Genomic DNA, 57,671 nt, shown 5'->3' on the forward strand with positions numbered 1-57,671 from the left:
GCATACTTTTGCGCAGCAACCGCAGCAACCGCAGCAACCGCAGCAACCGCAGCAACCGCAGCAACCGCAGCAACCGCAGCAACCGCAGCAACCGCAGCAACCGCAGCAACCGCAGCAACCGCAGCAACCGCAACAGAATAGCCTGTTCCATCCATTTTTGGTTCGCAATGATCAGCCATTGCCAAAACCAACGACGCCGATGCCTTCGTTAGGTCTGCTGGCAAAACCACCAGAAGAAGAAGAACCAGTAGATATGTTTGCGCTTGAACAAACTTCGCGTTTGATTGAAGCGCGTTTGAATGATTACCGAGTTAAGGCGGATGTTGTTGGGTTTTCTCCGGGACCGGTCATTACACGTTTTGAACTGGATTTAGCGCCGGGTGTTAAAGCTTCCCGTATTTCCAACTTATCGCGTGATCTTGCTCGTTCACTCTCAGCAGTTGCTGTCCGTATCGTAGAAGTGATCCCGGGTCAGCCTTATGTTGGGTTAGAATTACCGAACAAGAAACGCCAAACCGTTTATTTGAGAGAAGTACTGGATTGCGAAAAATTCCGGAATGACCCGTCACCATTGACGATTGTTCTCGGCAAAGATATTGCAGGCCAGCCAGTTGTGGCGGATTTGGGCAAAATGCCGCACTTACTGGTTGCGGGAACAACAGGATCGGGTAAATCGGTGGGGGTCAACGCCATGATCCTCAGTATCTTGTATAAAGCGAAACCTGAAGATGTCCGCTTTATTATGATAGATCCGAAAATGCTTGAACTGTCCGTTTATGAAGGGATCCCACATTTATTGACTGAAGTGGTTACGGATATGAAAGACGCAGCCAACGCACTGCGTTGGTGTGTAAACGAAATGGAACGCCGCTACAAGCTGATGTCTGCCTTGGGGGTACGTAACCTTGCGGGATATAATGACAAGATCAAGCAGGCAGAAAATATGGGAAGGCCGATCCCAGATCCGTTCTGGAAGCCCGGTGACAGTATGGATGTGACTCACCCTGTGCTGAAAAAAGAACCTTATATTGTTGTGATGGTTGATGAATTTGCCGACCTGATGATGACTGCCGGAAAAAAAGTGGAAGAGTTAATTGCACGCTTGGCTCAGAAAGCACGGGCAGCAGGTATCCACTTGGTGCTGGCAACACAGCGGCCTTCTGTTGATATCATCACAGGGCTGATTAAAGCCAATATTCCGACGCGCATTGCATTCACTGTGTCCAGTAAAATTGATTCTCGTACTATTCTTGACCAAGGCGGGGCAGAATCATTATTGGGTATGGGGGATATGCTTTATCTGGCACCAAACTCTTCAATTCCTGTACGTGTTCACGGTGCATTTGTACGGGATCAAGAAGTTCATGAAGTGGTAAATGATTGGAAAGCGCGTGGACGTCCTCAATATATTGATAATATTATCAAAGGGGGGGAAGACGGTGAAGGTGGTTTAGGGTTTGATAGTGATGAAGAACTCGATCCCCTGTTTGATCAAGCAGTTGAATTTGTGGTTGAAAAACGTCGTGTTTCCATTTCAGGAGTGCAACGTCAGTTCCGTATTGGTTATAACCGGGCTGCCAGAATTGTCGAACAGATGGAGGTGCAACAAATTGTTAGTCCACCCGGACATAATGGCAATCGTGAGGTTTTGGCTCCTCCGCCCCACGAACGTTAATCAGCATCGTTGTTAATTAACAGCGTTAAAGGCTACATTATTGTAGCCTTTAACGCTGGTCATAATACGAATTGAAGGTATCTCAAACATGAAAAAATTGGTGTTGATTGGTAGTTTGATGATAAGCATGATCACAAATTCTGCGTGGGCCAATGCTGTACAAGATTTACAAGGCCGCTTGGGAAAAGTGAACAGTTTTCATGCAAATTTTACTCAAACAGTAATAAGTAACGAAGGTTCAACAATCCAGCAAGGAGAAGGTGAACTTTGGATCAAGCGCCCGAATTTGTTTAACTGGCATATGACATCACCTGATGAGAGTATGTTGGTTTCTGATGGTAGCACGCTGTGGTTTTATAACCCTTTTGTCGAGCAGGTCACTGCGAATTGGCTAAAAGAGGCAACGGGGAATACACCCTTTATGTTAATTGCCCGTAATGATCCTGCTGACTGGAAACAGTACAAGGTTGTTCAGGAGGGTAATAACTTTGATCTGACGCCTGATAACAACAATGGTAACTTAAAACATTTTTCAATTACCGTGACTCCTGAAGGGACTATCCAGCAATTTACGGCAGTTGAGCAGGATGGGCAAAAAAGCAGCTATCAATTAAAAGGACAGCAAAATACCCAAGTTGATGCGGCAAAATTCAAATTCACAATCCCTGAAGGCGTAACGCTGGATGATCAGCGCCAGTGAGGTTTAAGTGAACAATCTTTCACTCGACTTTTCACAGAATGAATTCCAACCTTTGGCCGCAAGAATGCGGCCAACCACATTAGCGCATTATATCGGTCAGCAACATTTATTGGCTGAAGGAAAACCTTTACCAAGAGCGATTAAGTCTGGCCATCTGCATTCCATGATTTTATGGGGACCTCCCGGAACGGGAAAAACCACTCTGGCTGAAATTATCGGTTACTATGCACAAGCTGATATTGAACGCATTTCGGCCGTGACATCCGGTATTAAAGAAATTCGTGAAGCGATAGAAAAAGCACGTCAAAACCGTAATGCAGGGCGTAGAACGATATTATTTGTCGATGAAGTGCATCGATTCAATAAAAGTCAGCAGGATGCATTTTTGCCACATATTGAAGATGGCACGATCACTTTCATTGGTGCAACGACCGAAAACCCTTCCTTCGAATTAAACTCGGCTTTGCTGTCCCGTGCTCGCGTTTATTTATTAAAATCACTCACAGCCTCAGAAATAGAGCAAGTGCTGATTCAGGCCATGAATGATAAAGAACGTGGTCTTGGTGGGAAAAACATTGTGTTACCTGATGATACTCGCCAAATGATAGCGGAACTTGTTGCAGGAGATGCGCGCCGATCACTGAACTTGCTGGAAATGATGTCAGATATGGCAGAAGTTGATAAGCAGGGGCAGAGGACCTTGACACCCGCATTGTTGAAAGAGGTGAGCGGAGAGAGAAGTGCACGGTTTGATAACAAAGGTGACAGATATTACGATTTGATTTCTGCGCTACACAAATCAATACGCGGTTCATCCCCGGATGCCGCCCTTTACTGGTATGCCCGGATTATCACTGCGGGCGGTGACCCGCTTTATGTTGCCCGTCGGCTACTGGCCATTGCTTCTGAAGATGTGGGGAATGCAGATCCCCGTGGCATGCAGGTTGCCATTGCCGCTTGGGATTGTTTTACCCGCGTAGGGGCGGCAGAAGGAGAACGGGCCATTGCTCAGGCAATTGTTTATCTTGCTTGTGCGCCGAAAAGCAATGCTGTTTATACCGCATTTAAAGCTGCGATGGCAGATGCACAAAATAATCCAGATTATGATGTTCCGGCTCACTTGCGTAATGCTCCAACTAATCTGATGAAAGAGATGGGATTTGGTGAAGCTTACCGTTATGCACATGATGAACCCAATGCGTACGCTGCGGGTGAAGTTTATTTTCCATCTGAAATGAAACACACACGCTACTACTACCCAACAAGCAGAGGGTTAGAAAGTAAAATAGATGAAAAATTAAACTGGCTAATGCAACAGGATCAAAATAGTCCTATAAAACGCTATCGTTAATCTTATTGATACGGTAAGGTTTATGCTTAATGGATTTCATCACGTTATCCTCAACAATGATTTTTTAATAACCACTTCTCAATAACAAAAACACAGGACTAGCATGCTCGATCCAAATATGCTGCGTAATGAGCTAGACGCAGTCGCCGAAAAACTGGCTCGCAGGGGTTATACCCTTGATGTGGAGATGCTGCGCAAATTAGAAGAGCGCCGCAAAGTTTTACAAGTTGAAACTGAAACCCTGCAAGCCGACCGGAATTCCCGATCGAAATCTATTGGTGCAGCTAAAGCCCGCGGTGAAGATATTGAACCACTGCGTCAGGAAGTCAATCAGTTGGGTGAAAAACTGAATGCAGCAAAAGCTGAACTGGAAACATTGCAGGCTGAGATCCGCAGCATTGCATTAAGCATGCCGAATATTCCTGATGATTCATCCCCTGATGGAAAAGACGACAGTGATAACCTCGAAATCAGCCGTTGGGGAGAACCGCGTCAGTATAATTTTGAAATCAAAGATCATGTGTCATTGGGTGAATTGGCTGGCGGTCTTGATTTTGCGGCAGCGGTAAAACTGACTGGCTCACGTTTTGTCGTTATGAAAGGTCAGATTGCTCGTCTGCACCGTGCCATCGCACAATTCATGCTGGATCTGCATACTGAACAGCACGGCTACCTGGAAACTTACGTACCTTATTTGGTTAACCATGACTCACTGTATGGTACAGGGCAATTGCCTAAATTTGGTGAAGATTTATTCCATACCAAACCATTGGAAGAAGAGTCTACCAGCAACTATGCATTGATTCCTACAGCGGAAGTGCCTGTCACTAACTTGGTCCGTAATGAAATTCTGGATGAAAGCGAATTACCGCTGAAAATGACAGCTCACACGCCTTGCTTCCGTTCTGAAGCGGGTTCTTACGGCCGTGACACCCGTGGTCTGATCCGTATGCACCAATTTGACAAAGTTGAATTGGTTCAGGTTGTTCATCCAGAAAAATCTATGGAAGCACTGGAAGAACTGACGGGACATGCCGAAAAAGTATTGCAGTTGCTGAACCTGCCATACCGTAAAATGTTGCTGTGTACGGGTGATATGGGAGCCGGTGCAAGAAAAACTTACGATTTGGAAGTCTGGTTGCCAGCACAAAATACTTACCGTGAAATTTCATCTTGCTCTAACACATGGGATTATCAGGCTCGCCGCATGCAGGCACGCTTCCGCAGCAAAGATGATAAGAAAACCCAGTTAGTACATACATTAAATGGCTCTGGTCTGGCTGTAGGCCGTACTTTGGTTGCGGTGATGGAAAACTACCAGCAAGCTGATGGGCGTATTGAGGTACCAGAAGTATTGCGCCCTTATATGAATGGATTGGAATATATCGGCTAATAGCCTATTTCTCTCGGTTCCGAATCAACATTTGAAAACGAGATAATTAATTCTTGATAAAAAAGCGCCATAGTTTGGCGCTTTTTTATAATAGAATATTATGTCTTACTTTTTCATTATTATATAAAAAAGCGCTATAGTTAGCGCTTTTCATATTTATTAGCTTCTTGGAAAGAAATTAGTCGATTGAACCGGAACTCGGTTCTTTTTTTGCCGGGGCATAAAAAACGCTGCGGTAGGTAGTGTAATATGCTGCCATATATATAGGCATAGTAATCAGTAAACCTAATCCCAGTGGGATAGCTGAGATTTGCATAATAATACCCATCAGTATGAAAAAGATAAATCCACCAAGTAGGTTTTTCTTGATTGCACTCAAACTCATTGAAATGGCTTCTGTGAATTTAAGATTATTAATCATGATTAAAGAAGGGGAGAACCAGCTAATAGCTAACGCAGCGATAGAGAAAATGATCGTAATGACAGAGCTTAGCAACATAGTTGTCAATCCGCCTGTACCTAACAGAGCAAGATCTGAATTATTGACGGCAAAGAACAATTGAAGGACGCCCAGGCCTACAGTTAGCACCATAACAACTACGCCGATTATGTACAGACCAAGGAGTAGTGCCCCAACCGCAATCAATGAGCCAAAATTTTTCTTGAATCCGGCAAAAAGTGAACTTATTTGAAAATTCCCTGTGTTTCTTTGTTCTTCAGCTGCGACAGCAAAACCCGCAGTAAATACAGGAATGAGAAGTAACATTGCAGCAAATATAAATGGACTTATTATTAGCGCAATAATGGAACCAACTAAAGTAAGAGCTAGCCAACTGATAGTATAGGCCAAAAACAGCAAAAACCATTTCATGGGTTGTGCTTTAAACAAATTCCATGAATCGGCAATCCATTCTATTGATGCTCCTGCTCCAGCTGCACGGCCACCAGGAATGAATGTATCTTTTTCTTTATTCAGAGAAATATTGTTTTCTTCTGAGTTAGGGTTGATCTCTTGAGTATCCATTTTTCCGATTTATCTTATTAATTAATAGGGTATTCTTAAATTAGTCTTTCTCTATTCCATCCCAGTAATACAAATCCATAGAGAAAACGGCGGAATTATCATATAAAAAATATTAATCAACAAGCGATAATTTCGGATCTTATCTATAGATTACATCATGATTATTATCGATATCATTGAATATATTGATAATGTTTTTTTATATTTAAAATATAATTTAGTTTTATTACCTGATCTTTGTCGTCATAAGGCAAATCATCTGGTTTTTAATATGTTCATTAGTGTTTTTTTAATATAAGCTTCTATAACTTCTGTTTTAGATATATATGCAATTAACTTAGCGTAGTAGTGTCTTGAATAAGGTGGGATTTTTTGCAAAAAAACTGACTTCAAGTTAATGAAAGTCAGTTTTTATTAAGATTAACGCATTGTTTTATGAAGTTTTCACCGTAAAAGCGGCAGATATCAACTTAATAAATGACATGATGCCCATAACTACTCAGAATATCTCTTACACTTTCCATGGTTTCTTTTGATGGCGGATGGACATCATCTAACTTATATTCTTCACCCATGGCAATCCATTTGTGTTTACCCAATTCGTGATAAGGCAACAGTTCTATTTTTTCAATATTTTTCATATCCTTGGTGAATTCACCCAGTAAATGAACGGATTGCTCATCATCAGACCAGCCAGGAACGACAACATAACGGATCCATGTTTTTTGATTGCGTTTCGCGAGATAACGGGCAAATTCAAGCGTCCGGTGATTGGAAACACCGACTAATTTTTGATGGATATCATCGTTGATTTGCTTTAAATCCAACATCACAAGGTCGGTATCATCCAACAATTCATCAATGACGGGATCATAACGACGAACGAAACCATTGGTATCTAAACAGGTGGTTATGCCTTCTGCATGGCAGGCCCTGAACCAGTCCCGGACAAATTCAGCCTGGAGAATTGCCTCTCCGCCAGAAGCCGTTACTCCACCTCCTGAAGCATTCATAAAATGGCGGTAAGTGGTGGCTTCTTTGGTGAGTTCTTCAACTGTTACGGTTTTTCCGCCGTGGGTATCCCAGGTATCGCGATTATGGCAATAAAGACAACGCATTAGGCAACCCTGAAAAAATGCGATAAAACGGATACCCGGGCCATCAACGGTTCCGCAAGATTCAAAAGAGTGGATACGACCAAGTACCGACATGAAAGGATTTCTCCAAAAGCTGACAAGCTAATAAAGGCCCCTGACGTTAAGGAGCCTTTAGTGTGTGTCATTTTATTTCATCAGGAAATAATGACATTTTAGTAATGCTATTTTAAGGGGCTACATTGTTTGAGTAAAAGTCCGGGTGATAACATCCCGTTGTTGCTCTTTGGTCAAGGAGTTGAACCGTACAGCATAGCCCGATACACGAATAGTCAGCTGAGGGTATTTTTCAGGATTTTCCATTGCATCCAACAGCATTTCACGGTTCATCACATTGACATTCAAGTGCTGACCCCCTTCGATATTGGCCTCATGGTGGAAATAACCATCCATCAATCCTGCCAGATTTGCTTTGCGGACATCATCATCTTTACCCAGTGCGTTAGGTACGATGGAGAAGGTATATGAAATCCCGTCTTTGGCGTAGGCAAATGGCAGTTTGGCAACGGAAGTCAGGGAAGCTACAGCACCTTTCTGGTCACGTCCGTGCATTGGGTTAGCGCCTGGCCCGAATGGTGCACCTGCCCGGCGTCCGTCAGGCGTATTGCCGGTTTTCTTACCGTAAACCACGTTTGAAGTAATGGTCAATACGGACTGTGTTGGAATGGCGTTACGGTATGTGTTCAGCTTCTGGATTTTTTTCATGAAGCGTTCAACCAGATCACAGGCGATATCGTCGACACGTGGATCGTTATTACCGAATTGTGGGTATTCCCCTTCAATGTTGAAATCAACGGCCAAGCCAGTTTCATCACGCACTGGAGAGACTTTCGCATATTTAATTGCAGACAATGAATCTGCGGCTACGGATAAGCCCGCGATACCACATGCCATGGTGCGAACGACATCGCGATCATGCAGTGCCATCAATGAGGCTTCATAGCTGTATTTATCGTGCATATAGTGAATAATATTCAGGGCGGTGACATACTGTCTTGCCAGCCAGTCCATGAAATGATCCATGCGCTCCATGACCTTGTCGTAATCCAGCACCGCATCTTTTATTGGCGCTTCTTTCGGGCCAACTTGCATTTTCAGTTTTTCATCCACACCGCCATTGATGGCGTACAGCATGGTTTTGGCGAGGTTTGCACGAGCGCCGAAGAACTGCATTTGTTTACCGACAATCATTGGGCTGACACAACATGCAATAGCATAATCATCGCTGTCGAAATCAGGGCGCATCAGATCATCATTTTCATATTGCAAAGATGATGTATCAATAGAGACTTTTGCGGCGTATTTCTTGAAATTAACAGGCAGCTTCTCTGACCACAAAATGGTCATGTTAGGCTCTGGAGATGGCCCCATGGTGTACAGGGTATTCAGGAAGCGGAAGCTATTTTTGGTGACAAGTGTACGACCATCCAAGCCCATGCCTGCCAGTGATTCGGTTGCCCAAATGGGATCGCCGGAGAACAGCTCATCATATTCAGGAGTACGCAGGAAACGTACCATGCGGAGTTTCATCACCAAATGGTCAATTAACTCTTGTGCCTGTTGTTCAGTCAGTTTGCCTGCCTGAATGTCACGTTCAATGTAGATATCCAGAAAGCTGGAAACACGGCCGAACGACATTGCTGCGCCATTTTGGGATTTAACGGCGGCAAGGTAGGCAAAATAAGTCCATTGTACCGCCTCTTTCGCATCAGTCGCGGGATTGGAAATATCATAACCGTATTTCGCCGCCATCTCTTTGATTTGGTCAAGAGCACGGTGCTGTTCTGAGATTTCTTCACGCAGGCGAATGGTTGATTCTAAATCTTCACCATTTTCCAGCTTTTCTTGCAGTGAAGTGAACTGAGCATATTTCTCATCGCGCAGGAAGTCAATGCCGTACAGCGCAACGCGACGATAATCACCAATAATACGGCCGCGGCCATAGGCATCAGGTAAACCAGTCAGCACACCGGACTTACGGCATTTCAGGATATCAGGAGTATAGACATCGAATACGCCTTGGTTGTGAGTTTTACGGTATTCAGTAAAAATTTGTTTCAGTTTTGGATCCAGAGTGCGATCGTAGGCTTTGCAGGAACTGTCAACCATCTTAATGCCGCCAAAAGGAATAATGGCACGTTTTAATGGCGCTTCGGTCTGCAAGCCAACGATCTGTTCCAGATCTTTTTCAATATAGCCAGCATCATGAGAGGTAATGGTAGACGCAACGTCAGTATCAAAATCCACCGGCGCGTGAGTGCGGTTCTCGATTTTGATACCTTCCATGACTTTTTCCCACAAAACATCAGTCGCTTTTGTGGCACCTGCAAGGAATGATTCATTGCCTTCATACGGAGTGTAGTTTTTTTGAATGAAGTCACGAACATTCACTTCATTCTGCCAGCTACCTTCACCAAAGCCTTGCCATGCTACAGAAAATTTTTCATTTAACTCGGACATGATACTTCTACCTTTTAGCAGTGGAACTTTTAATAAATCTGGCGTGGTGGCACGTTAGTGCTTTTTGCCGCCACGTAAATAAATGAACCAATAAGTCAATCCAACCAATACCGCGCCACCAATAATATTGCCTATGGTTACAGGGATCAGATTATCGGTAATAAAGTTTGAAATGGTCAGTTGTGGAAATTGTTCGGGAGTCATGCCGACTTTTACCCAGAATTCATCTGATGCGAAATTTTTAATGACTATCCCGAGCGGAATTAAAAACATGTTAGCGATGCTATGCTCAAAGCCACTGGCGACAAACATACCAATCGGCAATATCAATGCGAACAATTTATCGATCAAGCTGCGTCCGGCATAACTCATCCAGACTGCAAGGCATACCATCAGATTGGCTAAAATGCCCAGGCACACTGCCTCAATAAAGGTATGGTGCATTTTATGATCCGCTGTCAGCAAGACATTCATCCCCCATGCACCATTGGCAACGCCAGATTGGCCGGAGTACCAGATTAAAGTGACAAAAAACAGTGCGCCAATCAGATTGCCGACATAAACGTTAATCCAGTTTTTGAACATTTGTGGCCAAGTAATGCGGCCGGTGGCTTTTGAGATGATCGTCAGCACGGTGGAAGTGAAAAGGTCAACACCACATACAACCACCAGCATTAAGCCCAGAGAAAAGCAGGTCCCACCTGTTAACTTTGCCAATCCATAAGGAATGGAAGAGGTTCCTGTTGTCGCTGTAATATAAAAAACAAAAGCAATGGAGATAAATGCACCCGCCATAATTGCTGATAAATAAGTCACTGCGGGATGTTTATTGACTTTATATACACCACTATCATCAGCGATTTGTGCCATTACAGCAGGTGAAAATAAATTAAAAGGGTTGTCAGTTTTCATCCTAACACTCTCTTTATCCTTGATTAATTATAGCACGCTATGATAGTAACAAACGGACATTGACCGGAATTTGATATGGATCATATTAGACCGAAAGTTTGATAACAGATTATGGCCTAAATCGGTTTTTTCTATTTCAATATGTTGATTTATAATGAAAAAATATTTTTTAAAATTTATAAAAATATTTTATATGTGAAATTGGGGGATTTTAGATATAAAAAGTAAAATAACAGGTTAAATTGTCATTTATTTGTTGTTTTAAAATAAATGGTGTTTAACCTGAATTTTACTTTTAATGAACTTTAATTTAATGATTTATTTATTGGCCCAGAATTCACGCTTGGCTTTTTGCAATTTTTCATAGGTGTTCAATAACGCCTGATGTGCTGGCAATGCTTCCAATTCTGAATCAACAGACCATAAACCGTAGAAGCAATTCTCTCCGGCGATTGCCGCAGAAGCCGCATCAACGGTATCTTGACCGTACATTTTGACAAATGCCTGATAGTATTGCTCAGGTTTGCGATCTTCTTCCTGGGTCAATAGCAGCAATGTTTGCAGGCAGCGGTAATAATTCGCCCGCTCAGAGGTGAAAACAGACGCATTGAAATCCTGTGTCCATTCAACCCAAATCAGGGCTTGTTCCAGATCATTTCCGGCCAGTGCCAGCATGGATTTCAATTCACCGATACGCAGATTACTCCAACCGTTATCTTTACCCGCTGCAATTCCCAATAATTCACGAACACGGGTGAAGTCATCCAACCCTTCATCATCCAATTGTTCAAGGAAAGCAAGGTATTCTTCCGGTTGCCATTGGCTTTCCGGCAAGGTCAGAATGGTGTCACGCAGGTGAGTGCCCATGGTGTTATTAGCAATATGCAGATCTTCAATCGGATAAATATCTGACATACCCGGGACCAAAATGCGGCAGGCATAAACGCCAAGGTGTTCATAATCAGCAATATAAACTTCGGCATCCAGTGTATTGAAGATCCTCATTAGAGTGGCAAATTCTTCTTCCGTTGTTCCGCTGAAATTCCAGTCAGCAAACTCATAATCAGCATCTTGCTTGAACAGATCCCAGCTGATTGCACCGCTGGAATCAATAAAGTGAGTTTCCAGATTGGTATGCTCGGAAACTTCTTCATCATCGAAACTTGGTGGTGTGAAAACATCCAGATCTTTCAGGCTGCGGCCTTGCAGAAGTTCTGTCACAGTACGTTCCAGAGCAACGCCAAAATCAGGATGGGCGCCAAAAGAAGCAAAGCATGTACCGTTATTCGGATTGAACAATACAACGCAAATGACCGGGAATTGCCCCCCGAGTGATGCATCGTAACAATAAAGAGGGAAGCCTTCTTCCTGCAATTTATTAACTGACTCAACGACGCCGGGATACCGGGCCATAATCTCCTGTGGAATTTCAGGCAGGCTGATGAGTTCTGCAATAATGCGGTTTTTCACATAGCGTTCGAATACTTCAGATAACCCCTGAACACGTGCTTCATTCATGGTATTACCGGCTGACATGCCATTCGAAACGTACAAGTTTCCGATGATATTCATCGGAATATAAATAGTCTGATTATCGGATTGGCGCGAGAATGGCAGGGCGCAGATCCCACGCTCTTCATTGCCCGATTGCAGGTCAACTAATTGGCTGGCGCCGAGGGCATTGTCCGGATTATAAAAGCGGTGCAAGCGCTCATCCAGAATACCTTCTGGCAAAGAATCATCCTCTGGCAGAGGAAACCATTTTTCATTTGGGTAATGAACAAACTCGCCATTGGCAATGGCATTGCCGAGATAAAAGTCGGCAAAGAAATAGTTTGTTGACAGACGTTCAAAATACTCTCCCAAGGCAGAGGCCAATGCTGCTTTCTTACTGGCTCCTTTACCGTTGGTAAAACACAGGGGGCAGTCGCGATCACGGATATGTACTGACCAAACATGAGGAACGGGATTCAGCCAGGAGGCTTCCTCAATATCAAAGCCAAGTGATTTTAATTTGTGCTGGAAACGATTAATGGAGTCTTCCAATGCGGCATCTTTGCCTGGGATATAAGTCTGCGTCATCGCTATTCACTTCAATGTATGTTAAAGGCGGTATATCATACGGCGTTTTTTTTATCAGCTCTATGAATTCCCAAAAATTATTGTTAATTAGAGTTTATTTATTTTTGGATTACATAATAAAATAGTTTTTTTACAAGAGGTTAAATAATGAAAAAGACTAAAATAACAGCAATGGCCGGTTTTATGGCATTTATCAGTGGTTCCGCATTTGCTTTACCAAATATTACTGTACTAGCGACAGGCGGAACAATCGCTGGTGGCGGTGAATCGGCGACTCAATCCAGTTATACTGCCGGTAAAGTAGGTGTGGATGCACTGTTAAATGCAGTGCCGGCTATCAGAAATATTGCTGATCTGAAAGGTGAGCAGGTTGTCAGCATTGGTTCTCAGGATATGAATGACCAAGTTTGGTTGACTCTGGCAAAAAAAATCAATGCAGACTGTAATAAAACCGATGGTTTCGTTATTACCCACGGTACCGATACCATGGAAGAAACGGCTTACTTCCTTGATCTGACTACTGAATGTAAAAAACCTATCGTTATGGTTGGCGCAATGCGTCCATCCACCGCGCTGGGTGCTGATGGCCCACTGAACCTGTACAATGCGGTTGTTGTTGCTTCTGATAAAAACTCTGCAAACCGCGGTGTTCTGCTTGCAATGAATGATTCTGTGATCCACGGCCGCGACATCGGCAAACTGAGCACAACGGAAGTTCAGGCATTTCAGGCTGTGAATGCAGGTGCACAGGGCTTCGTTCACAACGGTAAAGTAAATTATTACGCTAATGCGCCAGTAAAAGCTGAAAAAGCACTGTTTGATGTTAGCAAACTGGATAAACTGCCAAAAGTTGGCATTGTCTATAACTACTCCAATGCGTCTGAACTGCCGGCAAAAGCGTTTATTGAAAACGGCTACCAAGGCATTATCAGTGCAGGTGTCGGCAATGGTAACATCTATACATCTATTTTAGATACGTTGGCTAAAGCGGCAAAAGAGGGTGTTGTCGTTGTTCGCTCCAGCCGTATTCCTTTCGGCTACACGACCCAGAATGCTGAAGTTAACGACAGCAAATATGGTTTTGTAGCATCAGAACGTCTGAACCCACAGAAAGCCCGTGTTCTTTTGCAGTTGGCTCTGACCCAGACTACTGATACAGCAAAAATTCAGGAAATGTTCAGCAAGTATTAATTTCTGATATTAAGTACTTGTTTCCGATATTAAGTACTTATTTCAGATAATAATGACTTTGTTCTGATATAGAAAAACAGAAAGATATGTTGAATGCGTCTTTCTGTTTTTGCACCAGTTAAGAGCACATTTCCTTTATCAAATGGTTGAAGTGGTTGGGACAGAGGCTGAATATCGGAAGGAAGTAAACTATCTATAAGTTGGATTTACAACGAGACGTATAATATTTTTAGCTTCAATCTCAACTGAACATGTTCAATTCCGTCCATCCAATAAGATGGTGGCTGGCGTTTCATGTTGCACACCCATTTTATATAAATGCGCAGTCAGGGCGTGTGCTTTTTGAGATAATTCTCGGTAATTACTGGATATTCAGCATACTCCGCAGATTTTTGTATTAAACCTAAATTAATTGACGTTTTTGATTTTTTCTCCTTATGTTGAGAACGAGAGATAATTGCTGTGTGATTTTCAGTCACAATCTTAACCTTAATGATATTAATAATGAATTAATGCTATGAGTTATGAGGAAAGTTTATTTTTATTTAGGTGAGAATATAAATATATTTTTAATGTTCCCGAATAATCGGAATCAATATCATCGTGACATTCAATTGGTACCCTGACATACAGGTTGTGATGCCTTTAAGAACAAGATGTTATTCGGGTGATAACAACAATTTTTAATAACCATTGCAGTGACAGGGCGAGAGTGATAAAACCAATGCGTCCGGTTTTATTGTATCCATTGATAGGGTGAACTTAATGAATCAGGTATATAATTTCAGCGCTGGTCCGGCGATGTTGCCAGCAGAAGTATTACGTCGTGCAGAGCAGGAACTTTGTAACTGGCATAGCTTGGGAACGTCGGTGATGGAAATCAGCCATCGCAGTAAAGAGTTTGTCGGCGTTGCCGCTGAAGCAGAAAAAGACCTAAGAGATTTATTGTCCATACCTGAAAATTATAAAGTGTTATTTTGTCACGGTGGAGCCCGTGGTCAATTTTCGGCATTGCCGCAAAACTTATTGGGAGATAAATCAACCGCAGATTATATCGTCAGCGGTTATTGGTCTGAAAGTGCGGCGAAAGAAGCAGAAAAATATTGTACGCCAAATGTCATTGACATCAGGACAGAAATCAATGGCATTAAAGGTGTAAAACCGATGCGTGAATGGGCGTTGAACAATGATGCCGCTTATGTCCATTACTGTCCTAATGAAACCATTGAAGGTATCGGCATTTTCGAAGAGCCTGATTTTGGCGACGATAAAATCGTCATTGCCGATTATTCTTCAACAATTCTTTCCGCCCCAATTGATGTCAGCCGTTATGGTGTTATTTATGCAGGGGCACAAAAAAACATTGGGCCAGCGGGAATTACAGTTGTCATTATCCGTGAAGACCTATTGGGCAAAGCACATAAACACACGCCATCCATACTGGATTACACTGTGCAGGCTCAATATGATTCTATGTACAATACACCACCGACATTTGCATGGTATCTGTCCGGTATGGTATTTAAATGGCTGAAAGAGCAGGGCGGATTACAAGAAATCAGCAAACGTAATCATGCGAAAGCAGAACACCTTTATCGTGCCATTGATGAAAGCAAGTTGTATATCAATCAGGTTGCTCCTCAGAATCGCTCTATCATGAATGTTCCATTCCAGCTTGCTAATCCGGCATTGGATGGCAAGTTTCTGGAAGAAGCCTATGCCCGTGGCTTACATGCGCTGAAAGGGCATAAAGTTGCGGGGGGGGCCCGTGCTTCTATCTATAATGCGATGCCTTATGAAGGTGTGAAAGCATTGGTTGAATTTATGGCTGATTTCGAACGTCGTAACGCTTGATGTTTTTATCATCGGGAGAATGAAATCTCCCGATAGTCAGTTTCTTACTTGGTTCAAAAAGTAATATGTTAAAAACCGGAGACTCCTCTCTTTATGCAATCCCTGACGCTACAACCTATTTCACGTATTAATGGAACTATCAACCTGCCCGGCTCTAAAAGTGTTTCCAATCGTGCCCTATTACTCGCTGCTTTTGCCAAAGGTACTACCCGTTTAACCAATTTGTTGGACAGTGATGACATCCGTTACATGCTTAATGCTCTGACAGCATTAGATATTCCCTATCGTTTATCTGCGGATCGTACTATCTGTGAAGTTGATGGCATGGGAGGAAACATCACAGGGAAAAGTGGATTAGAGCTGTTTCTGGGAAATGCTGGAACGGCAATGCGACCATTGGCAGCGGCGTTATGCCTGGGAAACAACGAGGTTGTGCTGACAGGGGAGCCTCGGATGAAGGAGCGCCCAATAGGTCACTTGGTCGATGCGTTGCGCCAAGGAGGAGCCGAAATTGATTATCTTGAACAGGAAAATTACCCGCCATTGCACATCAGGGGAGGGTTTTCCGGGGGCAAAGTCACCGTTGATGGCAGTGTTTCCAGCCAATTCCTGACCGCTTTGCTGATGGCCGCACCATTGGCAGAAAATGACACAGAAATTCATATTCAGGGCGATTTGGTTTCTAAACCTTATATTGATATTACGTTGGCCCTGATGAAAAGTTTTGGTGTCGTGATACAAAATGAAAACTATCAGGTTTTTCATATTAAAGGCCAGCAACAATACGTATCTCCGGGGCAATATTTAGTTGAAGGGGACGCTTCATCGGCATCTTATTTTCTGGCTGCGGCGGCGATTAAAGGGGGCACAGTTCGTGTCACCGGTATTGGCAAAAACAGCCTGCAAGGGGATACCAAATTTGCCAACGTGTTGGAGAGAATGGGCGCAATTATTCGCTGGGGAGACGATTTTGTTGAATGTGAACGAGGCACACTGACAGGCGTTGATATGGATATGAATGCCATTCCCGATGCAGCAATGACCATAGCAACAACGGCATTGTTTGCGCAGGGAGAAACCGTCATCCGCAATATTTACAACTGGCGGGTAAAGGAAACTGACCGCCTCAATGCCATGGCAACTGAACTGCGTAAAGTCGGCGCCGGGGTGGAAGAAGGGCATGATTATATTCGTGTGACCCCGCCAGAAAAGCTAAATCATGCTGAAATTGAAACCTACAATGATCACCGCGTGGCCATGTGCTTTTCGTTGGTCGCATTGTCAGATACTCCCGTTACTATACTTGATCCGGGTTGCACAGCAAAAACATTCCCGGACTACTTTAATCAGTTTGAAAAACTCAGCCAGTATGCTGAGTAGGAATAAAATAGAACAGAACACGAACAAAACACGTGATTAAGAAAATATTCGCGTTGAAAAAAATGGTTCAACATGAAAATTTAAGATAATTATGCTGCGCCTGTTTCGCTCATCTACCGAGTGCGTATAATAAGGTAGACTTTTATTGCTCATTAATTGAGCAATTATCTGCATTCGATAAGTGACCCGTCATTCATGCGAATGTTATGCGAAAAGGAGGATAATGATGGCGGCGATAGCCCCAGTAATAACCGTTGATGGGCCAAGTGGTGCCGGCAAGGGAACACTATGTCAGGCATTGGCTGAGGCGTTAGGTTGGCAATTACTTGATTCCGGTGCTATTTACCGTGTGCTGGCACTGGCTGCTATTCATCATCAGGTGGATATTCAGTCTGAAGACGCTCTGGTTCCTCTGGCTGCAAATCTGGATGTTCGTTTTGTGCCCGAAAATGGCAAACTTCGGGTCATTTTGGAAGGCGAAGATGTCAGTAACGAAATTCGGACTGAAACTGTCGGGAATACAGCGTCACAGACTGCAACATTTCCGCGTGTCCGAGAAGCACTTTTACGCAGGCAAAGGGCTTTCCGTCTCGTCCCGGGGCTGATTGCGGATGGCCGTGATATGGGGACCGTTGTGTTCCCTGATGCACCCGTGAAAATATTTCTTGACGCCAGCGCACAAGAGCGGGCGCGCAGGCGTATGTTACAGTTGCAGGATAATGGTTTTAGTGTTAACTTTGAAAACCTTTTGTCCGAAATACAAGAACGGGATTTCCGTGATCGCAACCGGACTGTCGCACCATTAGTGCCCGCGCAAGATGCATTGATCCTAGACTCGACGAGCATGTCTATCGAAGAAGTGATTGATAAAGCACTGACATATGCGAAAAATACGCTGGAAATACCAGCATAATTGACAATTTTCGTAAATACACTATTGCAGTCGTGTATCAAGAAGATGTATACAGAATTCTGGTGTGTGGGCAGCTAAATATGCTGGCACACCAAAACACCTTGTAACAAGGAGAGTTGCGAGGTATGTAAAACAACCCCATTCGGCCGGATGCTAAATGGACGTTAATTAAAACACTTGAAGATTATTAACATGACAGAATCTTTTGCTCAACTCTTTGAAGAATCCCTACAGGCTATCGAAACTCGTCCAGGTGCAATCGTACGTGGTGTTGTCGTTGCTATCGATAAAGACGTTGTACTGGTTGACGCAGGTCTGAAATCTGAATCTGCAATCCCTGTAGAACAATTCAAAAATGCTCAGGGCGAGCTGGAAATCCAAGTTGGCGATGAAATCGACGTAGCTCTGGACGCGGTAGAAGATGGTTTCGGTGAAACTATCCTGTCCCGTGAGAAAGCGAAACGTCACGAAGCATGGCTGATGCTGGAGAAAGCATACGAAGAAGCTGAAACTGTCACTGGTATTATCAATGGCAAAGTAAAAGGCGGCTTCACTGTAGAACTGAACGGTATCCGTGCGTTCCTGCCAGGTTCACTGGTTGACGTTCGTCCGGTTCGTGACACTGCTCACCTTGAAGGCAAAGAGCTTGAGTTCAAAGTCATCAAGCTGGATCAGAAGCGTAACAACGTAGTTGTTTCCCGTCGTGCTGTTATCGAATCTGAAAACAGTGCAGAGCGTGATCAGCTGCTGGAAAACCTGCAAGAAGGCATGGAAGTTAAAGGTATCGTTAAGAACCTGACTGACTACGGTGCATTCGTTGATCTGGGCGGCGTTGATGGCCTGCTGCACATTACTGATATGGCTTGGAAACGTGTTAAACACCCAAGCGAAATCGTCAATGTGGGCGATGAAATCACAGTTAAAGTACTGAAATTCGACCGTGAGCGTACCCGTGTATCTCTGGGTCTGAAACAACTGGGCGAAGATCCATGGGTAGCAATCGCTAAGCGTTACCCAGAAAGTACTAAACTGACTGGTCGCGTGACTAACCTGACTGACTACGGCTGCTTCGTTGAAATCGAAGAAGGCGTTGAAGGTCTGGTACACGTTTCAGAAATGGATTGGACCAACAAAAACATCCACCCATCCAAAGTTGTTAACGTTGGTGACGTTGTGGAAGTTATGGTTCTGGATATCGACGAAGAACGTCGTCGTATCTCCCTGGGTCTGAAACAGTGTAAAGCTAACCCATGGCAGCAATTTGCTGAGACTCACAACAAAAACGACCGTGTTGAAGGCAAAATCAAGTCTATCACTGACTTCGGTATCTTCATCGGTCTGGACGGCGGCATTGACGGCCTGGTTCACCTGTCTGACATCTCCTGGAATGTTGCAGGCGAAGAAGCAGTTCGTGAATACAAGAAAGGCGACGAAATCGCTGCTGTAGTTCTGCAAGTTGACGCAGAACGTGAGCGTATCTCTCTGGGCGTCAAACAACTGGCAGAAGATCCATTCAACAATTACCTGTCTGTAAACAAGAAAGGTGTAATTGTCACTGGTAAAGTAACTGCTGTTGATGCAAAAGGTGCTACAGTTGAATTAGCTGACGGCGTTGAAGGTTACCTGCGTGCATCAGAAGCTTCTCGTGACCGCGTTGAAGATGCAACTCAAGTTCTGAACGTTGGCGATGAAGTTGAAGCTAAATATGTTGGCGTTGATCGCAAAAACCGCGTAATCAACCTGTCTGTTCGCGCTAAAGACGAAGCTGATGAAAAAGACGCTATCGCTTCTGTGAACAAGCAAGAAGATACAAACTTCGCTAACAACGCAATGGCTGAAGCTTTCAAAGCAGCTAAAGGCGAGTAATTCTAAGTCAATAACGGCGGGTAATATTTTCTATCATGATGATATTACCCGAATACGGTAGTTTAGGGAGGTACAATGACCAAGTCTGAATTAATCGAAAGACTTGCAGAGCAACAATCTCACATGCCGGCTAAAGCCGTTGAAGATGCAGTGAAAGAAATGCTTGATCATATGGCAGAAACATTGGCCGCAGGCGAACGTATTGAGGTTCGTGGATTCGGCAGTTTTTCTCTTCACTACCGGGCTCCGCGTGTGGGGCGTAATCCTAAAACAGGTGATAAAGTGGAATTGGACGGTAAATACGTTCCCCATTTTAAACCTGGTAAAGAATTACGTGATCGCGTGAATATCTATGGCGAAAGCTAAGATACAGTTATTACTTAATTAAAGTAACGGCACCTTAGGGTGCCGTTTTTTGTTTCAAGCCACCATCGAAACTGTTTTGTTGCATTGAGTACTTGTTTTGGTCAATCCTATTGGATCAATTGTAATCAGTTAATTGTATTGAGTTAATCATGTTCCATGGGTATTTATCTATTTTCTGCAATTTTCTGCAATTTTCTGCAATTTTCTGCAATTAATTTGCGAAGCATTTCCAAAATAAACATTCTCTGACTGGTTATCGCGTATACTTTCAAATAATCTCTGTATGGATGGAGTTTTTACGGCAGGGATATACACGGATGCAGCGAATTGTTTTATTTTTCTTTACTATTTGGCAAAAGCCGTTTCAGGCTATCAGTTTAAATTTAGCTGCATCAGCCATTATTTTGGGGATTTTTCCTTTATTATTTCTTGTGGAACTCCCATCCCAAAAATTCCTTCATTATCTGATTCTTATTTCTTTTTTGTTATTATTTTTTCCTGATAAAGTCATTCGGATAATATCATTGGGTTTGTTGGCATTTATTTTCGGGTGCTGGCATGGCCATCAAATATTAACGAAAATAACTTATTTCAGCGAAACGTCCCATTCTGCAATGGTTATGATTGATAGCATATCGTTGGAAAACACAGTGAAAGAAGATAACAAAAAGGAGCGTTATCGGATTCGGATTATTGAAAGTCATGGGGAATATATTTTTCCTGCGTTATATGCATCGGTTTCATGGAACGTGCAGGAAGAACGTTTGTGTGCAGGACAAAAATGGCAAGTCACAATGAAACTCAGACCGGTTCATGCACAATTAAATCATGGCAGTTATGATAGCCAGCGATATGCTTTATCTATACGCCAGCCGTTGAATGGTAAAATTATTCAGGCAAAGTTGGTTGATGGGCGTTGCAGTCTTCGACAAGACTTCATTAATAAATTGTCTCCTGAGATCCAATCCCTAAAACATGCTGGCATTATTTTGGCACTCTCTTTTGGGGAAAGGGTATGGCTGGATAAATTGACTCGTTTGTTATTACAACAAACGGGGATCGCGCATTTGATGGCAATTTCGGGGTTACATATTGCAATGGCCAGCTTATTCGGTTGGGGATTTGGAAGAATAGTACAATTTTTCTTTCCTGCCAGATGGGTGGGATTTCGTTTTCCCCTCATTACAGGCTGGTTTACCGCAATGTTATATGGATGGTTATCCGGTTGGGGAATTCCGGCCATTCGGGCGATATTAGGGCTGACTTTGTGGGTTTATCTGCGGTTCAGCAGCAAACTTTGTTTTTCATGGCAATGGGCTTTGTGGAGTGCTGCCCTTATCTTACTGTTTGATCCCTTGGCAATACTTTCTGACAGTTTCTGGTTATCATTTACTGCGGTTATGGCGCTGTTATTTTGGTTTCACTGGATACCTTTGTCTGAAGGCATTCGCCGGGGCTGGCGCTGGGTTTGGCTGCGAGGCTTACATATGCAACTGGGAATGATGCTCATGTTATTGCCTTTGCAACTTCTGCTATTTCAAGGCATCAACATTGCTTCGCTGGTTGCCAATTTATGGGCTGTGCCAATCATTTCTTTTTTATCTGTGCCGTTAATCATGCTGGGGTTAGCGGGTAGTTTTCTTCCTGTGGGCCAACCATTTTTATGGCAGCTTGTTGACTACACTATTCTGATTGCGTTGGCGCCCTTATCTGCTTTAACTCATTCATGGTTTGAGACTGGACATTATCCTGTCATTGTTACCCTTTGTGGTTGGTTTGGTGTTGTCATTTGGCGCCTGAACTGGTGGAGGACCTATAAATGGCTGTTGGGGATGTCAATCGTGATTATGCTGTGTTATTTGATGCGCACCCATGACCGTCAATGGCGTTTTTCTATGTTGGATGTCGGGCATGGCTTAGCTGTGGTCATAGATAAGCAGGGGAAAGCGATTATTTTTGATACAGGGCATCGTTGGGAAACTGGCAGCATGGCAGAAAAAGTCATTGTTCCTTACTTGCGTTGGCATCGCTTAATACCAGAACAGATAATTCTTAGCCATGATCATTTGGATCATACAGGGGGAACGGAATACCTGATTGAAAAATATCCGGGTATCCAAATCAGAAGTTCTTTTCTTAATCACTCCGATTTACCCTGTGTTCGTGGTGAGCAGTGGACATGGCAGGGATTACATTTTAAAGTTCTTTGGCCACCTGAAAAAACCGCTATTGTTGGCAATAATCAATCTTGTGTGATCCGCATTGACGATGGCAGATATAGTCTGTTATTGACGGGGGATTTAGAGAGGAAGGGTGAATATCGTTTATTGGGAATTGAAAAAGAAGATCTTAATGCAACGATATTACAAGTTCCCCATCATGGGAGTAATACTTCTTCTACAGATGCGTTTATCCGCAAAGTCATGCCTCAATATGCATTGACATCTGTTGCGCGCTATAGTCCATGGAAACTGCCTTCAGCGAAAGTGAAACAACGTTATAAACGTGCTGGATCTCAATGGAATAGTACCGCTGCTTCCGGTCAAATAACGGGTGATTTTTATTCGGATCACATTAAATTAGAAGGTTATCGACAACAAATAGCGGCACGGTGGTATCATCAGTGGTTTGGTATTCGCGGTGATCATGAGTAGAATGAGCCGCTATTTCTTTTGGTTTGGTAACTCAATAATGAATGATAAAGACCTTTCTACCTGGCAGACCTTTCACCGATTGTGGCCGATCATCACACCATTTAAGCTCGGTCTGTTAGTTGCGGCGGTTGCATTAGTGATTAATGCTGCTGGTGATACATTGATGATTTCCCTGTTGAAGCCTCTATTGGATGAAGGTTTTGGCAAGGCTGACATTGGTGTATTGAAGTGGATGCCATTGGTTGTTATCGGGCTAATGTTATTACGTGGCATATCTGGTTTTGTCTCGAGTTATTGTATTTCTTGGGTATCTGGCAAAGTAGTCATGCAGATGCGTCGTCGTCTGTTCAACCATATGATGGGGATGCCAGTCTCCTTCTTCGATCAGCAATCTACCGGAACATTGCTCTCCCGCATAACATATGATTCAGAACAAGTTGCATCTTCTTCTTCCGGTGCGTTAGTCACGGTTGTCAGGGAAGGGGCATCAATTATTGGTCTGTTTATACTGATGTTCTACTACAGCTGGGAACTTTCCCTGATTCTGATTGTGATCGCACCGGTAGTTGCAGGTGTTATTCGTTTTGTTTCAATGCGCTTTCGCAATATCAGTAAGAATATGCAAAATAGCATGGGAATGGTCACCGCCAGCGCAGAACAGATGCTGAAAGGGCATAAAGAAGTTTTGATTTTTGGTGGGCAAAAAGTCGAAACAGAGCGTTTCAACAAAGTCAGCAACCACATGCGCCAACAGGGAATGAAAATGGTGTCAGCCAGTTCTATCTCTGACCCAATTATTCAGTTGATTGCTTCATTTGCTCTGGCATTTATTTTATATGCGGCAAGTTTTCCTGAAATTATGGGGGCTTTGACAGCAGGAAAAATTACGGTTGTATTTTCATCAATGATTGCCCTGATGCGCCCATTGAAATCTCTGACTAACGTTAATGCGCAATTTCAACGTGGTATGGCTGCTTGTCAAACCCTGTTCACTATTTTGGATATGGAGCAGGAAAAAGATGACGGTAAATTGGAAATCAAAAAGGCGAAAGGGGATATCGAATTCCGCGATGTTACTTTCTGTTATCCCACTAAAGAACAACCTGCGCTGAAAAATGTCTCAATGACGATCCCTGCCGGAAGAACAATTGCGTTGGTGGGGCGTTCAGGCTCTGGTAAATCAACAATCGCTAATCTTCTTACTCGTTTTTATGATGTGAATAAAGGCAATATTGTTCTGGATGGTCACGACTTACGTGAATATACGCTGGCTTCCCTGCGTAATCAAATTGCGCTGGTTTCGCAAAATGTACATCTTTTCAACGATACGGTTGCCAATAATATTGCCTATGCCAGCGAAGGCGAATTCAGCCGTGAAGAGATAGAGCGCGCGGCAGAAATGGCTTATGCAATGGATTTCATCAGCAAGATGGATCATGGTCTTGATACTATGGTTGGTGAAAATGGCGTATTACTTTCTGGGGGACAGCGTCAGCGTATTGCGATTGCCCGTGCTTTATTACGCGATTCACCAATTTTGATTCTGGATGAAGCAACTTCTGCCCTGGATACAGAATCAGAGCGTGCAATTCAGGCTGCATTGGATGAATTGCAGAAAAACAGAACTTCATTGGTGATTGCTCACCGTCTTTCTACCATTGAAAATGCGGATGAAATTATTGTTATTGAAGATGGCAATATTATAGAAAGAGGCAATCACACGACTCTGTTGGAACAAGAGGGGGCATATGCACAATTACACAGGATGCAATTCGGCCAATGATTGAACGCATATGGTCAGGCCGTTCATGGTGTTACATTGCCTTATTACCACTTTCAGCCCTTTATGGGCTGATTAGTGCTCTCCGCCGTTTGAGTTATAAATGGGGATTAAAGCGTTCCTGGAAAGCGCCTCTTCCTGTGGTGGTAGTGGGTAATCTGACCGCAGGGGGAAATGGGAAAACCCCTGTTGTCATTTGGTTGGTTGAGCAACTACAAAAAAAAGGTTATCGGGTTGGTGTTGTTTCACGTGGTTATGGTGGGAAATCAGCCTGTTACCCATTGCTTGTCACGGAAAAAGTCTCCACTGCGCAGGCGGGGGATGAACCCGTTTTAATCTACAAGCGGACAGGGGCACTGGTTGCAGTTGCACCGAAACGGGCTGAAGCTATCAACGCAATATTGAATCATGCCTCAGTTGATATTGTCATTACAGATGATGGCCTTCAACATTATGCCTTGCAGCGTGATTATGAAATTGTGGTGATTGATGGTATCCGGCGTTTCGGTAATGGTTGTTGGTTGCCTGCTGGCCCGATGAGGGAACTTGAAGGGCGCCTGAAAAGTGTCAATTCCATTATTGTGAATGGTGGAACACCGAAAGCGGGGGAATTGCCAATGCAGCTGAAAGGAGAGTTGGCGGTAAATTTGCTGACGGGCGAAAAGCGGAAAGTAAGGGATATACCGAACAGTGTTGCAATGGCCGGGATTGGTCATCCACCACGTTTTTTTGCGACATTGCAACAATTGGGGGCAGATTTACAAAAAACACATGCTTTTGCTGACCATCAGTCTTATGAACAGTCCCAATTGCTGGCATTGACAAATAACCAGCAAAATTTGTTGATGACAGAAAAAGATGCAGTGAAATGCTTTCAATTTGCTCAGGATAATTGGTGGTATTTACCGGTACATGCCCACTTTCCGCAGGAGAAAGGGGAAAAAGTATTGGATGAGATTTGTGCTTTGCTGCCTCAATTGGATATTCCCCGACATGAAACACCGCAGCAGAGTTAACGGCAAGACATTGCTTGTGTTATTCTGAGCCGCATTAAAATTAACGTCCGTTGGGGGATATGATATATGGATCACCGTTTACTTGAAATCATTGCTTGCCCTTTATGCCATGGCAAGCTTAGTTACGATAAAGAAAATTTTGAACTGATTTGTAAACTTGATCGCCTTGCTTTTCCTGTCCGTGATGGTATACCTGTTTTACTCGAAAATGAATCGCGGGCCTTACCTTCAGAGGAAAACAAATAATCCATGTTTACCGTTATCATTCCAGCTCGTTTTGCATCAACACGCCTACCTGGAAAACCATTGGCTGATATTCATGGTAAACCAATGATTGTTCGTGTCATGGAGCGGGCAATCCGCTCCGGAGCGGTTCGGGTTATTGTGGCGACAGACAATCAAGACGTTTTTAATGCGGTCACTGCTGCTGGTGGTGAAGTTTGCCTGACCAGTGAAAATCACCATTCAGGTACAGAACGTTTAGCAGAAGTCATTGATAAATATAAATTTGCTGATGATGAAATTATCGTCAATGTTCAAGGTGATGAGCCGCTTATTCCTGAGCAAATCATTAAACAGGTTGCTGATAATCTGGCGGGCAGTGATGCTGGGATGGCAACACTTGCTGTTCAAATTCAAGAAGCCGAAGAAGCGTTTAACCCTAATGCGGTGAAAGTTGTTATGGATGCACAGGGTTATGCGCTCTATTTTTCCCGGGCCCCAATCCCATGGGAACGAGATCGTTTCATGCAATCAAAAGAAACGATTGGGGACAATTTCCTGCGTCATATTGGTATTTATGCGTATCGGGCCGGATTTATCCGTCGCTATGTGCAGTGGGCACCAAGCCCGCTGGAGCACATCGAGATGCTTGAGCAATTAAGAGTACTTTGGTATGGCGAAAAAATTCACGTAGCAAAAGCTTTGCAAGCACCCGGGCCGGGTGTTGATACCCCAGAGGATCTGGAGGCTGTCAGGAAAATGTTCACCGCTTCTTGAATGCATTACAGCGGAAACAATGCATTAGGGTGAAAACAATGCATTGCGCTGGAAATAGCAATTAAATATATATTGAAGAGAGAATGCGGCATCAGTCATTCTCTCTTTTCAATTTCTCTCTTTCCGACATGGCTCTGTGTTGCCGGCCTGTTCTATTGAGGATCTGTTTGTTTGTCGGGATTATCTCTATTATTTTCTGGTTTAATGCTTTGCCAAACACGTCCTAACGTCTCATACCAGGCACGTTCCGTATGTGACAGGTAATAAGAAGAGGGGATATATTTTTCCCAGGGATATAATGGCGTTGTTGTTGCCAATTGATTGGCGGGAGCTGCGATGGGATGCATACCTCGTTGTTCAAAAAATTTTAGTGCTCTTTTCATATGATTGGCAGAGGTCACGAGAATAAAAGGCTGTTGACCAACCCTCTTTTCGACCTCAACGGCTTCTTCTTCTGTATCCAGAGGCTTATTTAATGCTATGGTGTCTTCTACAGGTACTCCCATAGATTGTGCTACTATAGCCGCAATTTCGGCACTGCTGACTGAATTAACGCCTTTACCGCCAGTGAAAATCATTTTAGCACCAGAATTAAGGTGATATAACCTGATGCCCTCAGTTACTCTGGATAAGCTATTATTGATAAGATTGGCACTGGGCGCCCATTCGGGGTTATAGGTAAAACCCCCACCGAGGACAACAATATATTTTATGGAATTTTTTTGTGTTGCTTCAGGTTCATAACGTTGAGCATATTTCCCTTCCACAGGGAGTAACAGCTTGTCTGCAATAGGCTGTAAACTTAATAAAAGTAATGCAAACCAGCTTAGTGATAAAATGGTTTTACTCGTCTTTTGCCAGCGAGTAAACCAGAGCAACAGCAGTGCTGCGAGAGAAATGAGAATAATCAACGGCAAAGGCATTAATAGCGAGCCGACGTATTTTTTTAGCAGAAATAACATTGATTGACCTTGATTTGGTTGAATTGCAATCGTATGAGCCAGATTTAAGGCTAAAAGTAGTGAATTGAATAATTACTGTGCCAAAATAATAGTAGTAATAGCACTAGATAGCATAACGACTCAATAAACAATTTAAACTTAGATTATAAGTGGGGCAGTTTTCCATGCTGGATCGCAATTTCGATGATATTGCAGACAAATTTTCACGTAATATTTACGGCACAACCAAAGGTAAAATCAGGCAGGCCGTCGTCTGGCAGGATATTAACGAATTGCTGAATCATTTGCCTCAACGCCCTTTGCGCATTTTGGATGCGGGTGGTGGTGAAGGGAATATGGCTTGCCAATTGGCTGAATTAGGTCATCAGGTCATACTTTGTGATCTGTCAGAAGAGATGGTCCTGCGAGCAAAAGATAATGCGCGAGAGCGGGGTCTTCTTAACCAAATGAAATTTATCCAGAGCCCGGTACAGGATATTGAGCGCCATATTGAACAGCCTGTTGATTTAATTCTATTTCATGCGGTATTGGAGTGGATCACTGACCAGAAAGATGCCATAGCCGCATTGGGAAATATAATTGCGCCGGGTGGTGCACTCTCATTAATGTTTTATAATGCCAATGGGTTGGTCATGCGTAATGCCATCTTGGGTAATTTCCATTTGGCGACGCCCAATATTCAACGTCGCCGCAAACGTTCTCTTTCACCACAGAATCCATTAGTACCGGAACATGTATATCAATGGTTAGCTGAACTCAACATGGAAATTACAGGTAAAACAGGTGTGAGGGTTTTCCATGATTACCTGCAAAGCCGCCAATTACAAGACGCAGATTTTCCGGCGTTGCTTGAACTTGAACAACGTTATTGCAGGCAGGAGCCTTACATCAGCCTCGGGCGTTATATTCATGTGATGGCACGCAAGCCTACCTTAAAGAGCGAATTATGAGTAGTGAATATTCCCATACTGTTCCCGAGCTTGTGTCCTGGGCCAGAAAAAATGATTTTTCGATTTCGTTGCCACCAGAACGGTTGGCTTTTCTGTTGGCTATTGCTGTTTTGAACAGTGAACGGCTTGATGGTGAAATGAGTGAAGGGGAGCTGGTGGATGCTTTCCGTGAAGTGTGCAAAGGTTTTGAACAGACTTCTGAATCTATATCCGTCAGAGCGAATAATGCCATCAATGATATGGTCCGCCAGAAACTGCTTAACCGTTTTACCAGTGAATTGGCGGATGGCAACGCGATTTATCGCCTGACGCCATTGGGAATCGGCATCAGTGATTATTACATTCGTCAGCGTGAATTTTCCACGTTACGCCTTTCCATGCAACTCTCCATTGTTGCCAATGAGTTACACCGGGCAGCAGAAGCTGCTGAAGAAGACGGTGATGAATTTCATTGGCATCGCAATGTATTTGCTCCCCTCAAATATTCAGTGGCAGAGATTTTTGACAGCATTGATATGTCCCAGCGTTTGATGGATGAGCAGCAAAACAGCGTAAAATCGGATATTGCCGCGCTTCTCAACCAAGATTGGCAGGCAGCTATTGCCAACTGTGAGCAATTGTTATCTGAAACATCAGGAACACTGCGTGAACTTCAGGATACCCTGGAAGCAGCGGGTGACAAATTACAGGCGAATCTGTTGAGAATTCAGGCGGCGAATATGGACGGCAGCGGTTCTGACCAAGTAGATCGATTGGTCTTTGATCTGCAAAGTAAGCTGGATCGTATTATCAATTGGGGGCAGCAGTCCATCGACTTGTGGATTGGCTACGACCGCCACGTTCACAAATTTATCCGTACAGCCATTGATATGGATAAAAACCGCATTTTCGCCCAGCGCCTCCGCCAATCTGTTCAACACTTTCTTGATAATCCGTGGACATTGACCGTTGCCAACGCGGAGCGTTTTTTGGATATGCGAGATGAAGAACTGATTCTGCGTAACGAAGAGGTAATGGGAGAGTTACCTCCGGAAATGGAATACGAAGAGTTTAATGAAATTAATGAACAATTGGCTGCAATGGTTGAGCAAGCGTTGGCGGTTTACCAGCAGGCTAAACTTCCTCTGGATTTGGGATCAGTGATGCGTGACTATCTCGCACAATATCCACATAAACACCATTTTGATGTCGCGAGAATTTTGGTGGATCACGCAGTACGATTGGGTATTGCAGAAGCGGATTTCTCTGGGTTGCCAGCGGAATGGTTAGCGATTAATGATTACGGAGCCAAGGTGCAGGCACATGTCATCGACACATATTGAACAACTTATGCCAGTAAAACTGGCACAGGCATTATCCAATGCGCTTTTTCCTGAATTAGACAGCCAGCTGCGTGCGGGCCGTCATATCAGTATGGATGATCTTGATAATCACGCCTTTCTGATGGATTTTCAGGAAGAATTGGAAATATTTTATGCGCGTTATAACGTTGAGTTAATCCGTGCACCAGAAGGTTTTTTCTACCTGCGTCCCCGTTCAACAACATTGATCCCTCGCTCCGTCTTATCGGAATTGGATATGATGACAGGTAAAATCTTGTGTTACCTCTACCTTAGCCCAGAGCGTTTATCCAATCAGGGGATCTTTACTTTTCAGGAGTTGTACGAGGAATTATTGACATTGGCTGATGAAAATAAGCTGATGAAAATGGTGAATCAGCGCTCGACAGGTTCTGATCTCGATAAACAAAAATTGCAGGAAAAAACACGCACTTCCCTGAATCGATTACGCCGTTTGGGAATGGTTTATTTCCTGCAAAATGACAGTAATAAATTTACGATCACCGAAGCTGTATTCCGCTTTGGTGCAGATGTACGCAGCGGTGGCGATCCACGTGAGGCACAACTACGGATGATCCGTGATGGTGAAGCCATGCCTGTGGAAGCGTCGCAGAAAGATAATGAACATGAAGAAGTATCAGAGCATTCAGCAGAAAATGCGGAGGATGAGCAGGCATGATTGAACGCGGTAAATTTCGCTCACTGACGTTAGTTAACTGGAATGGCTTTTTTGCCAGAACGTTTGATCTTGACGAGCTTGTGACAACCTTATCCGGTGGTAACGGTGCGGGTAAATCCACGACAATGGCGGCATTTGTGACCGCCATGATCCCGGATCTGACATTACTTCATTTCCGTAATACAACAGAAGCCGGTGCAACCAGCGGCTCTCGTGATAAGGGCTTGCATGGTAAGCTGCGGGCAGGTGTCTGCTATTCCACGCTGGATGTCGTTAATTCGCGCCATCAACGGATCATCGCCGGTGTTCGCTTACAGCAGATTGCCGGACGTGACCGGAAAGTTGATATCAAGCCATTTATGATCCAAGGCATTCCTGCGTCCATCCAACCGACACAATTATTAACTGAGAACATTAACGGGCGTCAGGCTCGGGTTTTGCCGTTGAATGAACTTAAAGAGCGCCTTGATGAAATGGAAGGCGTTCAGTTTAAGCAATTTAACTCTATTACGGATTATCATGCCTTAATGTTTGATTTGGGCGTAATCCCTAAACGCCTGCGTTCAGCGAGTGATCGGAGTAAATTTTATCGCTTGATAGAAGCATCGCTTTATGGCGGGATTTCCAGTGCCATTACCCGTTCATTGCGTGATTATTTACTGCCGGAGAATAGTGGTGTCAGAAAAGCCTTTCAGGATATGGAAGCCGCATTGCGTGAAAACCGTATCACATTGGAAGCGATCCGTGTAACCCAATCTGACCGTGATCTTTTCAAGCACCTGATTACTGAAGCAACGGCCTATGTTTCTGCTGACTATATGCGTCATGCCAACGAACGCCGGATTCATCTGGATGAAGGCCTGGCGTTACGCAGCGAACTCTTTGCAGGCCGCCGCCAATTGATCGCTGAGCAATATCGCCATGTTGAAATGGCGAGAGAATTAGCGGAACAAAGTGATGCATCGTCCGATTTGGAAATGGACTATCAGGCGGCCAGCGATCACCTGAACCTGGTTCAGACAGCAATGCGCCAGCAAGAAAAAATTGATCGCTACCAATCGGATGTTGAAGAACTGACTTACCGTCTGGAAGAACAGAGTGAGGTTGTAGAAGAAGCCAAAGATCTCCAGGCGGAATATGAAGCTTTGTCTGAAGCGGCCGAACAAGAGGTTGATGAATTAAAAAGCCAGCTTGCTGATTACCAGCAGGCTCTGGATGTTCAGCAAACCCGGGCCATCCAGTACCAACAAGCTTTGCAGGCTCTGCGACGCGCGCGTGAACTTTGCCAGCTGCCGGATTTATCGATAGAAAATATAGAGGAATGGCAAGAGACTTATCAGGCCAAAGAACAGCAGGCGACTGGGATTTTACTGGCGCTTGAACAGAAGCTGAGTGTTGCTGATGCAGCGCACAGTCAGTTTGAGCAAGCCTATCAATGGGTGAAAAATATCGTCGGAGAAGTGAGTCGCAGTGACGCATGGCAATCCGCCCGGGAAGTTTTGCGTGAATGGCCGTCTCAACGTCATTTGGCTGCTCGTGTTCAACCATTGCGCATTCAGTTGGCTGAATTGGAGCAGAGACTCAATAGCCAGAAAAATGCAGAGCGTTTACTGGAAGAATTCTGTAAACGGCATAGCCAGCAGTATCAGCCGGAAGATTTAGAATCACTGCAAGGTGAATTAGAAGCCCAGTTAGAAGAATTGGGTTTAAGCGCCAATGAAAGCGGTGAACGTCGTATGCAGATACGGCAGGAGTTTGAACAGCTTAAGCACAAAATAAAAGAACTGACAGCGCGTGCTCCTGTGTGGCTGGCAGCGCAGGATGCTCTTAACCATTTGAGTGAGCAGAGCAATGAAACGTTCGAAAATGGTCATGATGTCACGGAATATATGCAGCAATTGCTGGAACAGGAACGTGAAATTACCGTTGAACGTGATGATGTCGCTGCTCAGAAGCGTGAACTGGAACAGCAGATTGAGAGACTGAGCCAGCCAAGTGGCGCAGAAGATAGCCGATTGCTGGCATTGGCAGAGCGTTTTGGTGGTGTTTTGCTGTCAGAAATCTATGACGACATTACCATTGATGATGCGCCTTATTTCTCTGCGCTGTATGGGCCGGCACGTCATGCTATTGTTGTGCCTGACCTTGCATTGGTCCGCCCACAATTGGAAGCATTGGAAGATTGCCCGGAAGATCTTTATCTGATTGAGGGAGATCCACAATCTTTTGATGACAGCGTCTTCCATTCCGAAGAATTGGCGAATTCGGTTTTGGTGAAATCATCTGACCGTCAGTGGCGTTACTCCCGTTATCCTGAAGTTCCATTATTTGGACGGGCGGCAAGGGAAAGTCGTCTGGAAGCACTCAGCCTTGAACGTGATACATTGGCTGAACGTTATGCCACACTGTCCTTTGATGTGCAGAAGATCCAGCGTGCGCATCAGTCTTTCAGCAGTTTTGTAGGTAAACACCTGTCTGTTGCGTTTGCTGATGACCCGGAAGCGGAAATTCGGGCACTGAATCAACGCCGCATTGAGCTGGAACGTGAATTATCTCAATTTGAAGTACAAACCCAGCAGCATCAGCAGAAACTTGTGCAGGTAAAAGAAAGCCTGTCTACATTGAATCGCCTGCTTCCACAAATCACCATCTTGTTGGATGAAACGCTGATTGATCGAGTGGAAAATCTGCGTGAAGAGATGGCAGAAGCACAGGATGCGGCGAAATTCTTGCAGCAACATAACCATGCCCTGACTCAACTTGAACCTTTGGTTTCTGTTTTGCAGAGTGATCCACGGCAGCATGAGCAGTTGAAAAAAGATTATGAGTCAGCGCAACATGCCCAAAATAAGGCCAAGCAGCAAGCGTTTGCGTTGACAGAAGTTGCACAGCGCCGGGCGCATTTCAGTTACAGCGATTCAGCCGGAATGCTGAATGAAAATTCTGATCTGAACGATAAACTGCGTCAACGCCTTGAACACGCAGAATCTGATCGCAGCCGTGCCCGTGAGAAATTGCGTCAGCAACAATCACAATGTACACAGTTCAGCCAGGTCTTGGCATCACTGAAAAGCTCTTATGACACGAAGCAGGATATGTTGAAAGAGCTGGAGCAGGAGTTGAAAGAAATTGGGGCTCAGGCTGATGCCAATGCAGAAAGCCGTGCCCGGGAGCGTCGTGATCAGCTCCATGCTGCGGTGGGTACGAACCGATCTCGTATCAACCAACTTGAGAAACAGATTGCGTTCTGTGAAGCGGAAATGGATAACCTCCAGAAAAAACTGCGTAAATCTGAACGTGACTATCACCAAAAACGTGAGCAGATTGCCTCTTCAAAAGCGGGTTGGTGCGCCGTGATGCGCATGGTGAAAGATAATGGTGTTGAACGCCGCTTGCATCGCCGTGAACTCGCCTATATGGACGGCGATGATCTGCGCTCTATGTCGGATAAGGCGCTGGGCGCGTTACGTCTGGCCGTTGCTGACAATGAACATTTGCGTGATGCTTTGCGCTTGTCTGAAGATCCGAAACGCCCAGAGCGTAAAATTCAATTCTTTGTGGCCGTTTACCAGCATCTGCGCGAACGAATTCGTCAGGATATCATCCGTACGGATGATCCGGTTGATGCCATTGAGCAAATGGAAATTGAACTGGCACGTTTAACCGAAGAATTGACTGCCCGTGAACAAAAACTGGCCATTAGCTCCAAGAGTGTGGCGAATATTATTCGTAAGACCATTCAGCGTGAGCAGAATCGCATTCGCATGCTTAATCAGGGGTTGCAGGCAGTTTCCTTTGGTCAGGTTGGTGGTGTTCGTCTGAATGTGAATGTGCGTGACAGTCATGCTCTTTTGCTGGATGTATTGTCTGAGCAGCAAGAACAGCATCAGGATCTGTTCAGCAGTCAGCGCTGGACTTTCTCTGAGGCGATGGCAAAACTGTATCAGCGCCTGAATCCACAGATTGACATGGGGCAGCGTTTACCACAAACCGTTGGTGAGGAGCTGTTGGATTACCGTAATTATCTTGAATTGGATGTTGAAGTTAACCGGGGCTCAGATGGTTGGCTGAAAGCAGAAAGCGGGGCACTTTCCACTGGTGAAGCTATTGGTACGGGAATGTCGATTCTGGTTATGGTTGTACAGAGCTGGGAAGAGGAGTCTCGTCGTCTGCGTGGAAAAGACATCTCTCCATGCCGTTTATTGTTCCTTGATGAAGCAGCCCGTTTAGATGCGAAATCAATTGCCACGCTGTTTGAACTGTGTGAACGCTTGCAAATGCAGTTAATTATTGCTGCACCTGAGAATATCAGCCCGGAAAAAGGGACAACCTATAAGTTGGTACGTAAAATTTTCAACAATCAGGAGCATGTTCACGTTGTCGGATTACGTGGTTTTGGACAGGATGTTCCGGCTACCGAACAAAAACAAATACAACCTATATTGCAAGAATAGTTTTATTTAGATTATTTAATGACATAAGGGGCCATTATATGGCCCCTTGCTTTATGTGGCTTTACCTTTTTCTATTCCTTTATTCCTCAAGCGCCACATTGCTACATATAGTCTATGATCAGACTATCTATAACAATAAGCGACAATAACGAAGATAAGCTTTTAATCAATTGTGCAGTATGTCTCGTTTTAGTGCGATAATAATGTTTATGATTTCATGCCGTTATGATTAATATGAAAAGGAATAACGATGCGTAAATTTACTCTGGCATTTAGTGTGATTGCTCTTGTATTTAGCTTTAATGGGTTGGCTCAGGCAAAAATAGAGATGCCTGAACAAATTGCTTCAGGTGTCACAGCAGCAGATTTGGCACAACGTCAGGCAATACATTGGGTATCAGTGGAACAGATTGAAAAAAGTCTGAATAATCAGCCTCCGGTAGCCGTCGGGTTTGATATTGATGATACCGTATTATTTTCAAGCCCTGGTTTTTATCGTGGTCAATCAGAATACTCGCCGAATGACAATCGTTATCTGAAAAATCCAGAATTTTGGCAAAAAATGAATAATGGTTGGGATAAATTCAGCTTGCCAAAAAAAATTGGTATTGAATTAGTTCAGATGCATTTGAAGAGGGGTGATTCCGTTTATTTTATTACGGGCCGTACAAAAACTAAAACAGAAACTGTGACTAAATATTTACAGCAAGAACTTCATATTCCTGCTGACAAGATGAACGCGGTTATTTTTGCTGGTGAAGAGCCGGGTAAAAATAATAAAGTCAGTTGGATGAAAGTGAATAAATTAAAAATTTATTATGGTGATGCAGATGCGGATATTGCCGCTGCGCGAGAGCTGAATATTCGAGGCATTCGAGTTTTGAGAGCATCAAACTCTTCTTATCAACCTTTGCCCAAGGCGGGTCGGTTTGGAGAAGAGGTTATCATTAATTCGGAATATTAACCAGAAAATCTGATAGAAGTGATTCTGATTAAAGGCATCTTTGGTGCCTTTTGTTTTTTTAAGCGGGTATAAGATAATTTATTGTAATGTATATTTCTGTTTGTTTGAACATCTTGAATTTAATCTGCTTTAAGAGATAATTACGTATATAATGAATAGCATTCTTTTCTGATAAAATAGATCAGCTGATAATTAGAATAAGTCATTGGATAGCTGCATATACCTAATAAGTTTCAGGTTTTAACACGGAAACAAGTGAACCACTTGAACGGCAACGGGTATACGAATAAGGTGAGGTGAACGCTTATGGCAAAGAATACGATCAGATTACTGAAAGTTTCTTTTATTTTTAGCGCGTTAGTGATATCAGAAGGTTTAGCGAATCAACAAAATGGATTAGTCGTAAATGGTGTTCAGCAGTTATCAGAGGAACAAAAAAAGGCAGATATCGTTGTGTCAGCTGATAAGACTATTCCTATATTTTCAGTGCATTCTGTTGATGAAAATCGAAAACAGTTGCAAAACTGGTTGCCACAACAAGTAAAACCGATATTCTTTGAACGGTTGGTAACTTTATATTCCGCCAATAAAATGCAACCTTTATGGACAGATAAGAAAGCAGTACAGCAGTTTGAAAATCAATTAATTGAAATATCATTAGCAGGTTTTCAGCCTCAATTTGAAAAATGGCTGATGCAACTGAATTCTCCTGAATTAAGTGATATAGGTCGAGATATTATTTTATCTGATGCAATGCTGGGATATCTTCATTTTATCAATAATGTTCAGAAAAAAGGGGATGCTTGGTTATACGGTAAAAATACATATAAGATTGATTTGCCTCCCTCTAATGTCATTGATAAATGGCAACAAAGTATCAATGATAATCTTGTTCTGAGTTATATTAAAGGATTATCTCCTAATCACCCCATGTATGAAAATATGCGAAAGGAAATGTTATCACAATTATCTGATAACCAATCATGGCCAGAATTTTCGTTTAAGGGAACATTAAGACCGGGGCAAAATAGTGATAGCGTCATTGAATTACGAAAAATATTAGTGAGGACAGGTACGTTAGATTCATCAGACGCCAAAGCTGAAAGTCAGGTTTACAGTAAAGAATTGGTTGCCGCTGTTAAACGTTTTCAGGCTTTACACGGATTATCTGTTGATGGTGTTATTGGAAAATCGACTAAAGTATGGCTAAACACAACACCAAAAATTCGTGCCAGAATTATGGCACTGAATATACAGCGGCTGAGAATTATTCCCGGAAATATAGCCACGGGGATTTTGGTTAATATTCCTGATTATTCTCTGTTTTATTACTTGAATGGAAAAGAGGTTCTGAGTTCTAAAGTGGTTGTCGGGCGATCTAGCCGAAAAACACCCATTATGAGCAGTGAATTAAATAATGTTGTGATTAACCCTCCGTGGACAGTCCCCACGAGTATGACCCGGAAAGATATTGCTCCAAGGGCCATGAATGATCCGAATTATTTTCGCTCACGAGGCTATACGGTTTTCTCCAGTTGGAGTAATGATGCCTCGGTTGTTGATCCATCCACTATCAATTGGGGAGTCATTACGCCCAGCAATTTCCCTTATCGTTTGCGGCAAGCCCCTGGTCCAGGAAATTCATTAGGGCGTTTTAAATTTAATATGCCGAACTCGGAAGCCATTTATTTGCATGATACACCAAATAAGGCTTCTTTCAGCCGAGAAATGAGGGCGGTCAGTTCTGGCTGTGTTCGTGTCAATAAGGCACCCGAGCTGGCGAATATGTTATTGGGGGATGCAGGTTGGGATAAAACGAAAGTGAGCAATTCACTGAAAACATGGACAACTAAATATGTCAATATCCCCAAGAAGATCCCTGTTTTTCTCTATTATCAAACTGCTTGGGTGAATGAAAAAGATGAACCACAATATCGTGCAGATATCTATAGCTATGATGAAAGCGCGAGACAGCAATCTGAGCCTTTATTCAAGTTTTTGGTATCCAGAAACGATTTATAAAATTTGCTGTTATTGAGTTTTTATAAAAGAATAAATGGAATTTAAATATCATTAATTACAAACGGTGAAAAAATAATTTTTTTGCCGTTTTTTATATTACCAATTATTTTTTAAGTGTTTTTTATTGTAATTTATCTTTTAGGGTAGGATGTTTTTCTTACATTTATTGTTCTATTGTGTATCAGATGGGATAGGAATTATATTAATATCGTTTCATTGATGTTTAATAGGTGCTGATTATGGTTTGTATTATGTTATGTTGATCACAATTATGAGTTGATTAATTTACAGTAATATACAAAAATAATTGAAACTACTTTTAATTGATTGATGTCTTATTAGTCGGTTAAACTTCGATATTGTGTAGTTTAGAAATTATTAATACATCATAGAATAGCAGGGCATATGATCCATGAATGATATTGACCACGATCGCCGAAAGTGGCTCGGCGTTAGTGCGGCTGCGTTGGGGTTAGGTTTATTGCCTCAGCCCGTTTTGGCTGCACTGACGACACCACGACCCCGAATCTTGCATTTTGATAATCTGCATACAGGAGAAAGGCTTAAAGCTGAATTTTTTGATGGTCGCAGTTATAATAAATCAGAATTAGCTCGTCTGAATTATTTATTCCGTGATTTTCGTCAAAATAAGGTCAAAACTATTGACCCAAAATTATTTGATCAAATTTATTTATTACAGGCACTGATGGGAATAAATAAATCTGTTCAATTGGTTTCTGGTTATCGTTCATTGGCGACAAATAATAAGTTGCGTCAAGCCAGTGGCGGAGTTGCAAAACATAGTTACCATACCCGTGGTCAGGCGATGGATTTTCATATTAACGGTGTTCAGCTTTCGCATATACGCAAGGCTGCATTGAAAATGCGATCGGGGGGAGTGGGTTTTTATCCCAAAAGTAATTTTGTTCATATTGATACAGGCCCCGTAAGGACGTGGTAATCTTATTACCCCATGGTGAGTCTTGATTGTGGAGCTAAACAATATAATGAAATATCACATTATTCCCGTTACGATGGCAATGCAGAATTGCACAGTGATTTGGTGTGAAGAAACGAAAGAAGCAGCAATTATTGATCCTGGTGGTAATGCCGAGCAACTGATTGCTGAAATAGAACGTCGCGAGCTAAAATTAACACAAATTTTGTTGACACACGGTCATTATGACCATGTTGGTGCGACTGTTGAAGTTGCAAAGCATTTCAATGTACCGGTTCACGGGCCGCATAAAGGCGATGCCTTTTGGATCGAAGGCCTGGAAATTCAATGCCAGATGTTTGGTGTTGAACCCTGTCCCTCTTTTACGCCAGATCGTTGGTTAGAAGATGGAGATACGCTACAGATTGGCAAGGTTACATTGTCTGTTTTGCATTGTCCGGGACATACACCCGGGCATGTTATTCTGGCTAATCATGCAGAAAAATTAATTTCCATGGGAGATGTATTGTTCAAGGGCAGTATTGGGCGTACAGATTTTCCTGGGGGAAATTATGATGAATTGATCCAATCCATTAAGGAAAAAGTATTGCCATTGGGGGACGATTATCAATTTATTCCCGGTCACGGCCCGATGTCGACGTTAGGGCACGAACGAAAAACCAACCCATTCCTGCAAAATTGATTGGATGTATATTTACTGGATTTCAAGTTACAGCAGTAACGCGGTAGCTTGAAAGATGAAGGGTATATTTTTTCGTTATATTTGTTGATATAAAGCAGATGTGAAAAATAAAAGCCGCTGATGAAAGCGGCTTTTTAGCAAGAGAACTCAAACATTCGATTGCAATGAATTAAAGTATGGCAACGATCGCTTCACACAGAGGAACCATATTTTCCAGTGTCAAGCCTGCTACGTTGATTCGGCCAGAGCTAACAGCATAAATAGCATATTCTTCACGCAGGCGGTCAACTTGTTCTTTAGTCAGGCCGCTGAATGAGAACATACCGTTTTGGGCAATGATGAAACTAAAATCTTGTTTCGCCCCTTTTTCCTGCAATGTGTTAACAAACAACTGACGCATGCGTTGAATACGTTCACGCATGGTAGCCAATTCTTGAACCCATTCTGCTTTCAGGTCATCGTTGGACAGGATTGTTGTCACAACAGAAGCACCGTGTGCAGGTGGGTTAGAGTAGTTGGTACGGACAATGGATTTCGCCTGGCTGAATGCTTTTTCGGCTGTATCGCTGTCTGCGGCAACAATGGTGCACGCACCGACACGCTCATTGTACAAACCAAAGTTCTTGGAATAAGAGCTGGCAACGATCAGTTCATTGTGGTTTTTGGTGAAAATGCGCAGACCTTCTGCATCTTCATCCAAACCCTTGGCAAAACCTTGGTAAGCAAAATCGAATACTGGCAGCCAACCTTTTGCAGCAGATAAGTCAGCCAGTTTCTGCCACTGTTCAGGTGTTGGATCGATACCGGTTGGGTTATGGCAGCAACCGTGCAGCAGAACAACATCCCCCGCTTCTGCTTCAGACAGGCTTGCCAACATACCATCAAAATCCAGCGCGTGGTTTTGTGCATCGTAATAGTTGTATTCGCGGATTTCTAAACCGGCAGTGGCAAAAACACCTTTGTGGTTTGGCCAAGTTGGGTTGCTGATCCAGACGCGTTTTGCATTAGTTTGCTTTGCAATGAAATCAGCGGCAGTGCGCAGTGCACCCGTTCCGCCTGGGCTTTGTACAGTGCGGGCACGTTTATCAGTAACAACAGGGCTGGTTTTGCCGAAGAGTAACTCCTGAGTAACACGGCCAAATTCAGGTAAGCCACTAATTGCCAGATAATTTTTAGTTGTTTCGTTTTCCAGCAGGAATTTTTCTGCTTTTTTAACCGTAGTCAGAACAGGGGTTTTACCTGTTTCGTCTTTATAGACTCCGATACCTAAATTGATTTTGTTTTCACGGGGATCAGCTTTAAAGCTGTCAGCTAAACCAAGAATGGGGTCGGCAGGTGCTGCTGTGATTTTCTCAAACATTTTTTTAATTCCAAGATTTGGAGAGTTAAGCCCAAAAGAATTTATACGCGCTCAGGGTAACGCTAAGGAAAGCATTTGCCAACTACTTGTAGCAAAAAGAATAAAATCTTGTGAACTAGTTTACGTAGTGAGAGAAGTCGTGAGAAAAAGAGCTTGAAAAACAGAAGGGTAAAACAAAAAAAGCAGCGCATTAGCGCTGCCTTTTTGAGATAAATAAGTTTAGTTTTAGCTAAATTGTTTATCAGCAGTGATTAGAACTGATAAGTCAGACCAACACCAAGTACGTTGCGAGCACCGGTGTCTTTACCGTAGTTTTTGTCCAGCAGGTTGATTTTGTAATCAACATAGGCAGTCATGTTTTTGTTGAACATGTAGTAAGTACCTACAGAAACATATTTAACCAGATCTGCGCTGAATTTTTTATCAGCTTCAGTCAGGTCTTTGCCTTTAGACTGAACATAGGCCAGAGATGGTTTCAGACCAAAGCCTTGGCTAGAGAAATCGTATTGTGCAACCACTTCGATGTTCTGAGTTTTGTTTGCAATGCCACCAAAATTATAATGCTTCTTAGCACCTGCGCCTGGGGTCATATTACGGGTTTCACCGTACATAGCGGCCAGATAAACGTTGTTCTCGTCGTATTTAGCACCGATGTTCCATGCTTCGGCACGTTCGCCAAAAGCATGACTGAAATACTTCTGGCTGTCTGAGGTACGTGCAGAATTCGCATAAGAACCACCAACGGTGATACCGTAACCTGCGTTATAGGTAGCAGACAAACCGTAACCGTCGCCATTTGCTGTTTTGAAATCGCCACGTTTGTTTTTGGTACGGTCGCTATTCTGGCCTTGGTATTGCAGAGCAAAGTTCAGGCCATCAACCAGACCAAAGAAGTCAGTGTTACGGTAAGTCAACAGGCCAGTAGAACGACCAGTCATGAAGTTATCAGTTTTGGACATGGAGTCAGCACCAAAGATTGGCAGCACGTCAGTCCATGCGTTAACGTCATAGTTCACACCGTAGTTACGACCGTAATCGATTTGACCGTAGTTAGCGAATTTCAGACCCGCATAAGCCAGACGAGTTCTCGCGTCTTGATCATTTTCTGCGTTTTTAGCCTTCAGTTCATATTCCCAACGACCGAAACCAGTCAGCTGGTCAGAAATCTGAGTTTCACCTTTGATACCGATACGTGCGTAAGAATCATCACCGTCTTCACCGCTTCTTTCGTCTGCGATTTGGTGGCGTACGTCGATTTTACCGTACAGATCCAGTTTGTTGCCGTCTTTGTTAAAGATTTCAGCTGCGTTTGCTGTACCAGCAACCAGCAGAGCTGGGATGACCACTGCAAGAATATTGCGTTTCATTATTATTACCCTCATTGGTGTTATCCAGACACTTGACAAAAACAGAACACTAAAAAATTTTGGAACTATTTGTAGGTATCGAGTGTCTTATTAATTGGCGATCAGTGTTCCATTGGTAATGAATTTTATCCACCCTCAAGATGCTACAAAAGTGCAAAATACGTAATAAAGTGCAAATAGATGTTTCAAAATGTAAATGTGAGGGAACTTTTTTCAAGTGGTTTTTACCATAAAATGAAAAAGCCAGCTTTTGCTGGCTTTTCGAAGGATTGATTATTAGCTTATTTATTGAGCTGATTCATTAGAAACTTGCGTTTCTTGGGGTACGTGGGAACGGAATAACTTCACGAACGTTGGATACACCGGTGACATAAGCGACCAGACGCTCGAAGCCCAGACCAAAACCAGAATGAGGCACGGTGCCATAACGGCGCAGATCACGGTACCACCAATAATCTTCTTTGTTCATGCCCATCTCTTCCAAACGCTTATCCAGCATATCCAGACGCTCTTCACGCTGAGAGCCGCCGATGATTTCACCAATACCCGGCGCCAGAACATCCATTGCCGCCACAGTCTTGCCATCTTCATTTATGCGCATGTAGAAGGCTTTGATGTCTTTTGGATAGTTTTTCATGATAATCGGCGCTTCGAAATGCTTCTCGGCCAGATAACGCTCGTGTTCTGATGACAAATCCACACCCCAGAAAACGGGGTTTTCAAATTTCTGCCCGCAATTTTCCAGAATTTCTATTGCATCAGTGTAATCCAGCTGAACGAAGTCAGAATCGACAAACTTTTCCAGACGAGTGATAACCTCGTTATTAACACGCTCCGCAAAGAACGCCAAATCATCTGCACGTTCTTCCAATGCAGCCTTGAAAACATATTTCAGCATCTCTTCTGAAAGCTTGGCGATATCGTTCAGATCCGCAAACGCAACTTCAGGTTCAAGCATCCAGAACTCGGCCAAGTGGCGGCTGGTATTGGAGTTTTCTGCACGGAAAGTAGGACCGAAGGTGTAAACATTACTTAATGCGCACGCATAAGCTTCACCGTTCAACTGACCGGATACCGTCAGGAACGCTTCACGGCCAAAGAAATCTTGGCTGAAATCGACATCACCTTTATCTGTACGTGGCAAGTTTTGCAGATCTAAAGTAGAAACGCGGAACATTTCACCCGCACCTTCAGTATCTGACGCGGTGATCAATGGTGATGATACCCAGAAGAAGCCTTTTTCGTGGAAAAAGCGATGCAGGGCTTGCGCCAGAGTGTGACGAACACGTGCAACAGCACCGATCAGATTGGTTCGTGGGCGAAGGTGTGCCACTTCACGCAGGTATTCGATGCTGTGGCGTTTAGCCGCCATAGGATAAGTATCAGGATCATCAACCATGCCGACTACGGTGACTTTAGTCGCTTGCAGTTCAAAGGATTGGCCTTTGCCTTGTGATTCAACCACTGTGCCTGCCACTTCTACAGAACAGCCTGTGGTTAAACTCAGTACTTCTTCCTGATAATTCGGTAAATTATTATTAACGACGGCCTGTAATGGATTAAAGCAGGAACCGTCATAGACGGCGAGGAATGAGATACCAGCTTTAGAATCTCTCCTTGTACGTACCCAACCGCGAACGGTGACTTCACTGCCAACCGGAACACGGCCTTGCAGTACATCGACTACAGGCGCTACGCTCATAATTTTCTCTCTTCATTTATATAGTGAATTGGATAACCAGATATACCTTTCTTGTCAGGTATAGACTTACTGTCAATCCCCTGTTATCAGGGGAAGATCTTCTATCTTACTTGTCATCTCTCAGGAAACAAGAAGAAATTGCGTGTCTTAGCCAGGAAATAAAGGGAAAATATGCTCGTTACTTGCGTAACCAGCATAAAGCCGGTTACGCAAGTGATAATTGGCGGGATTAAACGACTTTTTCTATATAGGGAATATCAAATGCCCGGCGTAACCTATCGACAAACTCATCATCTTCACAGATGGTTTTTCCGGGGCTGTCGGAGAGTTTGGCTACAGGTTTACCGTTGCACTCAACCAACTTAATCACAATATTCAGGGGTTTTACACCGGGAATATTGCAGGTCAGGCGAGTGCCAATGCCGAAGACCACATTGATTCTCTTATGAAAATGTTGGTACAACGCCAGTGCTTTCTGCAAATCCAAACTATCAGAAAACACCAGTGTTTTCGTCATCGGGTCAATATCCAGCGATTGGTAGTGTGCAATGGCTTTTTCACCCCACTCGATAGGATCGCCAGAATCATGGCGCAGACCTTGGTAAGCCATGGCCAATGGTTTGTCAAAGTCCCGTAAGAAAGCATCCATGGTAATGCAATCTGTGAGTGCAATACCTAACTGATTTGGATACTCATTTAACCAGGTTTGCAAGGCGGCTCGCTGGCTGTTGGCCAAATCAGGGCTTATCTGTTGATGAGCCTGAAACCACTCATGTGCCTGCGTGCCGAGAGGGGTAAGATCCAGTTGTTCAGCAAACTTGTAGTTGCTGGTTCCGATTAGGTACGGAAAACTATTCTTTAATTCGTTGATAATGGCGTATTGTACGTCGTGTGAAAAACGACGGCGAGTGCCAAAATCCATCAACTTGAAACCGGACAAATCAATATTTTCATCCGCGGCATCTTTATAGAACAGCTCAATAAGCTTTCTCAGCTGAATAACAGCATCTTCCGGCGTGACTTCAGGTGAACGGTGGCGATGAACCAACTCGCTGATCAGGGCCAGCAAAGGCACTTCCCATAAAATCACTTCATGCCATAAACCTGAAATACGGATAGCCAATTGTCCTTCATGAGTGACAGAGACTTCGACTTGCTCAGGGTTAAAGCGGAAAGATTTACACCAGTTCAGGTAATCCTTTTTAAAGAACGGGAGGCGGGAGAGGAAATCGGCTTCACGCTCTGTTAGTGTTAAATTAGCCATCAGGTTAATTTGATGACGTAACGTCTCGGCATATTCTCCGAGCAGTTCATCACCACGGCAACGAAATTCTGCAACAACAGGAATATTGCTGTAATGGTGATACACTGCTTGTTGCATATGAAATTTATAGGCATCTGTATCAAGCAGTGATTTTATAATCGGGGTAGCGTCTAAGATCATGGCGCGTCAGGCATCCTCGCGGAGCGTATTCATGTCTGCTAAATCGATAAAATCAGGAAAGTATACCGTGATGAGTCGGTTACTGAAGTTACATCGCTGCATATATTTTCCTGCGTCTAAAGATTAAGGTTAATCCATTTACAGATAATAACATGTTAAATGGGATATGAGATGACAATTAGCACGAAAGTACTAATATGCTGCTCACATCATTTATACTTTTATTTAATAAGTTATTAACATCCAAAAAAAGAGATTTACTGATTGAAAGGTGAGTCTCTCTATGGCAGCGTTAGCGATTTGAACGTTTCTGTGGAAATATCTCTATAAAATAGAGATGGTATGAAAACACAGATAATATGAAAACATACATAGCATGTCAGATAATTTGTCATCAAGATTAGGTAGATACTGCCAACTATACTGTTCAAAACGATATCGATAAAAAATATGCCTGTCAAAAGTAATGGAAAAGGTTCCCTATGATACAACAGCGACTCGTTAAACACCGTCTGGATTATAAAACACCAGATTATACAATTACGGACATTGCCCTTGATTTTGAACTTGAGGCCAATAAAACGACGGTGACAGCAATCAGTCAGGTAAAGCGTTTGGCTAATGAAATAACCGCGCTGGTTCTGGATGGAGAAAATCTGACTTTAAAAAACCTTTATGTAGATGATAAATCTTGGGAACATTATCAGGAACAAGATGGAAAGTTACTGATTGAACAGTTACCTGCACATTTTACTCTGAAAATTGTGAATGAAATCAATCCGTCAGCAAATACAGCACTTGAGGGGTTGTATGTCTCCGGGGATGCGTTGTGCACTCAGTGTGAAGCTGAAGGATTCCGCCACATTACCTATTATTTGGATCGTCCGGATGTTTTGGCCCGATTCACAACCCGCATTACCGCAGATAAATCCAAATATCCGTTTTTGCTTTCCAATGGTAATCGCATTGCTCAGGGAGAACTGAGTGACGGGCGCCATTGGGTGCAATGGCAGGACCCATTCCCGAAACCTGCTTATCTATTTGCATTAGTTGCGGGAAATTTTGATGTTCTGCGTGATACTTTTGTTACTCGCAGTGGCCGTGAAGTTGCATTGGAATTATTTGTTGACCAAGGTAATTTGGATCGTGCGGATTGGGCCATGACATCCCTGAAAAATTCAATGAAATGGGATGAAACGCGTTTTGGTTTGGAGTATGACCTTGATATCTATATGATCGTTGCCGTTGATTTCTTTAATATGGGCGCAATGGAGAATAAGGGACTGAATGTTTTCAACTCCAAATATGTTCTGGCAAAAACAGAAACCGCAACTGACAATGATTATCTTGCCATTGAATCCGTCATCGGCCATGAATATTTCCATAACTGGACAGGAAACCGTATTACGTGCCGTGATTGGTTCCAGTTAAGCCTGAAAGAGGGGCTGACTGTCTTCCGTGATCAAGAATTCAGTTCTGATTTAGGTTCACGCTCCGTCAATCGCATCAATAATGTACGTACCATGCGCGCTGCGCAGTTTGCGGAAGATGCCAGCCCGATGGCTCATCCTATCCGTCCTGATAAAGTGATGGAAATGAATAACTTCTATACGCTGACCGTTTATGAAAAGGGTGCAGAAGTGATTCGTATGATCCACACATTATTGGGAGAAGAACAATTCCAGGCCGGTATGCAGTTGTATATTCACCGTCATGATGGCAGTGCAGCAACGTGTGATGATTTTGTTCAGGCAATGGAAGATGCTTCAAATGTTGACCTAACGCTGTTCCGCCGTTGGTATAGCCAATCGGGCACGCCTGTGCTGACTGTCCGGGATGAATACGATGCAGAAAAGCAGCAATATACTTTGCACGTTAGCCAAATGACGCCGCCAACAGCAGAACAGAAAGAAAAACTGCCTCTGCACATTCCTCTGGATATCGAGCTTTATGATGAACTCGGTCGAGTTATTCCACTGCACCGTGATGGGCAGCCCGTGAATCATATTTTGAATATCATTCATGCAGAGCAGACATTTGTATTTGATGATGTTCCATCACATCCTGTACCTTCTTTACTGCGTGAATTCTCTGCACCGGTAAAACTGGATTATCCTTACAGTGATGAACAGCTTTCATTCCTGATGAAACATGCACGCAATGAATTTTCTCGTTGGGATGCGGCGCAGACTTTACTGGCTAACTATGTAAAACTGAATGTTCCCCGTCGCCAGAAATCTCAAGCCTTGGAACTGCCAATGCATGTGATTGACGCTTTCCGCGCTGTGTTGCTGGATAAAAATATTGATCCGGCATTGGCTGCATTGATTTTAACACTGCCATCTGAAAATGAAATGGCAGAGCTGTTTACGGTCATTGATCCTCGTGCGATCCATGATGTACTCAGAGCGATGAAGCAGACGCTGGCCAATGAAATGGCGGATGAATTTGCTGCGGTATATCACAGTCTTCATACCGGCGCATACCGTGTAGACCATCAGGATATTGCAAAACGTGATTTACGGAATACCTGTCTCTATTACCTGGCCTTCATTGATGACAGGGATCAGGCAGATAAGTTAATTGCAGCACAATATTATCAGGCTGATAATATGACTGACACGATTGCTGCATTATCTGCGTCAGTATCTGCTGAACTGCCTTGTGGCTATCAATTAATGGATGAATTTGATCAACGCTGGCATCAGGATGGTTTGGTCATGGACAACTGGTTCCGAATTCAGGCGACCAACCCTGCTTTTGATGCACTGGATAAAGTCCGTGGCTTGATGAAGCACCGTTCTTTCAGTTTGAGCAATCCAAACCGTGTTTATTCGTTATTAAGGACATTCTTTGCCAGAAATGCGGTGGCGTTCCATGCTGAAGATGGTCGTGGCTATCAATTCTTGGTTGAAGTTCTGACAGATTTGAACAGCCGGAATCCACAAGTTGCATCAAGATTGATTGATCCGCTGATCCGTCTGAAACTCTATGATGAAAAACGTCAGGCGTTGATGAGTAAGGCACTGGAGCAATTGAAAGAACTGGACAATTTGTCTGGCGATCTGTTCGAAAAAATAACCAAGGCGCTTGAGAGTTAATTGATGGCCTGTTTTTTATACCTTTCGGCGCTTGTCGAAAGGTATAAAACCACGGTTTTAGCACTGTAATGATATCATTCAGTTAAATACTCACTTCTCAATTATATGCCTCTGGCAGGGAAAACGTTTAAGCAACGTTGATTGATACCGGCTGTATGCGATATTAAGGAAAGATAACGAAGGCTTTTTTGTTTACTCATATAATGGTAAATTTAGCGGCCTTTCCCTGTCACGACAAAGCAGCAATGATATATATACAGGATTGTGCATAATCTAAAATGTAAAATTAGCAATTCTTGCATAAAAATAATAGGTTAATCTAAATGTGTTATTCTCTAGTACGGAAGGCCCTGTTCCAGCTTGATCCTGAACAAGCGCATGAACTGACTTTCCGCCAACTCAAACGCGTTACTGGTACTCCTTTCGAATGTCTTATCCGCCAATCCGTTGCCACCAAACCTGTTACTTGCATGGGGCTGTCTTTCAAAAATCCACTGGGCTTAGCCGCTGGCCTTGATAAAAATGGTGATTGCATTGATGCATTTGGCGCGATGGGTTTTGGCTTTGTGGAAATAGGCACCGTAACACCTCGCCCACAAACCGGAAACGATAAACCAAGGCTATTTCGTGTTGTTGAAGCTGAGGGGATTATCAATCGGATGGGGTTCAACAACCTTGGTGTGGATAATCTGGTTGAGAATGTCAAACGCGCGAAATATGATGGCGTGATTGGGATCAATATTGGTAAAAATAAAGATACCCCTGTAGAGAATGGAAAAGATGACTATTTGATTTGCATGGATAAAGTTTATCCTCATGCAGGTTATATCACCATCAATATTTCTTCTCCGAATACACCCGGCTTGAGGAGCTTACAGTACGGTGACGCACTGGATGATCTGCTATCTGCGATCAAAAACAAGCAAAACGAACTTCAGCAGAAGTTCCAAAAGTATGTTCCCGTTGCAGTAAAGATTTCACCTGATCTTTCAGAAGAAGAATTAATAAAAATTGCTGATAGTTTAATTCGTCATCAGATTGATGGTGTTATTGCAACGAATACAACATTAGATAGAAAGATCATTGAAGGGTTGAATTACAGTCAGCAGGCAGGAGGATTAAGTGGCCGTCCTGTACAGTTGCGCAGTACTGAAATCATTCGGCGCCTTTCCCAAGAATTAAAAGGCGAAATACCGATTATTGGTGTGGGCGGAATTGATTCGCTTGTCGCAGCCAGAGAGAAAATGGAAGCGGGCTCTTCATTGATTCAGATATATTCTGGTTTTATCTATAAAGGTCCTAAATTAATCAAAGATATTATCAATCATATTTGAGTATCTACTGCAATTTTGGGCTGGGGGTTTATTTCTGCCCCCAACTCGTCTATATTTTATTTAATAGATTAAAATTTTATCGTTTTTTGAATTTCCATTTGATGGTGGTGTTTGTTTTTAACCAAAAAACTATTTTTGGCATAGAAGGGTAGATAATGAAAATTAAACCTGATGATCAGTGGCGCTGGTATTTCGATCCTGAGCATAGTCGTGTCATGCTTGATCTCGCCAATGGCATGGTTTTTCGTTCTCGTTTTCCCGCTAAAATGTTGATTGATTTTGCTGTAACAATGAAAGAGATGTCATTCTCTGTTGATGATGCTGCACTTTATTATGCTTTTGAAGAACATTCCCGCCATATTAATATTGCCCCGGCACTTCGGGCCGAATTGGCCTTGAATGGCGTCGTTGCGTTTCGTTTTATGAAACCACAAATGCCGAAGAGTTGGTATTTCTCAAGTTTTTCTTTAATGGCGAAACCAGAACACGGAGAAATTGTTCAGGCACGTGTGCAGGATAGTGGTGTTGAAGCTCTTTTTATGGTGGTTGAAGTGGGTAATAATGCCAGCCTGTGTCTATTGGCACAAGAAAAATTAGAGCTGAATGACAAAGTGATGGATTTCTGTACCCCGATTAAAGTGATGAATGACCGATTGATGCCTTACATTGAACCTATCCAGAAAACGATATACGATTATGCGATTTAATTTAGGTCATATATTATTCATTTCATATACACCTGCTTTCAAATATATTCTTCATGGTGTTCTCCTGACTGTTTTTTACAGAATATTTCCTCAATTAAAAAATGATTAAAAATTAACAATAGATATGGATATAAAAGTCAGACAGATAACCTTATCCATACTCTCTGACTTAAATAAAAATATGATTGTTATAGACTATTAATGCTTAATTTAAGGACCAAATCATTTTTAGGGATACAGCTACAGGCCAGAATTTTTCCATTTTCTTTAATGGCTGTCGATTTAAGAGGTAATACCTCACCTTCAATTAAGGATATCTTACAAGAACCACATATACCCGCGCGACATGAATAAGGTATTCTAATACCTTGATTTTCTAATTGTTCTAAAATAATGTGCTGATTATTTCCAATAAAATGCTGCCCATTGAACTCAATGGAAACAGACTGTTCAACGGTTTTCTGTAAAGTTAAATCCTTGGTTTGCTGGCCACTGCCATATTTGCGCGGTGTTCTCTTTTCCAAAACCCTTACATGATCACCAACGCGAATAATGCCACTGTTACGTGCAATTGCATTTTGCCCAAAATCGACGGCACCATCTTCTTCGGCTGTTCTGAAAGAACTCAACGTTGCCAGCGGTTCGCCCTGGGGATTTTTGCGGCCTCTCTCCGGGCTGACAGTGGTTAAAATGCAGCGGCTACAAGGTTTGGGGAGGTCGAAAATAAGATCGCCGATCTGAATAACCCGCCAGTTATCTTCTTCGAAAGGCTCTGCGCCGGTGATAATCATATTGGCGCGGAATTGTTCTATTTTAATACTGGCAGGACAGCGTTGCTGTAAGGCATTGAAAGACGCCTCATTGATAATTAGATAAGGAAAGCCATCAGCGAAAGATAATGAGACATCAGGAAATTTCTTTACCCGCCGAGTTAATTCTTCACTGATCCATCGAAGTTGCACAGGAGTATCAAAAAAACTACTGAGCCAAGTATTTATCGATTCGGGGGCGACTAAAGCGGTAAAATGGTTTCCCCAAACTTCGGTGGGTGAACGCCCTTCTTTAAAATCAGTGTAAAGCACTGTTGCGCTTTCTCCATTCGGGGCTCGTAAATAGAGGCCATTATGGAGCATAGTTGGCGTAAACAGCAGCATCTGTGGATACTGGCGACCCGTCATAAAAGTGCCGTCCGTTGTGGTTATCATAAAATTTCGATCAAATGTAAGGCCACTTTCATTGACGAGGGAATGCGAAAGTTGCAATCCGCGCATGGATTTAACGGGATAGGTATAGAGGCGCGACAGGGTTAACATCTGTTCTCTCCAAAATATTTTTATATTTGATCGTGTCAGCAACTTTATGACATGTCGCTGGTATTGGCTATAATGTGCCACGATTTTTTTGTGGTGAACTTTTTGTGGTGATTAATAAAATGAACTCTCTCTTTGCCAGCACGGCACGTGGACTGGAAGAACTGTTAAAGAACGAACTGGAAATGCTGGGAGCGCAATCCTGTAAGATTGCCCAAGGTGGGGTTCATTTTCAGGGCGATGATAGGGTGATGTATAAAAGTTTGCTGTGGAGCAGACTGGCATCCCGTATCATGATGCCGCTCAACGAATTCAAGGTCTATAGCGATCTGGACTTGTATCTTGGTGTCCAATCGATTGACTGGAGTGAGATTTTCTCTGTCGACAGCACGTTCTCGGTGCATTTCAGCGGCACAAATGAAGAGATCAGAAATACACAATATGGCGCACTGAAAGTTAAAGATGCCATTGTTGACAGCTTTATGCGCAAAGTAAAGCAGCGTCCTGATGTTGCCAAGCAACAGCCGGATGTCCGTGTGAACGTCTTCTTAAATAAAGAAAAAGCAACCGTTTCACTCGATTTGAGTGGTGACAGTCTGCATATCCGTGGTTACCGTGACTTGGCGGGACAAGCTCCCCTGAAAGAAACCCTTGCCGCAGCCATTATTATGCGTTCGGGCTGGAGTACCGGTACGCCCATGGTCGACCCTATGTGTGGTTCAGGAACATTATTAATTGAAGCCGCCATGATGGCAGCAGATTGTGCCCCTGGCTTGCATCGTACGCATTGGGGATTCATGTCATGGCTGAAATTTGATGAAACAATCTGGCGTGAAGTGACAACGGAAGCACAAGTGCGTTTTCGTAAAGGGCTACAGGAGACGACTTCGCGCTTTTTCGGCGCAGATATCGATCGCCGTGTCATGGATATGGCACGCTCAAATGCGCGCAGAGCAGGCGTTGCACAATTGATCCAGTTCCAGCAGGGAGATGCAAGTAAACTGGAAAATCCACTGCCAGAAGGTGTGGTGGGAACGGTATTAAGCAACCCGCCTTATGGTGAGCGTCTTGAAAGTGAACCGGCCTTGATAGCCTTACACAGCATATTCGGTCGTGTAATGAAAAGCCGTTTTCCGGGCTGGCGTTTATCATTGTTCAGCGCTTCACCAGAACTGTTGAGTTGCCTGCAATTACGTGCAGAGCGCGAGTTTAAAGCGAAAAATGGCCCGCTGGATTGTGTTCAGAAAAACTATTCTATCCAATCTATCGAAAGATCTGAGCCATTGTCGGATAGTCCGAAGCCATTGGATACCGGGATTGCAGAAGACTATGCAAACCGCTTGAGCAAGAATGAGAAAAAACTCAGTAAATGGGCTAAGCAGCAAGGTATCGATTGCTACCGTTTATATGATGCAGATTTGCCTGAATACAACGTTGCCGTTGATCGCTATGCGGATAAAATTGTCGTTCAGGAATATGCCCCTCCAAAAACTGTGGATGCCAATAAAGCTCGTCAACGTTTGTTTGATGTTATCAGCGCCACAATGAATGTGCTGGGTTTAACATCCAACCAACTGATCCTGAAAACACGCCAACGTCAGAAAGGCAAAAGCCAATATGAAAAAATGGCCGAGAAACAAGAGTTCTTTTTGGTCAACGAGTACGGTGCGAAATTTTGGGTTAACCTGACCGATTATCTGGATACAGGACTGTTCCTTGATCACCGTATTGCCCGCAAAAAACTGGGTGAAATGAGCCAGGGCAAAGATTTCCTCAACTTATTTGCCTATACCGGTTCTGCGACAGTTCATGCTGGATTGGGAGGAGCACGCTCAACAACGACGGTGGATATGTCCCGCACTTATCTCGAATGGGCAGAAAAGAATCTACAGGCGAACGGCTTAATCGGACGCCAGCATCGTTTAATTCAGGCCGATTGCTTGGGATGGTTGGCGCAAACCCGTGAACAATTTGATTTGATCTTTATTGATCCCCCCACATTTTCCAATTCTAAGCGAATGGAAGACACTTTTGATGTTCAGCGTGATCACATTGAACTAATGAAACAATTAAAACGTTTGCTGCGTCGTGGTGGAACCCTGATGTTTTCCAATAATAAGCGAGGATTCAAAATGGATTTTGCTGAACTGGAGAAATTAGGGCTGGTTGCAAACGAAATAACAGGAAAAACATTATCTCAGGATTTTGCCCGTAACCGTCAGATTCATAACTGTTGGTTGCTGTGTCACGCTGGCGAGGAAAAATAATATTATGTCACTGATTAGTTTATCTGGTGCTTGGTTATCCTTCAGTGATGCACCGCTGTTGGATAACACAGAGTTGCATATTGAAGAAAATGAAAGGGTCTGTCTGGTTGGACGCAATGGCGCAGGAAAATCAACATTATTGCGTGTTCTGGCGAAAGAGCAGCCATTAGATGATGGGCAGGTCATTTATGAGCAAGATTTGGTTGTTGCCCGTTTAGAACAAGATCCTCCCCGTGATGTAGAAGGCACAGTATTTGACTTTGTCGCGGAAGGCGTTAAAGAGCAGGCCGGGTATATCAAAGCATTCCACCATATTTCCCGTTTGGTGGAAACGGACCCCAGTGAAAAAAACCTTAAGCAGCTGGCTGAGTCGCAGGAAATATTGGATACCCGTGGTCTTTGGTCACTGGATAGCAGGATCAGCGACGTATTGAAACAACTGTCATTACCCGCAGAAGCAAAATTATCCTCACTGTCTGGTGGTTGGTTGCGTAAGGCCGCGCTGGGCAGAGCGCTGGTTTGTGGACCAAGAGTTTTGTTTCTTGATGAGCCAACCAACCATCTGGATATTAATACGATTGAATGGTTGGAAAATTTCCTGAAAGACTTCAAAGGAAGCCTTGTTTTCATTTCCCATGACCGTTCATTCATTCGCAACATGGCAACACGCATTATTGATTTGGACAGGGGAAAACTGGCTTCATGGCCGGGTAATTACGATAAATACCTTGAAAGCAAAGAAGAGGCATTGCGTGTTGAAGAAATGCAAAATGCTGAATTCGACAAGAAACTGGCGCAGGAAGAAGTTTGGATCCGTCAGGGAATTAAAGCACGGCGCACGCGCAATGAAGGGCGGGTAAGGGCATTAAAAGCGCTGCGTGTTGAACGGTCAGAACGCCGTAATGTTATGGGTACGGCGAAAATGCAGGTCGGAGAAGCAGCACGTTCAGGTAAAATAGTGTTTGAAATGGAAAATGTGAATTACCGGATTGGTGATAAAACATTGGTCAAAAATTTCTCGGCTCAGGTTCAACGTGGCGACAAAATTGCGTTGATCGGGCCAAATGGTTGCGGCAAGACAACATTATTGAAGCTGATGCTGGGAGATTTGACGGCAGATAGCGGGCGCATTCACTGTGGTACAAAACTGGAAGTGGCTTATTTTGATCAGCACCGCGCGGCACTGGATCCCGATAAAACAGTCATAGATAACCTTGCAGATGGTAAACAGGAAGTGATGGTTAACGGACGTTCCCGTCATGTACTGGGTTATTTGCAGGATTTTCTTTTTCATCCTAAACGTGCGATGACGCCTGTCAGAGCACTTTCCGGTGGAGAACGCAATCGTCTGTTACTGGCGCGTTTATTCCTGAAACCAAGCAACTTACTGATCCTTGATGAACCAACCAATGATCTTGATGTTGAAACGCTGGAATTACTCGAAGAGATGGTTGATAGCTATACGGGAACAGTCATCTTGGTGAGCCATGATCGTCAATTTGTTGATAACTCGGTAACTGAATGCTGGATCTTTGAAGGCGAAGGTGAAGTCAACAATTATATGGGGGGGTATTATGATGCCCAGCAGCAGCGTGCACAAGCCGTCTCCCTGCTCCAGTCTTCAGAGAAAAAAAGTAATCCTGAAACCAAGGCAGTCAAACCGAAGGAAACATCCAAGCGGGCAAATAATAAGATAAGTTACCATTTACTGCGAGAGCTAGAGCAACTACCATCATTATTGGAAAAGCTAGAAGAAGAGATTGAGAAATTGCAATCTCAGGTCAGTGACCCTGAATTCTTCAACCAGCCTCACGAAGTTACACAAAATGTTCTGAATGAATTGACAAATAAAGAACAAGAATTGGAAAAAGCGTTTGACCGTTGGCAGGAACTGGAAATGATGAAAAATGGATGATCGCTGCCAATTGAGAGAAGCTTATCGTTTTTGTTAAAGGAGAAACACTTTGTGTTCCAATAACCATCAGCATGACAAGCTGGTTCTTTGTCCCCAGTGTGACATGCTGGCGGCTGTACCTGATTTGGAACAAGGGAAAAAAGCGGTGTGTCCGCGCTGTGACACTTTGCTGACAGCAAAGTGGAAAAGGCCGCGCGGCCAGCCGACAGTCTATGCAGTAAGCGCCTTGTCGATGTTGTTTCTGGCTTGCCTGTTTCCCTTTATTAGCATGAGTGTTGCGGGGATTGTCAGCGAAATTACGCTGACTCAAATCCCGAGGGTGATGTTCAGTGAAGACTATTCCAGCATGGCAGTGTTCTTCCTGATTTTTGTTCAGTTTGTGCCAACATTTTGTATGTTGGCCATCATTCTCTTATGTCAGAACGTTAAAATGGCGCACCGCCTGAAGATAGAGCTGGCCCGCATTCTGTTTAAAATGAAAAGCTGGTGCATGGCAGAAATTTTTCTGGCGGGGATTTTGGTGAGCTTTGTTAAGCTCATGGCATATGGCGATATCAGTATCGGTTTGAGTTTCCTGCCTTATTGCTTATTTTGTCTATTTCAGATCAGGGCATTTCAATGCCTTGACAGACATTGGTTTTGGAATGCAATCGAGCCAGCCCCTGAATTTTGTCACACCTTACAAGCCGGAAAACCCGGTTTGATGCAAGGTGTCAGGCTTTGCCAATGCTGTACCGCCATTTTACCTGCTGAGCAATCCCGGTGCCCTCGCTGCAAGACAAAGGGACATGCTCGCCGCCGCCATAGCCTCCAGTGCACAATGGCGTTATTGATAACATCAGTCATACTTTATATTCCGGCGAATTTATTGCCTATCATGGTCACTCAGGCATTGGGGAGCCATATTAATTCCACCATTTTGGAAGGGATTATTTTACTTTGGAGTTCAGGATCTTATCCCGTAGCCATGGTTATTTTCATCGCCAGTATCATGGTGCCTTCATTGAAAATGCTGGCGATTAGCTGGTTGTGCTGGGATGCTAAAAATCAAGGGCGTCATAATTCTGAAACGATGCATTTTATTTACGAAATAGTCGAATTTGTTGGTCGCTGGTCAATGATTGATGTGTTTGTGATAGCCGTATTATCGTCTTTGGTTCGCATGGGGCAGTTAATGAGCATTTACCCTGCTATGGGGGCTGTATTGTTTGCTTTGGTTGTTATCTTGACGATGTTTGCGTCAATGACATTTGATCCACGCTTGACCTGGGACAAAACCAATAGTCGATTTGCACGACATAAAAATGAGGAATCGTAAGGTGACGGATAAAAAGGTGACGGGTAAAGAAGAAGCTCTGACTCAAGCCAGAATCAGCAAACTCA

41 protein-coding genes (2 of these 41 only partly in view) are annotated in these 57,671 nt (G+C 43.4%); 30 read left to right on the forward strand and 11 right to left on the reverse strand.

What is annotated here, in order from left to right:
- The 4 genes from Xsze_RS12325 to serS all read left to right on the forward strand — a co-directional run.
- Nucleotides 1-1,675 carry the final stretch of a DNA translocase FtsK 4TM domain-containing protein gene (locus tag Xsze_RS12325; RefSeq protein WP_099139160.1) on the forward strand. Its footprint begins 1,754 nt before the window's first position, so only the last 1,675 of its 3,429 coding nucleotides appear in the window; its start codon lies off the left edge, out of view; its stop codon occupies nucleotides 1,673-1,675.
- 88 nt (nucleotides 1,676-1,763) lie between these two features.
- Nucleotides 1,764-2,375 (forward strand): outer membrane lipoprotein periplasmic chaperone LolA, encoded by a 612-nt coding sequence (lolA, locus tag Xsze_RS12330; protein WP_038237181.1) that lies wholly within the window; start codon nucleotides 1,764-1,766, stop codon nucleotides 2,373-2,375.
- Nucleotides 2,376-2,382: 7 nt separating this feature from the next.
- Nucleotides 2,383-3,726: a replication-associated recombination protein A gene (locus Xsze_RS12335; RefSeq protein WP_038237183.1), complete on the forward strand. Its 1,344-nt coding sequence runs from the start codon at nucleotides 2,383-2,385 to the stop codon at nucleotides 3,724-3,726.
- 103 nt (nucleotides 3,727-3,829) lie between these two features.
- The gene (gene serS, locus Xsze_RS12340) at nucleotides 3,830-5,119 is read left to right on the forward strand and encodes a serine--tRNA ligase (RefSeq protein ID WP_038237185.1); all 1,290 of its coding nucleotides are present in this window, start codon (nucleotides 3,830-3,832) and stop codon (nucleotides 5,117-5,119) included.
- Nucleotides 5,120-5,297: 178 nt separating this feature from the next.
- On the opposite strand, the gene Xsze_RS12345 is transcribed toward serS, so the two are convergent.
- The 5 genes from Xsze_RS12345 to ycaO form a co-directional block, all read right to left on the reverse strand.
- Nucleotides 5,298-6,143, reverse strand: coding sequence for a BPSS1780 family membrane protein (locus Xsze_RS12345; RefSeq protein ID WP_038237187.1), 846 nt, complete (start codon nucleotides 6,141-6,143; stop codon nucleotides 5,298-5,300).
- Nucleotides 6,144-6,613: 470 nt separating this feature from the next.
- Nucleotides 6,614-7,354: a pyruvate formate lyase 1-activating protein gene (pflA, locus tag Xsze_RS12350; RefSeq protein ID WP_038237189.1), complete on the reverse strand. Its 741-nt coding sequence runs from the start codon at nucleotides 7,352-7,354 to the stop codon at nucleotides 6,614-6,616.
- Nucleotides 7,355-7,474: 120 nt separating this feature from the next.
- A complete protein-coding gene (gene pflB / locus Xsze_RS12355) occupies nucleotides 7,475-9,757 on the reverse strand; it encodes a formate C-acetyltransferase (RefSeq protein WP_038237191.1) in 2,283 nt (760 codons plus the stop codon).
- A gap of 54 nt (nucleotides 9,758-9,811) precedes the next feature.
- Nucleotides 9,812-10,669 carry a formate transporter FocA gene (focA, locus tag Xsze_RS12360; protein ID WP_038237193.1) on the reverse strand — a complete coding sequence of 286 codons (858 nt, stop codon included), beginning with the start codon at nucleotides 10,667-10,669 and terminating at the stop codon, nucleotides 9,812-9,814.
- 318 nt (nucleotides 10,670-10,987) lie between these two features.
- Nucleotides 10,988-12,751, reverse strand: coding sequence for a 30S ribosomal protein S12 methylthiotransferase accessory factor YcaO (ycaO, locus tag Xsze_RS12365; RefSeq protein WP_038237195.1), 1,764 nt, complete (start codon nucleotides 12,749-12,751; stop codon nucleotides 10,988-10,990).
- Between the two features lie 147 nt (nucleotides 12,752-12,898).
- Between ycaO and ansB the strand changes: the two genes are divergently transcribed.
- From ansB to kdsB, 11 genes are all read left to right on the forward strand, one after another.
- A complete protein-coding gene (ansB, locus tag Xsze_RS12370; RefSeq protein WP_038237196.1) occupies nucleotides 12,899-13,942 on the forward strand; it encodes an L-asparaginase 2 in 1,044 nt (347 codons plus the stop codon).
- Nucleotides 13,943-14,707: 765 nt separating this feature from the next.
- On the forward strand, nucleotides 14,708-15,796 hold the full coding sequence (gene serC, locus Xsze_RS12375; protein WP_038237198.1) for a 3-phosphoserine/phosphohydroxythreonine transaminase: 1,089 nt from the start codon (nucleotides 14,708-14,710) through the stop codon (nucleotides 15,794-15,796).
- A 93-nt stretch (nucleotides 15,797-15,889) separates the two neighbouring features.
- Complete coding sequence (aroA, locus tag Xsze_RS12380; protein ID WP_038237200.1) at nucleotides 15,890-17,176, forward strand: 3-phosphoshikimate 1-carboxyvinyltransferase; 1,287 nt, start codon at nucleotides 15,890-15,892, stop codon at nucleotides 17,174-17,176.
- A 226-nt stretch (nucleotides 17,177-17,402) separates the two neighbouring features.
- Nucleotides 17,403-18,089 (forward strand): (d)CMP kinase, encoded by a 687-nt coding sequence (gene cmk, locus Xsze_RS12385; protein ID WP_038237203.1) that lies wholly within the window; start codon nucleotides 17,403-17,405, stop codon nucleotides 18,087-18,089.
- 192 nt (nucleotides 18,090-18,281) lie between these two features.
- Nucleotides 18,282-19,955, forward strand: a complete 1,674-nt coding sequence (gene rpsA, locus Xsze_RS12390; RefSeq protein WP_038237205.1) for a 30S ribosomal protein S1 — start codon at nucleotides 18,282-18,284, stop codon at nucleotides 19,953-19,955.
- Between the two features lie 75 nt (nucleotides 19,956-20,030).
- Nucleotides 20,031-20,321: an integration host factor subunit beta gene (gene ihfB / locus Xsze_RS12395; protein ID WP_038237207.1), complete on the forward strand. Its 291-nt coding sequence runs from the start codon at nucleotides 20,031-20,033 to the stop codon at nucleotides 20,319-20,321.
- Nucleotides 20,322-20,638: 317 nt separating this feature from the next.
- Nucleotides 20,639-22,975, forward strand: coding sequence for a ComEC family protein (locus Xsze_RS12400; protein ID WP_038237209.1), 2,337 nt, complete (start codon nucleotides 20,639-20,641; stop codon nucleotides 22,973-22,975).
- Between the two features lie 34 nt (nucleotides 22,976-23,009).
- Complete coding sequence (gene msbA / locus Xsze_RS12405; RefSeq protein ID WP_038237306.1) at nucleotides 23,010-24,758, forward strand: lipid A ABC transporter ATP-binding protein/permease MsbA; 1,749 nt, start codon at nucleotides 23,010-23,012, stop codon at nucleotides 24,756-24,758.
- On the forward strand, nucleotides 24,755-25,771 hold the full coding sequence (gene lpxK, locus Xsze_RS12410) for a tetraacyldisaccharide 4'-kinase (RefSeq protein ID WP_038237211.1): 1,017 nt from the start codon (nucleotides 24,755-24,757) through the stop codon (nucleotides 25,769-25,771). Before msbA ends, lpxK begins: the two co-directional genes overlap by 4 nt.
- 66 nt (nucleotides 25,772-25,837) lie before the next feature.
- Nucleotides 25,838-26,017, forward strand: a complete 180-nt coding sequence (locus Xsze_RS12415) for a Trm112 family protein (protein WP_038237213.1) — start codon at nucleotides 25,838-25,840, stop codon at nucleotides 26,015-26,017.
- A 3-nt stretch (nucleotides 26,018-26,020) separates the two neighbouring features.
- Nucleotides 26,021-26,770 (forward strand): 3-deoxy-manno-octulosonate cytidylyltransferase, encoded by a 750-nt coding sequence (gene kdsB, locus Xsze_RS12420; RefSeq protein WP_038237215.1) that lies wholly within the window; start codon nucleotides 26,021-26,023, stop codon nucleotides 26,768-26,770.
- A gap of 152 nt (nucleotides 26,771-26,922) precedes the next feature.
- On the opposite strand, the gene elyC is transcribed toward kdsB, so the two are convergent.
- Nucleotides 26,923-27,732, reverse strand: coding sequence for an envelope biogenesis factor ElyC (gene elyC, locus Xsze_RS12425; protein WP_038237217.1), 810 nt, complete (start codon nucleotides 27,730-27,732; stop codon nucleotides 26,923-26,925).
- Between the two features lie 164 nt (nucleotides 27,733-27,896).
- Between elyC and cmoM the strand changes: the two genes are divergently transcribed.
- From cmoM to Xsze_RS12465, 8 genes are all read left to right on the forward strand, one after another.
- Complete coding sequence (gene cmoM / locus Xsze_RS12430) at nucleotides 27,897-28,682, forward strand: tRNA uridine 5-oxyacetic acid(34) methyltransferase CmoM (protein WP_038237220.1); 786 nt, start codon at nucleotides 27,897-27,899, stop codon at nucleotides 28,680-28,682.
- Nucleotides 28,679-30,004 carry a chromosome partition protein MukF gene (gene mukF / locus Xsze_RS12435; protein WP_038237223.1) on the forward strand — a complete coding sequence of 442 codons (1,326 nt, stop codon included), beginning with the start codon at nucleotides 28,679-28,681 and terminating at the stop codon, nucleotides 30,002-30,004. The genes cmoM and mukF overlap by 4 nt, the downstream gene beginning before the upstream one ends.
- Nucleotides 29,985-30,701, forward strand: a complete 717-nt coding sequence (gene mukE / locus Xsze_RS12440; protein WP_038237226.1) for a chromosome partition protein MukE — start codon at nucleotides 29,985-29,987, stop codon at nucleotides 30,699-30,701. The genes mukF and mukE overlap by 20 nt, the downstream gene beginning before the upstream one ends.
- Nucleotides 30,698-35,155: a chromosome partition protein MukB gene (mukB, locus tag Xsze_RS12445; protein ID WP_038237228.1), complete on the forward strand. Its 4,458-nt coding sequence runs from the start codon at nucleotides 30,698-30,700 to the stop codon at nucleotides 35,153-35,155. Before mukE ends, mukB begins: the two co-directional genes overlap by 4 nt.
- 250 nt (nucleotides 35,156-35,405) lie before the next feature.
- A complete protein-coding gene (gene aphA / locus Xsze_RS12450) occupies nucleotides 35,406-36,119 on the forward strand; it encodes an acid phosphatase AphA (protein WP_038237230.1) in 714 nt (237 codons plus the stop codon).
- 306 nt (nucleotides 36,120-36,425) lie between these two features.
- Nucleotides 36,426-38,141, forward strand: a complete 1,716-nt coding sequence (gene ldtD / locus Xsze_RS12455; RefSeq protein WP_038237232.1) for a L,D-transpeptidase — start codon at nucleotides 36,426-36,428, stop codon at nucleotides 38,139-38,141.
- 412 nt (nucleotides 38,142-38,553) lie between these two features.
- The gene (mepK, locus tag Xsze_RS12460; protein ID WP_038237234.1) at nucleotides 38,554-39,102 is read left to right on the forward strand and encodes a peptidoglycan L,D-endopeptidase MepK; all 549 of its coding nucleotides are present in this window, start codon (nucleotides 38,554-38,556) and stop codon (nucleotides 39,100-39,102) included.
- Nucleotides 39,103-39,148: 46 nt separating this feature from the next.
- Nucleotides 39,149-39,781 (forward strand): MBL fold metallo-hydrolase, encoded by a 633-nt coding sequence (locus Xsze_RS12465; protein WP_038237237.1) that lies wholly within the window; start codon nucleotides 39,149-39,151, stop codon nucleotides 39,779-39,781.
- Nucleotides 39,782-39,950: 169 nt separating this feature from the next.
- Here the strand turns inward: Xsze_RS12465 and Xsze_RS12470 are convergent, their stop codons facing one another.
- From Xsze_RS12470 to pncB, 4 genes are all read right to left on the reverse strand, one after another.
- On the reverse strand, nucleotides 39,951-41,141 hold the full coding sequence (locus tag Xsze_RS12470; RefSeq protein WP_038237240.1) for an amino acid aminotransferase: 1,191 nt from the start codon (nucleotides 41,139-41,141) through the stop codon (nucleotides 39,951-39,953).
- Between the two features lie 251 nt (nucleotides 41,142-41,392).
- Nucleotides 41,393-42,508 carry a porin gene (locus tag Xsze_RS12475; RefSeq protein WP_038237242.1) on the reverse strand — a complete coding sequence of 372 codons (1,116 nt, stop codon included), beginning with the start codon at nucleotides 42,506-42,508 and terminating at the stop codon, nucleotides 41,393-41,395.
- A gap of 301 nt (nucleotides 42,509-42,809) precedes the next feature.
- Nucleotides 42,810-44,210 (reverse strand): asparagine--tRNA ligase, encoded by a 1,401-nt coding sequence (asnS, locus tag Xsze_RS12480; RefSeq protein WP_038237243.1) that lies wholly within the window; start codon nucleotides 44,208-44,210, stop codon nucleotides 42,810-42,812.
- Between the two features lie 229 nt (nucleotides 44,211-44,439).
- Nucleotides 44,440-45,654, reverse strand: coding sequence for a nicotinate phosphoribosyltransferase (gene pncB, locus Xsze_RS12485; RefSeq protein ID WP_038237245.1), 1,215 nt, complete (start codon nucleotides 45,652-45,654; stop codon nucleotides 44,440-44,442).
- 482 nt (nucleotides 45,655-46,136) lie between these two features.
- On the opposite strand from pncB, the gene pepN reads away from it, so the two are divergent.
- The 3 genes from pepN (at nucleotide 46,137) to Xsze_RS12500 (ending at nucleotide 50,796) form a co-directional block, all read left to right on the forward strand.
- A complete protein-coding gene (gene pepN / locus Xsze_RS12490) occupies nucleotides 46,137-48,755 on the forward strand; it encodes an aminopeptidase N (protein WP_038237248.1) in 2,619 nt (872 codons plus the stop codon).
- A 323-nt stretch (nucleotides 48,756-49,078) separates the two neighbouring features.
- Nucleotides 49,079-50,089, forward strand: coding sequence for a quinone-dependent dihydroorotate dehydrogenase (gene pyrD, locus Xsze_RS12495; protein ID WP_038237250.1), 1,011 nt, complete (start codon nucleotides 49,079-49,081; stop codon nucleotides 50,087-50,089).
- A 155-nt stretch (nucleotides 50,090-50,244) separates the two neighbouring features.
- A complete protein-coding gene (locus tag Xsze_RS12500; protein ID WP_038237252.1) occupies nucleotides 50,245-50,796 on the forward strand; it encodes a cell division protein ZapC in 552 nt (183 codons plus the stop codon).
- 188 nt (nucleotides 50,797-50,984) lie between these two features.
- On the opposite strand, the gene Xsze_RS12505 is transcribed toward Xsze_RS12500, so the two are convergent.
- Nucleotides 50,985-52,109 (reverse strand): YcbX family protein, encoded by a 1,125-nt coding sequence (locus Xsze_RS12505; RefSeq protein WP_038237255.1) that lies wholly within the window; start codon nucleotides 52,107-52,109, stop codon nucleotides 50,985-50,987.
- Between the two features lie 119 nt (nucleotides 52,110-52,228).
- Between Xsze_RS12505 and rlmKL the strand changes: the two genes are divergently transcribed.
- The 4 genes in view from rlmKL to pqiB are tightly spaced (at most 49 nt apart) and all read left to right on the forward strand, a layout consistent with a single transcriptional unit that may run on beyond the window.
- A complete protein-coding gene (gene rlmKL / locus Xsze_RS12510) occupies nucleotides 52,229-54,373 on the forward strand; it encodes a bifunctional 23S rRNA (guanine(2069)-N(7))-methyltransferase RlmK/23S rRNA (guanine(2445)-N(2))-methyltransferase RlmL (RefSeq protein ID WP_038237256.1) in 2,145 nt (714 codons plus the stop codon).
- Nucleotides 54,374-54,377: 4 nt separating this feature from the next.
- Nucleotides 54,378-56,288, forward strand: coding sequence for an ABC transporter ATP-binding protein (locus tag Xsze_RS12515; protein ID WP_038237259.1), 1,911 nt, complete (start codon nucleotides 54,378-54,380; stop codon nucleotides 56,286-56,288).
- A 49-nt stretch (nucleotides 56,289-56,337) separates the two neighbouring features.
- Entirely contained in the window at nucleotides 56,338-57,606 is a 1,269-nt protein-coding gene (pqiA, locus tag Xsze_RS12520) for a membrane integrity-associated transporter subunit PqiA (RefSeq protein WP_038237262.1), read from the forward strand.
- 16 nt (nucleotides 57,607-57,622) lie between these two features.
- Nucleotides 57,623-57,671, forward strand: the 5' portion of a protein-coding gene (pqiB, locus tag Xsze_RS12525) for an intermembrane transport protein PqiB (RefSeq protein WP_038237309.1). The gene runs 1,601 nt beyond the window's last position; the window shows 49 of its 1,650 coding nt (coding positions 1-49); it begins with the start codon at nucleotides 57,623-57,625; its stop codon lies off the right edge, out of view.

The sequence above is a fragment of the Xenorhabdus szentirmaii DSM 16338 genome (assembly GCF_002632585.1).
GTDB lineage: Bacteria > Pseudomonadota > Gammaproteobacteria > Enterobacterales > Enterobacteriaceae > Xenorhabdus > Xenorhabdus szentirmaii.

What these genes read in the sequence shown, in the direction of transcription:
- Xsze_RS12345 (WP_038237187.1), bottom strand. Translation starts at nt 6,143, where the DNA reads ATGGATACTCAAGAGATCAACCCTAACTCAGAAGAAAACAATATTTCT.
- ycaO (WP_038237195.1), bottom strand. Translation starts at nt 12,751, where the DNA reads ATGACGCAGACTTATATCCCAGGCAAAGATGCCGCATTGGAAGACTCC.
- lolA (WP_038237181.1), top strand. Translation starts at nt 1,764, where the DNA reads ATGAAAAAATTGGTGTTGATTGGTAGTTTGATGATAAGCATGATCACA.
- serC (WP_038237198.1), top strand. Translation starts at nt 14,708, where the DNA reads ATGAATCAGGTATATAATTTCAGCGCTGGTCCGGCGATGTTGCCAGCA.
- mepK (WP_038237234.1), top strand. Translation starts at nt 38,554, where the DNA reads ATGAATGATATTGACCACGATCGCCGAAAGTGGCTCGGCGTTAGTGCG.
- Xsze_RS12415 (WP_038237213.1), top strand. Translation starts at nt 25,838, where the DNA reads ATGGATCACCGTTTACTTGAAATCATTGCTTGCCCTTTATGCCATGGC.
- Xsze_RS12515 (WP_038237259.1), top strand. Translation starts at nt 54,378, where the DNA reads ATGTCACTGATTAGTTTATCTGGTGCTTGGTTATCCTTCAGTGATGCA.
- mukF (WP_038237223.1), top strand. Translation starts at nt 28,679, where the DNA reads ATGAGTAGTGAATATTCCCATACTGTTCCCGAGCTTGTGTCCTGGGCC.
- serS (WP_038237185.1), top strand. Translation starts at nt 3,830, where the DNA reads ATGCTCGATCCAAATATGCTGCGTAATGAGCTAGACGCAGTCGCCGAA.
- kdsB (WP_038237215.1), top strand. Translation starts at nt 26,021, where the DNA reads ATGTTTACCGTTATCATTCCAGCTCGTTTTGCATCAACACGCCTACCT.
- cmoM (WP_038237220.1), top strand. Translation starts at nt 27,897, where the DNA reads ATGCTGGATCGCAATTTCGATGATATTGCAGACAAATTTTCACGTAAT.
- ihfB (WP_038237207.1), top strand. Translation starts at nt 20,031, where the DNA reads ATGACCAAGTCTGAATTAATCGAAAGACTTGCAGAGCAACAATCTCAC.
- ansB (WP_038237196.1), top strand. Translation starts at nt 12,899, where the DNA reads ATGAAAAAGACTAAAATAACAGCAATGGCCGGTTTTATGGCATTTATC.
- focA (WP_038237193.1), bottom strand. Translation starts at nt 10,669, where the DNA reads ATGAAAACTGACAACCCTTTTAATTTATTTTCACCTGCTGTAATGGCA.
- rlmKL (WP_038237256.1), top strand. Translation starts at nt 52,229, where the DNA reads ATGAACTCTCTCTTTGCCAGCACGGCACGTGGACTGGAAGAACTGTTA.
- Xsze_RS12400 (WP_038237209.1), top strand. Translation starts at nt 20,639, where the DNA reads ATGCAGCGAATTGTTTTATTTTTCTTTACTATTTGGCAAAAGCCGTTT.
- Xsze_RS12505 (WP_038237255.1), bottom strand. Translation starts at nt 52,109, where the DNA reads ATGTTAACCCTGTCGCGCCTCTATACCTATCCCGTTAAATCCATGCGC.
- pflA (WP_038237189.1), bottom strand. Translation starts at nt 7,354, where the DNA reads ATGTCGGTACTTGGTCGTATCCACTCTTTTGAATCTTGCGGAACCGTT.
- pflB (WP_038237191.1), bottom strand. Translation starts at nt 9,757, where the DNA reads ATGTCCGAGTTAAATGAAAAATTTTCTGTAGCATGGCAAGGCTTTGGT.
- pyrD (WP_038237250.1), top strand. Translation starts at nt 49,079, where the DNA reads ATGTGTTATTCTCTAGTACGGAAGGCCCTGTTCCAGCTTGATCCTGAA.
- asnS (WP_038237243.1), bottom strand. Translation starts at nt 44,210, where the DNA reads ATGAGCGTAGCGCCTGTAGTCGATGTACTGCAAGGCCGTGTTCCGGTT.
- Xsze_RS12465 (WP_038237237.1), top strand. Translation starts at nt 39,149, where the DNA reads ATGAAATATCACATTATTCCCGTTACGATGGCAATGCAGAATTGCACA.
- mukE (WP_038237226.1), top strand. Translation starts at nt 29,985, where the DNA reads ATGTCATCGACACATATTGAACAACTTATGCCAGTAAAACTGGCACAG.
- cmk (WP_038237203.1), top strand. Translation starts at nt 17,403, where the DNA reads ATGGCGGCGATAGCCCCAGTAATAACCGTTGATGGGCCAAGTGGTGCC.
- lpxK (WP_038237211.1), top strand. Translation starts at nt 24,755, where the DNA reads ATGATTGAACGCATATGGTCAGGCCGTTCATGGTGTTACATTGCCTTA.
- elyC (WP_038237217.1), bottom strand. Translation starts at nt 27,732, where the DNA reads ATGTTATTTCTGCTAAAAAAATACGTCGGCTCGCTATTAATGCCTTTG.
- pncB (WP_038237245.1), bottom strand. Translation starts at nt 45,654, where the DNA reads ATGATCTTAGACGCTACCCCGATTATAAAATCACTGCTTGATACAGAT.
- pepN (WP_038237248.1), top strand. Translation starts at nt 46,137, where the DNA reads ATGATACAACAGCGACTCGTTAAACACCGTCTGGATTATAAAACACCA.
- mukB (WP_038237228.1), top strand. Translation starts at nt 30,698, where the DNA reads ATGATTGAACGCGGTAAATTTCGCTCACTGACGTTAGTTAACTGGAAT.
- Xsze_RS12500 (WP_038237252.1), top strand. Translation starts at nt 50,245, where the DNA reads ATGAAAATTAAACCTGATGATCAGTGGCGCTGGTATTTCGATCCTGAG.
- aphA (WP_038237230.1), top strand. Translation starts at nt 35,406, where the DNA reads ATGCGTAAATTTACTCTGGCATTTAGTGTGATTGCTCTTGTATTTAGC.
- rpsA (WP_038237205.1), top strand. Translation starts at nt 18,282, where the DNA reads ATGACAGAATCTTTTGCTCAACTCTTTGAAGAATCCCTACAGGCTATC.
- Xsze_RS12470 (WP_038237240.1), bottom strand. Translation starts at nt 41,141, where the DNA reads ATGTTTGAGAAAATCACAGCAGCACCTGCCGACCCCATTCTTGGTTTA.
- Xsze_RS12475 (WP_038237242.1), bottom strand. Translation starts at nt 42,508, where the DNA reads ATGAAACGCAATATTCTTGCAGTGGTCATCCCAGCTCTGCTGGTTGCT.
- aroA (WP_038237200.1), top strand. Translation starts at nt 15,890, where the DNA reads ATGCAATCCCTGACGCTACAACCTATTTCACGTATTAATGGAACTATC.
- ldtD (WP_038237232.1), top strand. Translation starts at nt 36,426, where the DNA reads ATGGCAAAGAATACGATCAGATTACTGAAAGTTTCTTTTATTTTTAGC.